Genomic DNA, 57,671 nt, shown 5'->3' with positions numbered 1-57,671 from the left:
ACAACCCGCCCCAGGGCGGACGATGAGGAACCGCCGAACGCATCCGGCCAAACCGTCGACGTCGTGGAGAACGATGCTCGTCGGGACCGCAAGCCGTTCGGTGTGACTCCCGATCACGGGGGATGCGCCGATGACCAGTAGTACGTGACCGAGGCCGAGATCATCGAGGTGGCCGAGCCTCAGTCGGCGGGCGCAGTGGACGACCGGCTGGTCGACGAGCCGCTCTCCCGGGCCCGGGCCAAGGGCCCGCGGCCGACCGGGGAGGGCGGGCCGACTCCAGCAGCCGACGAAGCGGCTGCCGGAGTCGGTCCCGGAGGGCGAGGTCACCGACCGTCTTGGCTGCGACGGGCACGACCCGGCCGGGAAGAACGGCGGCGACTCCCGCAACGGCACGCGTGTGGAGACCGCCCTGGACGATGTCGGTCCGGTGGGGACGCCCCTCCCCCGCGCCCGCGACGGCTCCTTCGAGCCGAGGAGCGCCAAGGAGCGGCCCAAGCGTCCGACCGGGGTGAGCGAGGTGGTCGTCTCGCCGTCCGCAAAGGGCCTGACCGCCGGAGAGGTCCAGGCTCACCTCGCTGAGGTCCACGGCGTCGACGTCTCGCGCCGGACGATCCCCACGATCTCCGACGGGTGTGGAGGCCCACGGTCCGATCCGCGCAGTGGCCGGTGCTCGGTCGACGCCGCCGGGATGGGCCCGGCCCGTGCGGTCGTCGACCTGCGCCACCACGGGGCGGACGAGCAGGGGGGTGAACGCGGGGCGGTCGGGCGGTGAGGGGCCTGGGGGCCGGAGGGCCGAACGGTCACGCCGGGCCGGGTCTTCCCGGGCCGCCCCGACCTGTTGACGCATTGGTCCAGACCTTTTACCTTGTGGACACCTGCCGAAGACGGCATCGGGCCCTACCCCGGCCCGTTCAGCGCACCGGCCTGCCTTCGCCCGGGCACAGCATGCGCACGCGCACGGTTCACCTCACCCCTGTACCACCCCACCACGACAGGGAGAGCCATGTTCCACAGGCGCAGACCACTTCACGGAAGAAGACCGCTCTCCGAGGCGAGGGCACCCCGCCCCTCCGGCGCCGGACGGCTCCGGCGGCGGATCACCGCCCTGGTGGCCGTGATGCTCCTGCCGCTCGCGGCCCTCACGACCCTCGCGGCACCCGCCCAGGCCGCCGGAACCCTGACGGCGACCTTCACCACCCAGGACAACGGCTCCTGGTGGAAGGGAACGTACGTCATCCGCAACAGCGGTACGGCCGCGGTCAACGGCTGGACCCTGGAGTTCGACCTGCCGGCCGGGATGTCCCTGACCGGGAACTACCACGGCGACGTCACCGTCTCCGGCCGCCACGTGACCGTCAAGAACGCCTTCTACAACGGGAACGTCCCGGCCGGCGGCAGCACCGAGCCGTACAGCTACTGGTTCACCGCGACCGGGACGGCCGAAACCCCGACCGGCTGCACGGTCAACGGCGACAAGTGCGACGGCACCCCCGACGTCCCCCCGACCGCCCCCGGCGCGCCGGAGGCGACCGCGGTCACCGCGCACTCGGTCGCACTGCGCTGGGCCGCAGCGCAACCGGGCGACCACGCCGTGGCCGCGTACGAGGTGCTGAGCGGCCCGGACACCGTCGCCACCACGAGCGGCACCTCGGCGACGGTCACCGGCCTGTCCCCGGCCACGCGCTACACCTTCACCGTCCGGGCCAAGGACAGGCGGGGGAACACCGGTCCGGCCGGCGCCCCGCTGACCGTCGAGACGGTGGACCCGTCGACCGACCCCACCCCGCCGACCGCCCCGGGCAACCTCCGCTCCACCGGCAAGACCGCCTCCAGCGTGACCCTGGCCTGGAACGGGTCCACCGACAACGTGGGCGTGGCCGCCTACGACGTCCACCGGGGCGGCACGCTGGTGAAGTCCGTCGGCGCGGACACCACGACGGCCACGGTGGACGGGCTCTCCCCGGCCACCGCCTACACCTTCACCGTCAAGGCCCGGGACACCGCCGACAACCCGTCGGCCGCCTCCAACGCCGTGAACGTCACCACCGACGACGTGGCCGGCCCGGGCAAGCAGCTCAAGGTGGGGTACTTTGTGCAGTGGGGCATCTACGGACGCCAGTACTTCGTGAAGAACCTCGACACCTCCGGCGCCGCGGCCCAGCTCGACGTCGTCAACTACGCCTTCGAGAACCTCGACCCGAAGAACCTCACCTGCCAGGCCGGCGTGACCAAGAGCACCTCCGGCAATCCGCAGGACCCCGACGAGGGCACCGGCGCGGGCGACGCGGACGCCGACTACGCGCGCCCCATGTCCGCCGCCCAGTCGGTCGACGGTGTCGCCGACGACGGCTGGGGCAAACTGCGCGGCAACTTCAACCAGTTGAAGAAGCTCAAGGCCAAGTACCCGAAGCTGAAGGTCCTCGTGTCGCTCGGCGGCTGGACGTACTCGAAGTTCTTCTCGGACGCCGCCGCCACGCAGGCCTCCCGGGAGAAACTCGTCAAGTCCTGCATCGACGTATGGATCAAGGGCAACCTGCCGGTCTACAACGGCGCGGGCGGGCCGGGCACCGCGGCGGGCGTCTTCGACGGCATCGACATCGACTGGGAGTGGCCGGGCTCGGAAGGCCACCCGGGCAACCACTACGGCTCCCAGGACAAGGACAACCTGACCGCCCTGCTCGCCGAGTTCCGCAAGCAGCTCGACGCGCTCGGCGGCGAGCACAGGCTGCTCACCGCGTTCACCCCGGCCGACCCGGCGAAGATCGAGGCCGGCTGGGACCTGAGCCGGATCTTCGACTCCCTCGACTACGCCAACGTGCAGGGGTACGACTTCCACGGCGCGGGCAGCGACAACTCCTGGGAACCGGGACGCACCGGTCACGCGTCCAACCTCCGCGCCGACGCGCAGGACCCCTACCCCTTCCACTTCAGCATCGAGAACGCGATCCAGACGTACCTCGACGCCGGGGTCAACCCGCGCAAGTTGACGGTGGGCTTCCCCTTCTACGGACGCGGCTGGCAGGGCGTCGCCGACGGCGGCGCCAACGGCGAGTGGCAGGACGCGAACGGCGCGGCCCCCGGCCAGTTCAGCACCGAGGCCGGCACCCGCGGCTACAACAACCTGATCACCAGCTTCCCGTCCATGACCGTCCACCACGACGAGGAGTCGGTGTCGACGTTCGGCTACACCGGCCCGGGGGGCCAGTGGTGGTCCTTCGACGACACCTGGTCGATCGGGAAGAAGACGGACTGGATCAAGTCCAAAGGGCTGCTGGGCGGCTTCGTCTGGGAGATGTCCGGCGACACCCCGAACGGCCGGTTGATGACCGCGCTGGACAGCGGACTGAAGTAGCGCGGAACGGCCCGGAGAGCCCCGGGCCACACGGTGCCCCCGGGCGGACGTCCCGCCGTCCGCCCGGGGGCACCGCCCCGACGGGTACCGCCCCGACGGGCGACCCGGCGGGTGCCGCCGCCGGCGGCGTGGTCACAGCCGCACCATCACCTGCTCCAGGGGCTTGCGGTGGATGTCGGGGACCCGTGCGTCCTGGGCCGGGTAGCCGACCGGGATGACGTAGGCGGCCCGTTCCTCCGCCGGACGGTCGCAGACCTCGTTCAGGAAACGCATCGGACTCGGGGTGTGGGTGAGCGTCGCCAGACCCGCCTGGTGGAGCGAGGCCAGCAGCAGGCCGACGGCGATGCCGACCGATTCCTTGGTGTAGTAGGGACGCGGCGTGTCGGGCCCCTTGTGGACCTCGAAGACCACGATCACCGCGGGCGCGACCTCCAGGAACGGCTTGCTCCAGTCGGTGCCCAGCGGCGCCAGGGCCTCCAGCCACTCGGCGGAGGCCCGGCGGTCGTAGAACTCCCGCTCCTCCGCCTCGGCCGCCTCGCGCAGGTGCCGCTTGCGCTCCGGGTCGGTGAGGACGACGAAGCGCCACGGCTGGACGTTCGCCCCGCTGGGCGCGGTGGCGGCGGTACGGATCGCCCACTCCACCACGCCCTCGGGCAGGGGGCGGTCGCAGAATTCACGCACGGTACGCCGACGGGCCATCACCTCGTGGAAGGCGCGGGCCCGTTCCTCGGCCTCCCCGGCCGGTACGGCCATCGGCCGGTGCGGAACGGTGGGGTAAGCGGGGCCGGTGGCCGGCGTTCCGTTCAGCTCATTGGTCTGGTCCATAGGGGCAGCACAGCACGCCGGGCGGGCCGCGGTAAAGATCAGAACCGGCTAGCTGTGGGCGTGCACCGGCAGTGCGTGGGGGTGTACCCGATCCGGCGTTCCGCGTGATGGCAGCCCCCTCGGCCGGTGTTCTCGTCCGATCATGCGGGCGCCGTGTTCTTCGATGACGATGGCACCCTCGTCCCGGGTACGAGTTCGTCGGTCTTCCCGGCCGGCTTCCCCGACCATCAGGACGGGGTGGCCAAGGCCCCGGCGAACGGAACCGCCTGCGGGACGGGCCGTTCCCAGGGCGACGGCGCCTCAGTGCTGGATCAGACCACCGACCGGGACGGCGGCGACGTGGCCGGTCGCCGGAAGCGTCCGGGCCAGGGCGAGGCCGATGTCGACCAGCGACGACCGGCGCAGGCGAGCGACATCGGGAAGCGGGGTCCAGACCGACTCGGCGATGTCGCCGTTCGGCTCCGGCCGCAGTGAGCCGCCGGTGAGACGAACCCGGTAGAAGACACCGACATTCTGGTGCTCCGGTCCGCCGGGGACGGCACGTTCGGCCGCGGGGATCACCCGGGAGTCCACGCCCAACAGGCGTTCGACCACCGCGTCGCAGCCGGTCTCCTCCGCGACCTCCCGGATCACCGCGTCAAACGGATCCTCCGCGTGCTCGACCCCGCCACCCGGGAGGGTCCAGGTGCTCTCGCCCACCGGCGACACGTGACGGGCGAGCAGTACCCGCCCGCCCTCGATGCACACGGCGTACGCCGCCAACCGGAAACTCATTCCCCCGCACCTCCCATCGGACCCTATCCCGACGCCCGGGACGCGTGCAGCGCCATGGCGCAGGATGGAGCCGGATCGACTCCTCGCGCCCGGAGCCACTTCCGTTCCCCGCGGCGGAGCCCGGAGAAGTGCTTACGGACGGACCGGGCACGCCGATCACCGCCCGGCCGGGCGGTCGCCGGAGCACCCAGCGGGAACGGCACGGGCGGGTCGGCGCCCGGGGTGCCCCGAACTGGGCGGACGGCCTCGGCGCCGGTCGACTCCGAGGGCGTCGGCCCACCGCCAAGGGCGCTGACGACACGGCCGGCGGACCGGCGGCCGACCGGGCGTACCGGACGGCGGAGCGGTTCGCGCTGTCCCGGAAGGGGAGCGCCGGGCGCGATCCGTCGGACGGCGGCCGGGACATCGGGCACCGAACCGGCCGGGGAAGCGGGCCGTGTCCATGCGGCATCCGACGACGTGCTCAGCGGGCACGTGCGTGAGTGGCACGGCGAGGAGGGGCGGGGCGTCCTGGTGACCCCGGCCCTGTCGGACGACGTGTGGGCGCACCACGCGGCCGTCGAGGCCGGGGGGCTCCGCGCGCCGGCCGCGGGAGGAGCGGTCGCCTTCGCGGTGGAGCGGGCCGGACAGGACCGTCGGACCTGGAGATCACGTACGACTCCTGACGGGCCCGGGCGGCGAGGTCCGCACGGCCCTCGCCGCCGAACCCCGCCGGCTGCGCCGCTGGAACGGGCGGCCGGAGGAGTGACGCTCCTGCCGGTCGCCCACCGCTTCGGTCTTGTGCCCGCGTCCGCCTCGACGGCCGGCGCGGGCCTCCGGCGGCGGGACGGGAGCGCAGCGGGCGTCCGGGAGGGAACCGCCGCCGAGCACGGGCCGCCCCGGGTCCGCGGACAGGGCGGTGCCCGGTCGTTCGGGGACGACCGGGCCCGGTGGCGTCATGCCCGGGTGGGCAGGAGCGTCAGAAGGTCAGGCTCCAGCCGTCGAGGTAACCGGGGTCGACGGTGAAGATGCCGGGGGTGTTGTCGGTGACGCGCAGCTTCCACGTGCCGTTGGCGGGCACGGCCGACGCGTCGACGGTGAACGTGTGGTGGAGCTCCCTGCCCTCGTCCCAGACGAAGTCCTTCACCAGGATCACCGTGCCGTCCTCGGCCACGAGGTTGATCACCTGTCCGCCGATGAAGTCGTGGACGAGGTCGACGGTCACCTTGAGGTCGCCCGGCGCGTTGCCGGTCCGGCCGGTGACGACGATGGGGGACTCGACGGTGACCCAGTTGGGGATGTCGACCCGGGCCGGGTTGGTGAAGAAGTTCCCGCCCGAGGCCAGCACGGACCAGGCGAAGGTCACGTCGCGGGACTCCGAGGCGGAGTTCGTGACGGTGACGACCGTGGTGAAGTCGCCCGCCGTCGTCGGGGTGCCGCTGATGACTCCGGTGGCGGTGTCGATGCCCAGCCCGGCGGGCAGGCCGGTCGCGGCGTAGCGGAGGGCGCCGGGGCGGGTCGAGACCGCGTCGATCCGCAACTCGGTCGGCTGGCCCACCGCGGACTCCTGGGCGGGCGGGACGACGGCCGCGATGTTGTTGACGTACGAGGGGCCGACGTTGACCGCGGCCCAGGCGTTGCCGACGGCCGTGTACGCGCCGTTGTCCATGCCGAAGAGGTCGTTGGCGGCCCGGAGGGTGGCGACGCGGGCGCCCGCGTAGTCGGTGCGGCTGGTCATGTAGACCGTGAGGGCCCGGTACCAGATGGCGGCGGCGTTCTCGATGCCGATGCCGGCGACCGGGTTGCCGTCGTGGGTGGGGCTGTCGTACGCGATGCCGTTGATGGTCTTCCGGCCGCTGCCTTCGGCCAGCAGGTAGAAGAAGTGGTTGCCCACGCCGGAGCTGAAGTGGGGGTCGAGCTTCCTGGTCTCGGGGGTCCAGTAGTCCTGGGAGGTGCCCTTGGCGGAGGCGTCCTTGGAGGGCTGGTCCATGTACCGGATCGGCCGGCCGGTGCCGCGCAGGTCGATCAGCTCGGCCATGGTGTAGTCGGGCGTGTCCAGCGGGTTGTCGGCGTAGAACTCCACGGCGGCGGCCATGATGTCGCTGGTCGCCTCGTTGAGGCCGCCCGACTCGCCCGAGTAGTGCAGGTTGGCGGTGGCGTAGGTGACGCCGTGGCTCATCTCGTGGGCCGCGATGTCCATGGAGGTCACGGGCCGGGCGTCGCCGAGGCCGTCGCCGTAGGTCATGCAGAAGCAGAGGTCGTCCCAGAAGGCGTTGGCGTATCCGCTGCCGTAGTGCACCCGGGAGCGAGCACCGACCCCGTCGTTGGCGATGCCGTTGCGGCCGAAGCGGTGCTGGTAGAAGTCCCACGTCTTCTGCGCGCCGTACGCGGCGTCCACGGCGGCCGTCTGCTCGTGGGCGGCGGTGCCGTCGCCCCAGTGGTCGTCGGCGTCGGTGAGCAGTGTCTGCGTGTTGTCCGGGGCGAACGAGTAGGTCCGGTGGTTGCCCCGCGCCGGGTCGGTCAGCTCGTACGCGGTGCCGTTGTGGACCGAGCCGATCCGCACGGGGCCGCTGTACTGGCTCTGGCCCTCGCCCGCGTGGATCTGCTCCGAACTGTGCAGCCGCTCACCGGTGGTGGCGTCGGTCACCACCTGGAGGCGGCTCGGGGTGCCGTCCTCCTGGACGCCGGTGACGAAGGTCTCCCACGCCAGTACGGGTTCACCGGATCCCGCCCAGACGACCTGGCGGGGCGCCCGGGAGACGGCCCTCTTGGCGACGCCCTCCTCCTCGCCCGCCGCCAGCGCCTCCTTCCTGGCGGCGCTGGTCGCGACGGCGGGCTCGACCGTGTCCACGGTGATCCGCGCCGGGGTGGCCTTGGTGACGGTCCGGGAGGCACGGCCCTCGTGGACGACCAGGTCGCCGCCGAGCACGGGGAGCCCGGCGTAGGTGCGCTCGTAGCGGGTGTGGACGGTGCCGTCCGCGTCCTTGACGACGTCCTTCGGTACGAGCTTCTCCCGGTCGCCGAGCTTCAGGTGGCGGGCGGTGGCGGTGCTCTGGTCGGAGGCCGCCTCGAGCAGCTTCTTCCGTTGCGGGGCGGAGAGTTCGACGTTCCCGGCCCCGGACCGGGGAGCGACCTCGATCTGCCGAGGCGCCCGGTCCGTGCCCGCGGCGAAGGCGGACGGACCCGCCGTCGTCGTGACGGGCAGGAGGAGCGCGCCCACCGCGAGGACCGCGGTCAGCGCAGCGCGCCTCCGCGGAGCGGAACCGCCCTGGAGGGGACGAGACCCGGTTGTCGATATGTGTCTGGAAAATAACGCTCTGTCAGCCACTTCTGCAGCTCTCCTTGTGTCCGGCCGTACGCGCGACGGCCGGTGACGCGGGTGCCGGAGTGGACCGGCACGACCGTCTCCGGGCGGAGGTGCGGGCCGCTCGGAGCAGGTCGATGCTTTCAAGAAGTGAAGGAGATGGGCAGGGGCGGCCGGGTCGTTGTCCGAAACTCATTGAGGGTTCAACCCGTCCCTCAACTCATGCAAACAGAAAGGCACTTGAGGTGACACTTTCCCACAACACCCTTTTGGCCAGCCCTTTTTGTACGTGCCACATGGACATTTCGAGCCACTGGAGGCCGTCGGGCGGCACACCCAGCCCCTGAACGACGAGGATCACCTTCACGCCAACGGTGAATCCCCCGGCGCCCGCTGTACGTCTGCTCGTAACAGAGTGAAGAACAAGGGCTCTTGTCCACCCCTGGAATCCAACTGCTTGAACACCAAGTCCAGTAAGAGCAGGAAAAGTAGGGTTATTTCGCGTGAGTCGTGAGCGGAGGTGTGCGTCGGGCGCCTCAAGGGTGCTCTTCGCACGAGCGGAGGCGGGCCGGCCGAGGCCGGGACGAGCTCGCGCTGAAGAAGGCCGCCGAGACCTCCCGACGCGGCGAGGACACCCCCGTACCGGCACCCCCTGCCACCGCCCCACCGCACCGCCGCCCCGTGCTACGACCCGGTCCTGCCGGGCCGCCCGCTCGACGCGGGCGCGGCGCACGACGGCGGCCTCAGTGACCGCGGCCTGGCGGCGGTGCCGTGCGCGGGCCTGCCCGCCCGGCCATCGGCTCCTGGAGCACCGTGGCGAACGGGTTCGGGTCGTGGGCGTCACGCCGGGCCGGGGCCGGCACCGGACGGGTGCGCCCGGGAAACGCCGCGCTTCTGGCGGCACGGGCGGCGTGCGGCACGGCCCGCGCCGGGTTGGGGCCGGCTGGACCCACCGTTCCCGCGAGCGGCCGAGGGCGCGGGGGCGGGGGCGGCCCGGTGGTGCTGCCCCAGAGCGCTGGACACCGGTCCTTGCCCGCGCGCTCCTCTACCGGCACGGGCCGGCCCCGGCCTCGACCGCGCTCTCCCCACCTCGCCGCTTCGGGGGTGGGACGGCGGGCAGACCGGGCACGGGCCTGTCGTGGCCGACGCCGGGCACGACAGGCCACAACCGAAGACCAGGCAGCCGCCGCCCAGGAGCGAGCGCGGCTGCGGACCGGGAGCGGCGGGTCAGTGGGGCAATGGGTCAGTGTTATTCGAACTGGGCGCGTCGCTGCCGCTCGGCTGCGTGTGCGCTCCAGTCGGCCGGTGGATACGTCGCCTGTGGAGCCGCGAGGGCCACGTCGACGGCGATCGCGATCTCCTCGTCGAAGAAGCCGAGGTCCCGAACCATTTCCATCGCCCGTACGGTGGCGTCGCCGAGCGGTCGTGCCATGCGGTCCGCACCGGACGGGAAGGCCACCGGTTTCATCTGCGCCATTTCCAGCGCGTGATCGGCTCGGCGATCCAACCCGAGGACGGAGTAGCCGGCGGCCAGAGCGAGCCATTTGAGCGTCTGGGACATGGCGTTGGACAGGCTCGCGATGCCGTGCAGCGTCTGCGTGGGGCTGCCGGCAGTGATGTCCGTGTACGGTGTCGGCCCGTACTGCTCTTCCAGGCGTTTGCGGTCCGCCTCCAGCAGGGAGTGTGCCTCCTCCAGCACACGGCCGATACGCGCCAGCTCGGTCAGGTCGTGGGGCATCTCGTTCGTTTCCTTCCGTCAACTGGCCCGACCCTACGAGTGAACACGGTGCGCGCGGGGACTGTCACGCATAGTCGGCTCGATGTGGTGACGGACAGCCGGATCGTGGATGCGCCGGGCCTTCGCGGGAGGCTCCGTTCCGTCCGATGCCGGTCCCGCCCGCGGCCGGGCTGAGGTGCCGGTGCCGGCCGGACTTTCGGACGTACGCGTCGGAGTTGCCGCCGTCCAGGAGAGCGGGAACCAGGAGCGGCGCGCGCTCTTCGACCACTGCCCCGGCACCGGCCTGTCGGCCCCTTCCTCGGTGCGCATGGCCGTACCGTGTCGCGGTGGTCGTACCGTGTCGTCGCAAGCGGTGTCGAATCCCCGTCGTGCCGTACGACGGCCCGTAGGTTGGTTCCATGAGCGATGTCGGAACCCCGGGCGGTTCTCCCGCCGACCTCGTCGTCACCGGGTGTGCGGTCCTGGTGCACGACGGCGCGGAACGGATCGGATTCCGCGAGGACGCCGCGATCGTCGTCCGCGACCGGGTGATCGACGCGGTCACCACGGCAGCCGCCGCGCGGGACGTGCCGGCCGTGACGCGGATCGAGGCGCACGGGCAGGTCGCGCTGCCCGGCCTGATCAACTGCCATACGCACGCGCCGATGGTGGCCCTGCGGGGGCTCGCCGAGGATCTGCCGACGGCGGAGTGGTTCAACGACGTCGTCTGGCCCGTCGAGACCAACCTCACCGAGCGGGACGTGGCGCTGGGTGCGCGGCTCGCCTGCGCCGAGATGATCCGGGGCGGGGTGACCTGCTTCGCCGACCACTACTTCCACATGGACGCGGTCGCCGACGTCGTCGCCGAGTGCGGGCTGCGCGCCCACCTCGGTCAGGTCTACTTCTCCGATCAGGGGCCCCGGGGCCGGGAGGCGTCCCTGGAGTTCGCGCTCCGCCGGCGCGGCGCCGCCGACGGCCGCATCACCACCGCGCTCGCCCCGCACGCCCCCTACACCGTCACCGACGCCGACCTCGCGGACACCGCCGACCTCGCCCGCGCGCACGGCCTACCCGTCCACATCCACGCCGCCGAGAACCGCGACCAGACCGAGACCAGCCTGGCCCGGCACGGCCGCACCCCCATCGAGGTCCTGGACCGCACCGGCCTGCTCGGCACCGACCTGCTCATCGCCCACGGCACCGGCATCCTGGAGCGGGACCTGCCGCTGCTGGAACGCACGGGTGGCCGTACGGCGGTGGCCACCGCGCCCCGCGGCTACCTGAAGTTCGCCTGGCCGACGACCACACCGGTACGGGCCCTGCGCGCGGTCGGCGTCCCCGTCGGCCTCGCCACCGACGGCGCCGCCTCCAACAACTCCCTCGACGTGTGGGAGGCCATGGCGTTGACGTCCCTGGTCCAGAAGTCCGCCGAGGGCGATCCGCGCTGGCTGACCGCCCGCCAGGCCCTGCACCACGCCACCACGCAGAGCGCCCGCGCGGTCGGCCTCGGGGACCGGGTCGGGGCCCTCGCGCCCGGCCGGCGCGCCGACCTCGTTCTCGTCGACCTCACCGCCCCGCACACCCAGCCGGTCCACGACCTCGCCGCCACCCTGGTGCACAGCGCCCGTGCGGCCGACGTCCGCACGACGATCGTCGACGGCCGCGTCCTGATGCGGGACCGCGTCCTGCTCACCCTCGACGTGCGAGCCGTCGTACGGGAACTGACGGAGCGGCTGCCCGGACTGACCGCGCGCGACCACGGACGGCGCATCCAGGAGTACGACACCTGACCCGGCCGCCCACCGGGGCCCGGACGCCGTCGGGGCCCGCCGGGACCGACGGGAGACGTTCTCTCGGTCAGGGCGCGAAAAGCCCGACTCACGCGGACGGGGCCGGCGCACCGGGCCTTTTCCACCTTCAGTCCGGGCCGGCGTGATGCAGGCACAGGGCGGCCTGGACGAGGCTCGCGATGCGGGTGGGCGAGCATCGGAGCGTGTGAAGGAGCTGCCGGGACCCGAGGGTGGCGACGGCCTGTCCGACGAGGGCCCGGCTCGCGACGTGGGAGCGCTTGACCGCCTGTCGGCCTGTGGGCAGGGCCTCCCGTCGGCCCCGGCAGGGGGCACCGGCGGTGTCGTCGGCTCCGCGTTGTCCCGTGTCAGCGCAGCACCGGACGCCGGCTCCGGCGAGAACACCGATGATGCCGTTCTCGCGGCCACCCGGACGTCGTGGACGGCTCCGGTCGGCCGTACCGGGTTCTCGGGTGCCCCGCTTCGGCCGCTCGAACCGGGGTGGTTCGTCCTCGTGCAGCACGACCTGCACTCCCCCGGCGCGCCGGCCCGGGGAGGACGAGGAAGCCAGCGGGCTTCCCGAGCCCGCGGCGAGCCCGGTGGTTCGGCGGCCACACCGAAAACGAATGCCTCGCCCACACCGGACGACACCACGGGCGTGGGGCGGCGAGGAGTCCCGTTGATGTGCGCCGCGGTCCGCCCGCACGGCCGTTTCGCCTCCCCTGGTCAGCCATCTTTACGGAATCTTTGCCGTTGGGGAACTCGGCGGCTTCCGGGGGCGTTCCCCCAGTGGGCCGCGACGAAGCGCGTCCGAGCATCACGACCGGACAGACAGCAACAGAAGCCGAGGTGGCACCAGTGGCGATGTGGGACCGGATCAAGGACCAGGCCAAGAACCTCCAGCAGTCCCAGAGCGCTCGGGGAGCGGGCGGGCACGGGCTTCCCGGCCAGGGCCAGCACGGTGGCCACGGCTCCGGGCAGGCCCCCGGTGGTTCCAAGGCCCAGCTGGTCGGACTGTTCAAGTCCCAGCTCGCCTCGGTCAAGACCGAACTCAAGAGCGGTGCCTACCGGGACGCCAGCATGGCGATGTGCGCGTTGGTGGCCGCGGCCGACGGACATGTGGAGCCGGCGGAACGGCAGCGTGTGGAAGAGTTGATCCTCTCCAACGAGGTCCTGCAGAACTTCCCGGCGGACCAGCTCCGCCAGCGGTTCAACCAGCATGTGGACAGGCTCGTCGCCGACTTCGGACCGGGCAGGGCAGAGGTGCTGCAGGAGATCGCCAAGGCCGCCAAGAAACCGGCGGAAGCCCGCGCGGTCATCCAGACCGGCATCGTCGTCGCCGGTGCTGACGGGTACTTCGAGCCGTCCGAGCAGCAGGCCGTCCGCGAAGCATGCGCCGCCCTGGGTATCCCGCCCGCGGAGTTCGGCATCTGAGCGCCCCCTTCCGCAGCCGCCCCTCCAGGGTCGGACGACCGCGGCCGTGCCGCCTCCGGCCGGGGCCGACGGTCCCGGCGTGGCCCGTGAGGTCGTCGAGCGGTTCCGTCAAGTGGGGTGCCGGGGTTGGCCCGTACGCAGTTGTGCCCATACCGGCCGCGGATCGCCGCTGGTCATAGTCGCAGCAGGTCAAGTGGTGCCGGGACCTGCACCGACCGCGCGGCGGGCGGACGCTTCCCGGGCCGTCCGGACCGGGGAGCGGTTCGCGACGAAGGGAGGGACCCGCATGCTCGCGCGCGGGGGGAAGGGCGGGCGGGCGCACGGCGCCCGGCGACGACGCCGTGTGCGCGGCGTCGCCCCGCGGCAGGACGGTGGGGCAGCGTGGTGACGTACACGCGCCTGGCGCTCGGGCCGCTGGACGAGGTTCGCGTCTCCGTGCTCCCGCAGCCGGGGGCGACGCTCATGTCCGTGGTCGCCGACGCCTTCGGCGGCCCCGCGCAGGGCGTGCACCCCGCGTGGCGGCGCAAGGTGCGGGAGGCGGTGCCGGGCGACGCGTCAGCGGTGCTGCAGCCGCTGACCGCACGGGACGCCCTGCGGATCCCGCACTGCCTGTCCGCCGCCGCCCCGTTGTGGGAGACCGACCCGGCGGTGCAGTTGGAGCGCCTGGCGGAGCTGTCACCGGACGTGCTGCTGCACGAACTGGAGACGTGGCGGGAGGACGGTCCGGACGGGGACGGGGTGCGGACCGGTGTTCCGCCGCGGTGGCGGGCGGTGGCCGCGCGCCCGCGGCCGTTCCTCACGGCGTACGCGTCCCTCCTCCGCGCGGTGTGGCAGGTGCTCGCGCCGGTGTGGGACAAGGCCCGGCCGGTGATGGATCGCGAGACGCAGCGCGTGGGCGTCGCGGCGGTGAGCGGGGCGCTGGAGACCGTGCTGAGCGGGTTGAGCCCGCGGGTCGGCTACCGCCCGGAAACCCTGCGGGTGCCCGATCCGCATCCGCGGTGGTGCGGGCTCGACGGCCGACGTCTCGTCCTGGTACCCGTCGTGTCCGGCCACGGCGCGTCGCTGTTCAGCCTCGACCTGCCCGACATGGTGTGGCTCGGCTACCCGGTCGCCGAACTGTCCTCCCTGTGGGAGGGGGGCCTCAGGCCCGAGTCGGCGGACGCCTTGACGTTCGTCCTCGGCGACCTGCGCGCGCGGATCCTGCGCGCGCTGACGATCACCCGCACCATGGGAGAGCTGGCGCGGACGGTGGCCTGCCCCCTGGCGACCGCGACGTACCACTGCGGGCAGTTGGAAGCCGCCGCCCTCCTCACCCGCGAGCGGCGCAAACAGCACGTCTGGGTCAGTCGGACGGCTCGCGGTGACGCTCTCGTGGACCTGCTGTCGCACGCGGACCCGTGAAAGGACGGCGCGTGTCGCGCCGAGGCGGTGGCACGCGTACAGGACCGCGCGGAGGGTCCCGGCTCCCGACCGCAGGATCGGCGTACCGTCCCGGCCGACACACCGGGCGCGCCGAGCAGGTGTCCGGCGGTGACGCACGTGCGGGCCGGCGCCCGGTGGCACGCCCGGGCAACGCCGTGGTCCGCGACGGGCACGTGACGGTGCACCGGCGTCCGTACGACGGCGTGGTGGTGCGCCCCGTCACCGAAGCCGCCGGTCGGGAACGCCACGGCGATCACCCCGACCGCGGGAAGAGGCCCTCCCGCCCCGTCGCCGGGCCCCGTCCGCCCCGCAGCGGAGCCGCACGCTCCACCGGCCCGGGGCCGGGCCCGGTTCTCGAAGCGGCGGTGCCGGCCGGTCCGGCGTCTCGGCCACCGGCGAAGCGACGGGATACGGCCGGGCCACGGTGCGGTCGAGGGGGTACGGCCTCACCCCCGGCCGTCGCGCGGCACCCCCACGACTGGACCGCCGCACCGTACCGGCCCGGCCCCGGCGGGCGCGGCGCCGCCCGCGCACCCGGGGCCCGGGCACCGGCACCGGCCGACCGGCAGCAGCCCCAGTTCCTGGGCCCGCAGCACGGCACTGAGCCGGTCGGAGGCGTTCAGCTTCCGGTACACGTTCTGCGCGTGCTTGTGGACCGTGCGCGGGGAGCTGCCGAGACGGCGTGCGAGGGCGGTGGCCGTCAACCCCTGGGCCAGCAGGGCCAGCACGGTCCGCTCACGGGCGGTGAGCTCCGGTACGGGCACCCCTGGTCGCTCCACCACCGCCGACGCCGGGGGCGGGGGCGGGGAGGTGGTGAGCGTATGCGCGTGGACCATCGCCGCGGCCAGGAGGGGCTGGAGCCGGGCGGCCAGTTCGCGCTCCCGGTCGGTGAAGTCCCGTCCGGCCCGGTGGACGAGGAAGCCCAGCACGTGTCCGTCGAGCTGCCGCAGCGGGACGGCGAGGACGTGTTCCGTGTCGAGGGAGCCGCGTAGCACGCTCGCCGTCTCGCTGTCGCGCCAGGCCCTCCCGCCGGCGATCTGCGCGGCCGTCATCGGGGTACGGTCGCGCCCCGCGCCGTAGTGGCCCGCGAAGGGGAACCCGGCCCGCACCTGACGGGACGTCACCGGGTCCAGGGCGGTGGGCCCCCGGTCCCGGCGCCACACGCGCACCTCACCGGCATCCGGCGTCCACCCGCCGCCCTTCATGACGAGCGCCGTCCCGTCCCACAGGTCCAGCATCGTGTCCGCGACGGCCCTCCACACCTCCTGTCCGCTCGGCGCTTCGAGGACCCGCACCGCCAGGTCCACCACCTGTTCGTACCGGCGATCACGTACGAGCGCCGTCGCGTTGTCCATGCACGCTTCGCCCCCTTCCGTCTCCGTGCCCACACCCGCCTCACGGGGGCCGGCAGTCCACTCCTTTCCCATCGCGGGGCGGCAGGCAACGCGGCGGGCGGCTCCGCCTTCGCCGCGCACCGCGACCGGCGCCCGCGTGGGCCGGTTCACGACGGTCCGGCCGGTCGCCGGAGCGACGTGGCGCTGGTCGACGGCGTGGCACGGTGGAGGAGGGGGTCGATCCCGGCCGCCGTACAGACGAAAAAGGGCCGGTACCGCACCATCGGCACCACGCCGCGTGCGCGCGAAGCCTCCAAGCGCCCCCGTCCGCGCGGGGAAGGGCCCCTCGGCCCCGGTGCGCTCCCACCGCGGGAGGGCGCACTCCCCGTCCGCGCGGGACGGTCCCACTCGGCGGCTGGGCTCGCGCAGGGTGCGACTCCGCTCCTCGCCCCCGGCCGACGAAGCCGCCGGCGCTGCCGCCGGGCCGGTCAGGTCCCGTGCGGTGAGGCTGTGCCCGGTGGGCCGGCTTGGGCGGGGTGGTGGGCCGTCCACGCGTATTCCATCTGGATGGCGGTGCGGCGGGCGAGGTGGTCGCTGACGAGTCGGCTCACGATGTGCAGGCTGGCGTCGATGCCCGCGCTGATCCCGGCCGAGGTGACGATGTCGCCGTCGTCGAGCCAGCGGACGTCGGTGCGCAGTCGGACGTCCGGCCAGCGGCGGGCCAGTTCTTCCTGGTCCTCCCAGTGGGTGGTGGCCGGGCGGCCGTCCAGGGCTCCGGTGGAGGCCAGCAGGAAGACCCCCGTGCAGATGGTGAAGGTCAGCACGGAGGTCCGCCGACGCCGGGCCAGCCAGGCGATGACGTCTGCGTCCGCTTCGACCGCCGTGGTGACGCCGCCGGGGATCACCAGGACGTCGAAGGGCGGATCCTCGTCGAGGGTGTGGTCCGCGAGGACCCTCAGTCCTCCCCGGCAGCGGACCGGGCGGTTGGTCGGCGCGATCGTCAGGACTCTCAGCAAGGGCTCGTCGGCGGTGCCGGCCAGCCGACCGGCGGTGCTGAAGACCTCGAAGGGGCCTCCCATGTCGAGGACTTCCACCTCATCGAAGACGAGCATCCCGAAGGTCAGCGGAGCGGTGGTGTCTACGTGCATACGGCAAGAACCCAGCTTCGCGGACGGAGGGAGGGGAGCTCGTCGGAACGGGCGGTCGAGTGCCGCGGGAGATCCACGGCGGCACCACACCGCACAATAACCACATCTACGACAAGCTGCGGCGCGCCCGCCCCCTTCGAGGGGGTCACACCACACCTTCGGCCGATCTGCCGCATCAAGAGGGTGTCCTGTTGCGCGTCCCCGCGCTCTCACCGCCGGCTCCCTGCCGCCGTGCGGCGTGGGGCCGGTCACGCCGTCCGCTCCGAGCGCTGCGGCCCCGCCCGGCAGCCGGCCCCTTCCGCACGGGCGCGACGCAGGGCTGCGGCCTCCGTCGCCGTGGCCTGGCGGTGCGCGCCCGGTGCCGGCGGGTGCCGTTCTCCTCCGCTTGCTCGCGGGCGTCCACGGCGGCCTGCGCCGGGCGTGAGGCGCTCCCCGTCCGCGCGGGGACGGCCCCCCGCCCCTGCCCGGCCCCGTGGAAGGGCGTGGCCGTGCCCCCTGCCCGCGCGGGGACGGCCCCCTTCGCGCCTCTGTGGCGAGTCAGACCGTCGCGCGCCCCGTGCCGCCGTCGGGCGGGGTGGGGTGGGGGAGGCGGTAGGTGAACGGGGGGAGGAAGAACTGGGTGACGGGGCCGACCAGGAGCGCGTACAGGACGGTGCCGATGCCCACGGTGCCGCCGAGGGTCCAACCGATGGCGAGGACCGAGACCTCCAGCACCGTGCGGACGAGTCGCAGGGAGCCGCCCGTCAGCGCGGCAGCGCCCGTCATCAGGCCGTCCCGGGGCCCCGGCCCGAAGCGCGCGCCCACGTAGACGGCGACGGAGAACCCGTTCAGCAGGATGCCGGCCATCAGCAGGCAGGCCCGCGCGGGCAGCCCGAGGTCCTCGGGAATGAGGGCCAGCCCGAGGTCGGAGGAGCAGGCGAGCACGACGATGTTGGCGAAGGTGCCGAGCGTGGGGCGCTGCCTGAGAGGCCACCAGGCGAGGAGCACCAGCGCTCCCACAACGGCGCTGATCGCGCCGAAGCTCAATGACGAATGGTGTTGCAGGCCCTCGTACAGCGTGCTCCAGGGATTGACTCCCAGCGCCGCCCGGACCAGCAGGGACAGGCTGAACCCGTACAGGGCGAGCCCCGTGAGGAGCTGGGCGAGGCGCCGCGCGGGCCGTACGTCGAGGGGCAGGTAGGTCAAGGGCGGTGCGGTGTCCCGGCCCGTGCGCCGACGCGGTCGCCGCGTGGTGGCGATTCCCATGTGTGCTCCTCCTACGTCCAGGCGGTGCTCCGTGCTGTGCACCTGACGACAAGTCTGTAAAGTCGACGCCGGGAATCCGCTGGCCAATCAACCGGAAGTGGTATGGGTATGGCGGCTGTCGTGTTCGAGGTGGCCCGGTGAACCAGACCACACGCGCCCTCACCGGACGTCAGTTGGCCGCTCTGCTGCCCGAGATGCGCGGGGCCCGGCCCGCCTACCGCCACCTGTCCAAGGCCATCAGCGCGCTCATCCTCGAAGGACAGGTCGCCCTCCACGTCAGGCTCCCCTCCGAGCGGGCCCTCGCGGAGGCGCTCCGCCTCAGCAGGCCGACCGTCACCGCCTCCTACGACCTCCTCCGCGCCGGCGGGTACGCCCGCAGCCGTCAGGGCTCCGGCACCTGGACCGCCCTGCCGGATGAGGCGCTGCCCCACCACGTCACGCGGGTGCTCCCCGCCCCGGAATCCACCATCGACCTGGCCAGGGCGGCCCCCTCCCTGCCCCCGCGGGTCCTGGAGGAGGCCCTCGGCCGGATCGCTCCGCAACTGCTCCTGCACGCGCGCAGGACCGGGTATCACCCCTACGGGTTGCCGGGGCTGCGGGCGGCCGTCGCCGACAGGTTCACACGGCGCGGCCTGCCGACCGTGCCCGAGCAGATCCTGATCACGGCCGGTGCCCAGCACGCCCTCACCCTCGTCCTGGGGTTGCTGACCGCGCCGGGGGACCGCGTACTGGTCGAGAACCCGTCGTACCCCAACGCCCTCGAAGCCATCCGCCGGGCGCGTCTGCGCACCGTGTCCGTACCCGTGTCGGAGCACGGCTGGGACGCCGGGATCATGGAGGCCACGCTCCGCCAGGCGTTGCCGCGGCTGGCCTTCCTCATGCCGGACTTCCACAATCCGACGGGGCTGTCGATGCCCGCGGAGGTCCGGGCCCGGGTCCTGCGCGCGGCCCGGGACACCGGCACCTGGCTGGTGATCGACGAGACCACCGCCGAACTGGCCCTCGACGTCCCGGCGCCCGCCCCGTTCGCCGCCCTCGCCGTGCCGAACGCGGCGTGTCGGGTCATCACCCTGGGCTCGATGAGCAAGACCCACTGGGGCGGGCTGCGCATCGGCTGGCTGCGCGCGCCCTCGCAGGTCGTGACGGAACTCGCCGCCCAGCGCGTCGCCTCCGACCTGGGCGGTTCCGTCCTGGACCAGTTGCTGGCCAACGCCCTGCTCGACGGCGTCGAGGACCTGCTTCCGGCGCACCTGGAACAACTGCGGGTGCAGCGCGCCGCCCTGTCCGGGGCGTTGGAGGAGCACCTCCCCCAATGGTCCTGGCGGCTGCCGCCCGGCGGGCTGTCGATCTGGGTCGACATCGGCGAACCCATCGCGGTCGCCCTCGCCGAGCGGAGCCTGGAGTACGGGGTGCGCATCGAGGGCGGCGCCTGCTTCGCGACCGATCCGGGCGTCCTGGAGAACCGTCTGCGGATTCCGTACACGATGCCGCCCGCCGTCCTGCGGGAGGCCGTGGGCCGCATGGCCGCCGCCCTGGCGGAAGGGCTGAAGGCCCCGTCGGCCACCCGGTGGCCACCATGGGTCGTGTGACCGGGTCCGACGCGCGGCCTGCCCGGGCTCCGGCCGGGAGGCTGTCCGGCGTACCTGGGCCCGGGCCGGGGACGGATCGCCGCCGGCAGGGACATGCGCGGGGCGATCCGTCCCGGTCCGGTGGCGGGGATCGGCGGGACGCCGGCCTGCACGGGCGGTACCGGGAAGTGGTCGTGACCGTTGCCGGGTACGGGCGCGGTGGCCGGTGCCGTCGTCTCTTCCCTCCGCCGATCCGGGCGGCCCGTGCGCGGCCGAACGGCGGTCAGTGGGTGTAGGGGCCTTCGTCCTCCATGGCCCGCAGGGCCCGATAGTCCCGTGCGATGTCCTGCGGGTCTTCGGCGGCGAGGTACACGTATCCGGGTGAACTGATCAAGTCGCTGGTGTCGGGGAGGTAGTCGCCCGGGACGACTCCGTGCGCGAGGTGGACCAGGGTGGGCAGCGCCCGTAGGCGTTCGGTCCAGTCCAGCGGCTTGGCGACGCCCGCCACCGGGTTGATGAGGGCGACGTTGCGCAGCGCCCCGGACCACGTGACGGACGAATCGTCGAAGTCCCGGAGTCGTGCGGGGTCGAGCAGCGTGTCGGCCAGGAGGCGGGTCTGCGAGACGCCCGAGTGGTTCTCCACCACGTCGGGCGCGGTGCCGCCGCCGAGGCGGGCGCCGGTCTCGATGAGGACGGGCCCGCGCGCGGTCATCATCACCTCGGTGTGGGCCGCGCCGGATGCGATTCCCAGGGCGTCCAGGGCCGCGGTGACGAAGTCCAGCAGCGGCGCCGCCTCGGCCGAGCCGAGCGTCACCGGCTCCTCGTAGTCGTAGACGGGGTAGCCGTCGGTGCCGGTCCGCTTGGTGTACCGCCACAACTCCGCGAACCGGTGGGTCCCCTCGTGCGAGACGGTGTTGGCGTAGTACTCGACGCCGTGCACGCGTTCCTGGACGAGAGCGGCGGTGTTGGCCTGCCCGAAGAGGTTGTGGGAGGTGAGGACCGCCTTGCACGCCTCACCGACCTCGTGCGCGGTGCGGCAGAACCGCACGTTGTCGGTGCCGGCGCTGTTCAACGGCTTGACGACGGCCTCGGTCAGGCCGACGTCGGTGAACCAGCGCGCGGCCTCGTCCGCGTCGTCGAAGGACCTTCCCCGCGGCACGGCCACGCCCGCGGCCGCGGCCGTCTGGGCCATCAGCCGTTTGTCGCGCCGCGCGGCGAGCGTCTCGTACCGGTTTCCCGGCAGGCCCATGAGGTGGGTGAGGGTGTCGGCGAGGATCACGCCCGACTCGGTGCCCGCCACCACCCGGTGCACGCCCAGTTCCGCGAGCCGGGCGGCGAGCCCGGCGGGGTCGCCGCCGCCGTCCAGGAGGGCCTCGTAGTGCCCGGCGTCGAAGCCCCGGGTGAAGTACTCCGGCATCCACCGGGCGGACTGCACGTGCACACAGACCCCTCCGCGGGCACGGAGGGCGGACACGAGTGCCCGTCCGGTGGAGTAGCCGTCGATCACTGCGATCTTCATCAGTGCCTCCTCACTGGTGTTCCGACCGTCAGGACGGTTCGACGGCTTCGCCGGTCTCGTGGAAGGAGCAGGCGACGCGTGCCCCGCCGGACATGCTCACGACGCCCACCTCGGGGTCGGTGCTGCCCCGCACCAGACACCCGTTGTAGCCGTCCCCTCCCGTGACCTGCGGGTCGGTGAGGAAGACCCCCCAGTTGAGGAAGAGGTCCTGTGTGCCGTCGCCGTCGTCGGCGGGGAAGACCTCCGGGATCGGCCGGATGCGCTCCTGAACCACGTAGGGGCCGTCCATCGCCGCCGTGAGCCGCGCCCGCCACTCCTCGGGGCCGACGGTCCAGCCGGGCACGATGCCGCTGCCGCCGTGCAGCAGGGTCGGCTTCAGGATGAGGTCGGCCCGGTGCTCGACGGCGTACGGCAGGAGGGCGACCTCCTGCGCCGCGCGGTCCGTGGTGGTGGCCCTGACGTGCCGGGTCCACGGCAGGAAACGGTCGATGCAGGCCCGTTCCTCGGCGGTGAAGGCGGAGCGGTGGCGCTCGTCGGAGAGCATGGCCAGTGTGCCCTTGTTGCCGTACAGCTCCGAGTCGAGGCGGCTGAACATGCCGACCCTGCCTTCCTCGAAGGCGCGCAGCAGGGGCTCGACGGCCGCCGCGTCGGCGGGGGTGGCGATCTCCTCGACGAGGAAGAAGCGGTACACGACGTCGATGGCGCGGCCGGCGACTTCCAGGCGGCCTCCGCGTTCGGTGATCTGACCGACGTGGCAGGGCACGGCGTCGATCCCCATGCCGTCGAACAGCGCTGCCATCACTCGCAGGCGGGGTTCGTACGAGACGAAGCTCTCCGGCCAGTCGACCAGGGCGACGACGGGTCGTCGGCCGTCCGTGTCCATGTGCGCGGCGCACTCCGCGTACAGCGTCTTGACGATGCCGCCGAAGGTGTCCGCGTAGCCGAGGTTCCGCTCCGCGACGAAGCCGGCCAGGACGGGGTGCCGGAGCATGGCCCGGTTGATGCCCGCGTTCTCGAAGCCGCCCAGGGCACTGGTGATGTTGAGTTCGAGCAGCTTGAAGCCGTCGGCTCCGCGGTAGAGGTCGGAGCGGGCCAGGGGCATCAGCGGTGCGTCCGCCGTCGCGGCACGCCGGACGATGTCGGCCTGGGTGCCGGTCATCCCCACGCCGCGGGCCAGCCCCTCGATGTCGCCCCCGAAGAGCCTCCGGGGCAGTTCGGACAGCAGCCGGTGGATCTGGAGGAGGTCGGCGGCCACGGCGTGGCGCTCGGCGGCCGAGAGGAAGACCGGCGAGGCGAGGAAGCGGCCTCGGTAGGCCACCGTGACGAGGTCGTCGGCCACCACGTGCTCGATCAACGCGGCGGGAGCGGCCCCCTGCCGCTTCAGCAGGTCGAGGTACTCGGCCCCGAGTCCCGACCGGGGAGCGTGCGGGGCGGTGGGCGGCTGCGTCATGGAAGGTTCCCTCAGAAGGTGGGCGGTCCGGGAGGACCGGGTGTGGCTGACGGCTGGTTGCTGTCGACGGTTCGGGGAGAACGGCCGCCCGGTCCTCCGGGGCGCTCCGACCACCGGTGGGGAGCTGCGGTCGCCGCTGGTCGGGGACCTGTCGGCGGAGTGTTTCCCGGACCGGGGAAGGCTGGTCACGGCGGGGCGGGGCGACGGGCTCGGGCACGTCCCACGCGCGGGTACGGGTCGGCGTCGACGCCGGCACGGGGCACCACCGGGCGGTGACGGCCGACGCGCAGGCGGCGTTCCGGGTGCGCGGGCGCGGTGAAGGTACGGGGGCGGGGGCCTGGGGCGTCCGCCTCGCGCGGGTCAGGCACGGGAGAACCACGTGCGGACGCCGAAGGCGAGGCGGACCGCGACGGCGGCCATGACGCCGACGCCGAGCGCGTACACGGCGGGGGTGCCGTAGCTGTTGGAGATCACGCCGGCCAGACCGGCGCCGATCGGCAGGGCGCCCCAGGCGAACAGCCGGTAGATGCTGTTGACGCGACCCTGCAGTTCCTTGGGGACGAGCGTCTGCCGGAGGACGACGGTGACGGTGTTCCAGGTGACGCTGGCGCAGGCGCCCAGTGCGAGGGCCGGTCCGACGGCCCAAGCCGAGGGGAACAGCCAGATGATCAGGTTGCTGCAGCCGAACGCCGTGACCACGCTCACCAGCGTCCGTCCGTGGCCTATGCGCCGGACCAGCGGTGGCGACAGCTTGGCGGCGCCGATGGCCCCCACGGCCTGGCAGGCGACCAGCACCCCGTACCCGACGTCGGACAGGCCCAGTTCGTGGTGCGCGTAGACGACGAGCACGGCCAGGGCGCCGGTGTAGACGAGGTTGACCGCCCCGGCCGTCAGCGACAGGTTGCGCAGCAGCCGGTGCCGCAAGAGCCAGCGCAGGCCGGTGGCCATGTCGGTGAGGAGCCGGGGGCGTTCTTCCGCGGAGGGGCCGGGGTCGCCCCCCGCGGGGAGGCGCAAACAGGTCAGCAGGGTCGCCGAGGCGAAGAAGGTGGCCGCGTTGATCCCGAAGGGAACGGCGGGCGCGAGCACGAACAGCGAGGAACCGATGAGCGGTCCGACGAACTGGTTGCCCACCGTCTCGGAGCTCATGATGCGTCCGTTCGCCGCGACGAGGTGCTTTTCGGAGACGACGGAGGGAACGAGGATCTGGGCGGCGTTCCGGAAGAAGGTCTCGCACGTTCCGATGAGGAAGAAGCACGCGTACAGCGCCCCCAGGCCGGCCGAGTCCAGCGCCACCAGCAGGACGAGCGCGGAGATGACCAGCCCGCGGAAGAAGTCGATGCGCACCATGGTCCGGCGCCGGTCGACCCGGTCGACCAGAACACCCGCCGGGATGCCGAACAGCGCGTAGGGAAGCGTCAGGGCCACGCTCACCCCCGCGATGAGCCGGGGGTCGTCGGTCAGCGTACTGGCCATGAGGGGTGCGGCGGCCAGCGAGACGCCCGCGCCCACGGCCGAGGCGGAAGTCGCGGCCCACAGCTTCGTGAACTGCCGGCCGAGCCGGGACCGCTGCACCACGGTGTCGGGCGTCGTCTCCGTATCGAGCGCGCCGTCACTTCTCACGTGGTTCTTCTCCTTGTCGGACGCGACGGTCGCCGCGCGGGTGTGTACGGGTCGCGCGCCGACCGGGCCGGTGCGTGGGCACCCGGGCGGGTGGAGCTTCAGCCGAGGGGCAGGGACCGCAGGTGGTCCAGGCACTGCTGGAGCTGGTCCAGCGAGACGAACTCGTCCGCGACGTGTGCCTCGGTGATGAAGCCGGGGCCGCAGACGACGGCGGGGATCCGGCCGTGTCCCCAGATGAGGCCGGCCTCGGTGCCGAAGGGCACGAACTGCGGCTCGTCGGCCGCGCCGAACGCCTTCTGAACGAAGGCGACGAACTCGTGCGCCGGGTCGATCGAGAAGGAGGGGGTGTCGGAGAGCCGTTCGGCGCGGACCTCGGCGAGGCCGGACTTCGCCCGCATGTCCTCCTGCACCTCCCCGGTGGCGAGGCGGGTGAGTTCGGAGGCGATGGAGTCGCAGTCGTGGCCGGGGACGCTCCGGACCTCGTACTCCACGGAACAGTGCTGAGGCACGATGTTGGGCTTCACCCCACCCTCGATTCGTCCGATGTTGATCCACGAGTGGCTGATGTCGAAGCGTTCGTCGTGGGGGCCCGTTGTTCGGAACGTCTCGTTGAGCGCCGTCGCGCGGCCGATGACCGCGGCGGCGGCGGCGATCGGGTTGGGCATCAGCGGAGCCAGGGCGGCGTGCTTGGGCTCCCCGTCGAAGGTGAGCCTGTGGTTCTGCTTGCCCTTGTGGCCGACGACCACCCGCAGCCCGGTCGGCTCACCGACGATGCAGCCCTTGACCTTCCCCTCCCAGGTGCGCATCTCCTCGACGAGGCGGCGCGCTCCGACACACCCGATCTCCTCCTCGTACGTGAGCATCAGGGTGAGGGGCGTGGTGAGGCGCTCGTGCTCCACCTGGGTCAGGATGGCCAGGCAGCAGGCGATGAAGCCCTTCATGTCCGCCGTTCCACGACCGATGGCGACGGTGTCGGTGACGCGGAGCGCGAAGGGGTCCGCCGACCACGCCTGGCCTTCGACGGGTACGACGTCCGTGTGCCCCGACCAGACGATTCCGCGGTCGCCGTCCGCCGCGGGTCCCGCGGTCGCGACCAGATTGGCCTTGGTGTGCTCCTCGTTCCAGTGCAGGTGGCTCGTGATGCCGTTGCCCGAGAGCAGGTCCTGAACGTAGTGGATCAGTTCGAGATTCGACCGGTGGCTGGTGGTGTCGATGCCCACCAGCCTCTCGAGAATCGCGAGCATGTGGGCGTAGAGGTCTTTGCCGGAGAGGCGGACGGGGATACCGGATGACATGGCGGCTCGCTTCGAGGTCGGCTCGGTCGGACTGGGACGCGGCGCTTCCACGGGAGCAGCGGGACGGACACCCCGGCGAAAGGGGAGGATTCGGATGCCCGCTGCTTCGGGGTGCCCGGCCCGGTGACGCGGGGAGCCACGCCGCCGGGCCCGGCCGGTCAGTCTCCGGACTGGGCGGACAACCGGCTGTGGCCGACCTCCGGCAGCGACGGGGTCACCGGCTGCCCGTGCGTGGTGAGGCGCAGCAGCCGCCGCACGTGCCGCTCGTCCAGGTCCTTCGTCGTCGCCGAGTGCAGGAGGCAGCGGTTGTCCCAGACCACCACGTCCAGGGGGCTCCACTTGTGCCGATAGGTGTAGGGCGCGCTCGTGATGTGCGCGATGAGCTCGTCGATCAGGGCTGTGCTCTCGGATTCCTCCATCCCCTCGATCCCCACCACGCTGCCGATGACGTGGGGCTGGATGAAGAGGCACTCGCGGCCGGTGTCCGGGTGCCGGCGCACGAGCGGGTGGGTGATCTCCGGGGTCTTCCTGCGTTCCTCCGCACCGATGTACTTCCAGCGGGCCCACGGGTCCTCGCGGTTCGGCGACCACCGGTACTGGTGGCGCACCCGTAGCGTCCGCAGGTACGCCTTGCGTTCCTCGGGCAGGTCGGCGAACGCCGCCTCGGCGTTGGCGAAGAGGGTGTCCCCGCCGTTCGCCGGGATCTCCAGACCGTGCAACATCGTCGCGCTGGCCGGCACCAGTTTGTAGGAGTAGTCCGAGTGCCAGCCCTGGCCTGAGGTCTTCATTTCCTTGTTCCGGCCCGGCTCGTCCTGGTTCGAGAGGTAGGTGAGGGTCGGCTCCTCGGGGTGGCGCAGTTTGATGACGTGGTGCTCCTCCGGCCGCCCGAAGATCGTGCCGAACTTGGCGAATACGCCGGCCGCGATGTCCTGGGCACGGAACACCAGAACCTTGTGGTCCAGGTAGGTCTCGTAGATCGCCCGCCCGTGCTCGTCGATCACCTCCGGGGTGATCGGCAGATCCTTCACCTCCGCGACGAAGGTCTCGGTAAGCCGGGTCGCGACGACCGTGGAATCAGCAACCACTTTTTCCCTTCCAGCTCGTTTCTGCTTCGCAAGCGTGTTTCGACGTGCGGGGGTCAATCCCGGCGTGAGCTCGATTCCTTGCAGAGGAACACGCGATGCGCGTGCTCGTTGCGTTCAGCGTGTGTGATGACGTAGCCGAGACGCCTGTAAAAGGAGATGTTCTCGACCATCTCGGCCCGGGTCCAGAGCCGGACGCCCTTCAGCCCGGCCGATCGAGCCATTTCCTCCACGAACTCGACCAGTTTCTTCCCGATTCCCTGCCCTTGGCAGACCGGGTGCACCGCGAGGTTGCGCAGGATCAGGTACGGGTCGTCCGGTTCGACCGTCACCATGCCGATGACCCCGTCGTCCGAGACCGCGACATGGGTGCGGCCGGATGCGGCGACCTCGCGGTAGTCGAGGAGCAGGGGGGCCGGTGGTTCGTCGACCAGGCCGAGGTACTTCCCGTACGCCTCCCGCGCGATCTCCTCCAGCTGCCTGCTGTCCTGGACCGAGGCCGGACGAAGTCCCGTGAGAGCACTGTGCTCGGTGATCGCCATTTCTTTCCAGTTCTGAACAAGGGACGGCGGAACCGTTCCGGGACCGGGTCAGACGGCGTCCAGGGTGCGGGCTTCGCGGGTACCGCCGAAGTATGGGCTGGCATAGACCAGTTCGCCCTGCTCCGAGGCCACCTTCTCGTTGAAGTCGCTTCCCACGTCGTAGTTGAAGGCGACCCGCGGGTAGGCGAGAGCCTCGACGCGTTCCTTGTCGTATTGGGCGTCGACCGAGGAGAAGCGCAGGGCATAGGCCAGGCGGGACGGGATCGGGCCCTCGCCGAGTTGGACGCTGCGGTGCAGTACGTACTTGTCGAAGATGAGGGCATCGCCGGGCTCGAACGAGTCCTCCACCGCGAAGTGGTCCAGCAGGCCCTTCATTTGAGGTGAGTTCAGCAGGCTGTTCTTCAGGTCGCTGAAGTCGTCGTAAGTGAAGTCACGGCCGGATTCGGCCTGGCTGCTCATGTACCCGGGCAACAGGTTGATGTGCTGGTACACGAATTCACCGGACAGCAGTTTCTTGGAGACGTACTTCATCCCGCCGCGCTGGCCATCGGCGACGATGTCGCACAGGGGCGTCCAGATGGTGTACCCCGCGTCCTCGCGGCGCTGGAACCCGAAGCTCTGGGTGCCGACGTGCCAGGGGAACCCGGTGCTCTTGTTCTTCTCCAACTCGAAGCCGAGACCCTGGGTAAAAAAGACCCGCTGCCCGATGATCTTGTTCATCGCCCCGCAGAAAGCGGGGTCACTCATGAGCCCGAGAATCTCCGGGTCGTCGTTGCCGATGTCGTACTTCAGCTTGCTGAAGCCCGATCCGTAGTTGCCCGAGGGCGGTGCGACCTCCGAAGTGCCCAGCTTCCGCATGTGTTCAACGAGCTCTGGCGAGAAGATCTGCCTGAGCTTCAGGAAGCCGTGCTCGCGAAAACTCTGCACGTCTTTGCCTGTGACAGAAAACTCCGGATTTATCATTGAGAACTCCCGAAACACGGTCCGCTTGGCCCCAGCGCTGTTTTCTGCCTCACCCGTCACTTGATGAGGCGTACACGACAATAAAAGATCCAGTGCACACCCGCCATCGAATGAAGAACCGTTCGGAAAGGGGTGGATGCCTTCCACCTTGGATCCCCGTCGGGCTTACTCGATCCACCAACCGGGCAGCCACAGGGGAGCGTCAGGGCGTGCGAGCACAGAGGTTCACCGGCACGAAGAGATGTGCGGGAACCTCGGCTCGGGACCACGGGAAGGCGACGGGCCCTGAAGGGTGCCACTAGTTCGCCGGGAGGGAAGGACGACGGGGCCCTCGCCCCGCAGGAGCGGCCGGGCGAGAGAGGGAAGGCCGATCGCCCGGGGGTGTCGCGCACCGGACACGCTCAGCACCGGACGACCCCTTCGCCTTCCTCAAGGACCTTGGCGCACTCCGGCCACCGCGGGACGTACTGCCAGATGGGTTCCCTCACCAACGCCTCGCAGCGCGGGGGAACGACATCCGCCGGTCCCCGCCGTTCCGGGAGGGCGTCGCGCTGAAGCGACCCGAGCAGTTCACGGCCCTCTTCGCGTGGACGGAGAGAGGGGTCACGGCAGAGCATCGTCAGCGCCTCGCCAAACCACCACAGCCGCCGCTGCGGCCCATAATCGACTCTCAGGAAATTTCACCGTTTCCCCAATGAGGTTTGATTGGAAATCGCAACGAAATTTTCTTGGCGTATGGTTTGCCTGGAGAACCCGTAGGCCGCAGGCCACACGACGCACCCCTCGCCGTGGTCGCGAAATGGATCAGAGGAAGTGCCAGGTCTCGCGTGCGCCCCCGCGGAGCATTGCTGATCGATCAATTCCGGCACGGCCGCGGTCGGGACATCAACGGGCCTACGAAGATCAGCGCGGGAGGGTACATGCCCGCCCGCTTTCACCCCGCCACTCAGGATCAATTCGTGCGTTTAATCTCAGCTAACACTCTTGACCATGGCATGTCCGCGCCACGGTGTCAACCGGCGTTATTGCAGATGCCCCACGGCTCCCTGCAATACAAGATCTGCCGGCCTGCTGTCCGCACGAAACACGCCAGTCAATGGATTGATCGAGCCAAGTTGGGAGAGTTTTTCCCAGCGAAATGATCGTCGTGGCTGCCGACGCGCCGGAGCGGAGGTGGGACGGCCGGAGGGGTCACCGGGCGTGACGACGAGAGGGCCGCGGGCGGGAAGGAGAGGATCCGGCCGGAGGCAAAAGGACGACGGCGGTCTTCGGGGCCCGGATCCTCTTCGGGAACGATTCCGACCAGTCGACATCGTCGGCTGCGGCGGCTTCTCCCAGGGCGCCCACCACGCCCTTGCCGGGGCCACCGTCGAGCAGCGCCTCCTCACCGTGTCGTACGACGCGATCGCTCCGGGCAACCGCGGCCGGCGGCTTCGCTCGCTCCCGGCGCCCGCATCCGGTCGATCGGAGCCTCCTCCCCGGGAAGGGGGCCGGTCCTTGCCGGGGAGCCGAAGGGACAGAAGGTTCAGCCCGCCACCGGCGAGCATCGGCGTTTCGGCCACCCCCCTTCCTTCGCACTCCTGTTGCCGGGGGCGGGTCGGTGCATCGTCCACGCTCCACCGCCCGCTTCGCTTCGGGATGTCGAGAGCGACCGAAACACACGCGTTCGATGCCTCGGCCGGGTCGTTGAGCACCACGACCACGCCGAAGGACCGCCAGGGGCCGGAAGGGGGACCACCGTCGTCCCCCGCCGGAGAACCCCCGCGGGGCGCTCTGGACTCGCCCAGGCCCCTTGCGCACTCCTGTGGAGGAATCCGTGAATCCCGTACCCGTTCCCGCGCATCGGACTGCCGAATTCGAACAGCGGCAGCCCGCCCCGGGCCCTGGCACCCACCGCGCGCAGCGCGTCGGCAGCGGTGCCCGCCGCTCGGCACGACCGAGTACGAGGTGGACGGCATGAGCGGACCCACCGATGCCTCAGCCGACAGGGTCCCCGGTCCGCGCACCACCCCCGCGGCGCCCTCCGCCCAACCGCCCGCCCAACCGCACGACCAGCCGGACGACCGCCCCGAAACCACGCCGGACGGCGCCTCCGAGGCGGCCGTCGCAGAGCCGCAGATGCGCTACGTCGATCTGACCGGCAGCCGTGAAGCGGCCGGCCGGTCCATCCGGATGCGCGACATGGCCCGACGCCTGCCCCGTCTGGTGCGCCGCTCGCTGGCCCTGGCCTGGCGGGTCGACCGCCGGGCGACCATCGGCCTGCTGCTGTGCCAGGCGGCCGCCGGCGTGATGCAGGCCCTGGGCCTGGTCGCCATCAACGGCACCCTCACCGCCCTCCTGGCCGACGGGGACGTCTACCACCGGCTCCTGGAAGCCTGGCCGTCCGTGGCCCTTTTGGCCGGCGCCTCCGCGGCGCGCGCCCTTTTGGGAATCACCGTCAGTTGGCTGTCCTCCCGCCTGGGCCCGCAGATGTCGCGCGAGGCCGAACAGATGCTGCTCGCCGGCTGCGCCGAGGTGGAGCTGTGCGCTTACGACGAACCCGACTTCAACCGCGACCGCGAGGCCGCCGACCGCGGGGCGCAGGTCACCGGCGACCTGATCGACGAAGGCCAGGACCTGATCGCTTCGAGCGCCAGCTTCCTCGCCGGGGCGATCGTGCTGGCCGGCGTGCACCCCGTCCTCCTCCCCCTGCTGGTGGCGGCCAGCCTGCCCCAGGCCCTGGCCCAGGTCAGCGCCGCCCGCGTGCGCTACCTGGCGAACCTGCGCAGCAACGGCGACCAGCGGATGCTGTCGGTGCTGCGCTGGCACATCTACACCAGGGAGGCCGCCGACCAGATCCGCGCCGGCACCATGGCCGGCTTCCTGTCCGGCCGGTACCGGCAGACGGTCGCCCGGATCAACCGCGAGGACCGCGCCGCGGCCGACAAGGGCGCCCGCATGTCCCTGGTCGGTGCAGTGTGCGGAGGGCTGGGATCGGCGGTCGTGTGGGCGGCGGTCGTGTGGCTCCTCACCACCGGCCGGATCACCGTCGGGTACGCCGGGACGGCCGTCTTCGCCCTGCAAACGGTGGGCCAGTCGGTCCGTGGCCTGGTGGCCGTCGGGGCGCGCGCCGTGCGCACGGGCCTGTACATGGACGACTGGAGCGGCTTCCTGGACAAGGCCGGGGGGTTCCGCATGCGCCGCGGCCCGCACCGGCCCGCACCGCCGGAGACGATCGAGATCAAGTCGGTCACCCACCGCTATGCGGGCAAGGACCGCGACGCGCTGTCCGATGTCTCGCTGACCTTGCGCCGCGGGGAGGTCACCGCCCTGGTCGGCTTCAACGGCTCGGGGAAGTCGACGCTGTCGAAGCTGGTCAGCGGCCTGTACCTGCCCACGGGCGGGCAGGTGCTGTGGGACGGCGTCCCCACCGGTGACGCCGACCCGCAGGCGCTGTGGCAGCGGGTCGCCCTGGTGCCGCAGGATTACGCGCGCTGGCCGCTGACCGTACGCGAGAACGTCACCCAGGGGCAGCCCGCGGCGCGCGGGGACGCGGCGGTGCACGAGGCGTGCGAGGCGGCCGGCGCCGACGAGGTGGTCGACCAGCTCGGCGCCGGGCTGGACACCCTCCTGGCCCGCGAGTGGCTCAACGGGGAGGAACTCAGCGGCGGTCAGTGGCAGCGCATCGCTCTGGCCAGGGCGTTCTTCCGCCAGGCCGGGCTGCTGGTCCTCGACGAGCCGACGGCGAACCTCGACCCCCGCGCCGAATACCGGATCTTCCAGCGGCTGCGGGACGTGGCCCGGGACCGGGTGGTGCTGCTGGTGACCCACCGCATCACCAACGTCGCCGTCGCCGACCGGATCGTGGTCCTCGACGAAGGCAGGATCGTCCAGGAGGGCACCTACACCCAACTCGCCCAACAGTCGGGCTTGTTCCAGCGGTTGCTGTCCTACCAGGTCACGTCCGAGTCGGGTGGCGAGAAGCACGGGACGCACGCATGAGCGGCCCCGGTGCCGCCTCGGTGCGCCCCGCCGAGACGGCCGTGCCCACGGCCGTGGACCTCTCCGCCCCTCCCCCGCCGTCCCGGGGTGACGACGCGCCGCCCACCCGCTCCCCCGTCCGCGCGACCACCGGGACGTCCCTGACACGGCACCCGCACGAGCGGGAGGCCCTGGCCGGGCTGCTGTCCGTCCCGGACGGCGCCGGGGTGCCGGCCGGCCGTGCCTCACCGCCCGGACACGTCACGTGCAGCGCGGTCGTCACGGGCCGTGGGGCTGCGCGGCGCCCCACCACCCCGTACGGCCCTCCGGTCAGAAGCGTGACGACTGCGCGATTCCACTGATCGGCGGCAGCCCTGGTCCACCTGGGCGTGGAGCGGGTGGCGGTGTCCGGTCGCAGGAGGTCAGGGACGGGGGCGCAGGGTGATGTGGGGGGTGAGGGCGGTGAGGAAGTCGGGGGCGTCGAAGATGCGGCCGGCGGAGGCGACTCCCGTGGTGCGGACGCGTCCGGTCAGGACACGGTCGAGGGCCTCGACGACCAGGGGCGCGGTGACGGCGTAGATGTCGCGGCCTTCGGCGGCGGCGCGGCGCTCGGTGCCGCCGGAACGGACGACGACGTCCACCAGGAAGGTCTGGTCGGAACGGCCGAGGTCGTCGGTCGGGGTGGGCGCGGGGGTGTCGGGTGAGGCGATGTCCTGGACGGCGTCGACGGCCATGTGGGTGTGGACGTCGCGGATGGAGAGGTGGTCGGTGACGGTGACGACATCGGCCATGGTGAACTCGGTGACGACGGGGCGGGGACCCATCGGGGCGGGGAAGGGCCACTGGACGGTGGGCGGCGTGTCGGTGCGGCGTTCCCACCTGCCGCCCGCGTAGCGCAGGCGGTGCTCGCCGCGCCGTTCGCGGGAGACCGCGCCGGACCGGCGGGTTCCGGTGGTGGGGTGCCAGTCGCTGAGGCCGTAGGCGATGTGGGCCTCGTCGGCGTGGGTCCAGTCGCCCATCGCCGCGGTGACCAGGAGGTCGCCCAGGCCGCCGAAGAACGCCATCGCCGGGACGACGGTCGCCTTCTCCTCGCGCGCCCGGTCGGCGTAGTGGGCGAAGGTGTCGAGGTTGGCCTCGAGTTCCGCTGCCACGTCCAGGTACGGGATCCCCGCCCGCAGAGCCGTCTCGATCACCGGGCCGGCCGTGGCGGCGAACGGGCCCGCGCAGTTGATCACCGCTGCCGTACGGGCCACCGCCCGGTCGAGAGCGGCCGCGTCATCGACCGGGGCGGGGCGGGCCTCCAGCCCGGTGGCACCGGCCACGGCGGTCAGCTTCTCGCCGTCGCGGCCCGAGAGGACCGGCACGTACCCGCGGGCGACCAGCTCGGCCACCACGAACCTGCCCGTGTGCCCGTACGCGCCGTAGACCGCCACCGTGTTGTGTGCCGTGCCGCTCACGAAACCGCTCCCTCTGACTCTCATGCCAGCTCCCGTATCCGCGCGACCGGCCGCCTTTTTCTCCTGCTTCCGGCGGGTCGGTGCGCTGTGACGGGATCCATCCTGGCCGGGTCCCCACCACCCCGACGACGGTCCGGAACGACATGGGCCGTACAGTTTCGGACATGCGAAGCGTCGCGTTGGCCGTCGCGGACGGCATGCTCCCTTTCGAGTTGTCCCTGGCCTGCGAGGTCTTCGGCTCGGACCTGACCCATCTGGTCGATCCCTGGTACCGGTTCTCCCTGTGCGGTGCGGGACCGGTGACCGTGGGCCGCTTCCGGCTGGAACCCGACGAGGGATTCGACGGCCTGGCACGAGCGGACACCGTGATCGTGCCGGGTTGGGCCGACGTCGACGTCGACCCGCCGGGCGAACTCGTCGACGCCGTCCGTGCCGCCCACGGGGCCGGGGCACGGGTGGCCTCCCTGTGCACGGGCGCGTTCGTCCTGGCCGCCGCCGGGCTGCTCGACGGCCGGCGCGCCACCACCCACTGGGCCCACACCGATGAACTCGCCCGGCGTCACCCCGAGGTCACCGTCGATCCCGACGTCCTTTACGTCGACAACGGCGGCGTCCTGACCTCCGCGGGAAAGGCCGCCGCGATGGACCTGTGCCTCCACCTGGTCCGCCTCGACCACGGCACCACGGTCGCCAACACCGTCGCCCGCCGCCTGGTCACCCCGCCCCACCGCGACGGCGGCCAGGCCCAGTTCGTCCGCACTCCCCTCCCCGCCCCGGGCAACCACCCCCTGGCCGAACTCCTCCCCTGGGTCCTGGCACACCTGGACGAGCCGCTGACCGTCGAAGACCTCGCCCGGCACGCCGGCATGAGCTCCCGCCACCTGGCCCGGCACTTCAGGACCATCACCGGGACCACCCCCCTGCAATGGCTTCACACCCAACGCATACGTCACGCCCAGGAACTGCTGGAAGGCACCGACGCCACCATCGACACCATCGCCGCCGCCACCGGAATGGGCACCGCCACCACGCTCCGCCGTCACTTCAACCGCACCGTCGGCGTCCCACCCGACACCTACCGCCGCACCTTCCGCACCCACCACGCCGGACGGGCCGGCTGAGGGTCCGCGCGCGGCGACGGGCCGCCGCCCTTGCCGGCCGTACCCGTGCGAGCGGCTCCGGCGGGATTCTCGGAGCCGGAGCCCACCTCGGTGACGCGGTCGGCCGGTCCGCGCAGCGGGCAGCCCCCGGCTGATCCTGCCGAACCGGCAGGTCCGTCCCCCAGCCGGCCGCTGTGTTCGTCGACTCGGCCGATGTGGCGGAGTCTCAGAATCCGGACAGTGGCACACCCGTGCTGGCCTCGGGCTTTACACAGGGGTAACACTGAGGGGCCGGCCGTTTCCCGGGTGGCCAGTGCGACGCGCTGACGAGCGGCCCGGGACGGCCCGTCCTGCGCGCGGCAACGGCGCCGAGCGCCCATCACCGGTCTCGTACCGGTAGCAGCCGTGTCAGAGAGGGACCCCGTGACGACCCGAGACGACAGCAAGACCCGGCTCGACGCCCTGCGCGTCGAGATCGAGCGGCGCAACCCCGCCCAGCCGGAGTTCCACCAGGCCGTGCACGAGGTGCTGGAGACGCTGGCGCCCGTGCTGGCGGCGCGGCCTGAGTACGCCGAGCCGGGCCTCATCGAGCGGCTGTGCGAGCCGGAGCGCCAGGTCATCTTCCGGGTGCCCTGGCAGGACGACCAGGGCCGCGTACACGTCAACCGGGGCTTCCGGGTGGAGTTCAACAGCGCGCTCGGCCCGTACAAGGGGGGCCTGCGCTTCCACCCGTCCGTCAACCTCGGGATCATCAAGTTCCTCGGCTTCGAGCAGGTCTTCAAGAACGCGCTGACCGGTCTCGGCATCGGCGGCGGCAAGGGCGGCAGCGACTTCGACCCGCACGGCCGCAGCGACGCGGAGATCATGCGGTTCTGCCAGTCGTTCATGACGGAGCTGTACCGGCACATCGGTGAGCACACCGACGTGCCGGCCGGTGACATCGGGGTCGGCGGACGCGAGATCGGCTACCTGTTCGGACAGTACCGGCGGATCACCAACCGCTGGGAGGCCGGCGTCCTCACCGGCAAGGGAGTCGGCTGGGGCGGTTCGGCGATCCGGCCCGAGGCCACCGGGTACGGGAGCGTGCTGTTCGCGGCGGCGATGCTGCGCGAGCGCGGCGAGGACCTGGAGGGGCAGACGGCGGTCGTCTCCGGCTCCGGCAACGTCGCCATCTACACCGTCGAGAAGCTGCTCGCCCTCGGCGCCAACCCGCTGACCTGCTCGGACTCCAGCGGGTACGTCGTGGACGACAAGGGCATCGACGTCGATCTGCTCAAGCAGGTCAAGGAGGTGGAGCGCGGGCGGATCAGTGAGTACGCCGAGCGGCGCGGGGCCTCGGCGCGGTTCGTGCCCGGCGGACGGGTCTGGGAGGTGCCGGCGGACATCGCGCTGCCGTCCGCCACCCAGAACGAGCTGGACGAGAACGACGCGGCCACGCTCGTGCGCAACGGCGTGAAGGCGGTCGCCGAGGGCGCGAACATGCCCACCACGCCCGAGGCGGTGCACCTCTTCCAGCGCGCGGGGGTCGCCTTCGGCCCCGGCAAGGCGGCCAACGCGGGCGGGGTCGCGGTGAGCGCCCTGGAGATGGCGCAGAACCACGCGCGTACGGCGTGGTCGCCGGCCCGGGTGGAGGAGGAGCTGACGCACATCATGAACGACATCCACACCACCTGCCACGAGACCGCCGCCCGCTACGGCGCTCCGGGCGACTACGTCACCGGCGCCAACATCGCCGGCTTCGAACGGGTCGCGGACGCGATGCTCGCCCAGGGCGTCATCTGACGCGGACGGCCGCTGCCGCCCGCCCCTGACGCCCCTCTGACGTTCCCGCGGCACGGAGGCGTACGTCCACGCCCGCGTCCCGCCCCGGGTCGGGACGGGGCGGCGGGCGGTGGGGCCGCGACGCCGGACCGGCATGGAACAGGCGCGCCGGGCGGCGACGGCGCAAGGACGCCGGGTGGGGGCCGGGGCCGGGCCGGTACCACGACGGCGGCCGGCCGGAGCGCCGGACGGCAGCGACGGCGCCGTACAGCGACGACACAAGGGCGCCGGGCGGGCGCGGACGACGTCGAGGGGCGGCGCCGGGCCCCGGGTCGTACGCGCGAACGCGCACGACGCGCCATGGCCGACTTCGCGGGACGGTCATGGGGCGTCGTTGCCGCCTCGGCCGGATTCCCGCAGGAACTGCCGCTGGTCGTCCAGGAATCCGTTCGCGAAGAGCGAGCGGGGGGAGAAGATCGCGGTGAGCGCGGTCTTGACGTCCGACTGCTCGATGGACCGCTTGAGCAGGGAGTGGGTCGCGTGCGGGTAGCGCTTGACCGTCAACGCGCCGCCCCCGTCCAGTACTTCGCGGTAGACGCGCTCCGTGTCGGCGGTGTCCACGTTGATGTCATGGCCTGCGAGGGTCAGCAGCACCGGTGTGCCGCGCAGGGCGCGCAGGTCTCGCGTGGCATCCGCCGTGTAGTTCCTGGAGATGAAGCCCCAGCGGTCGGCGGTCATGCCGTCCGTGTCGCCGTGCGTGGCCTTGACGTACTCCTCGAAGGTCGCGCGGCGTTCCAGCAGTCGGCGGGTGGTGTCGCTCCTGGCGATCGCGGCCTCGGTGCGGGCGGCCGACGCGCCGTCGGCGCGCAGCTCGGCGAGGAGGTTGTAGCGGCCCTGCCGGAGCCAGTTGATCGCGGGTGAGACGGCGATGACGAACCTCACCGGGGTCTTGGCCGCGATCTTCGGCAGGACCCAGCCCGCCTGGCTGGCGCCCCAGAGCCCGATCCGGTCGCCGTCGATGTCCGGGCGGGCGCGCGCCCAGGCGATGGCGGCGGCCGCCTCGTCGGCCCGGTCGTCCATGGACTGGTCGAGCCAGTTGCCGGGGGCGCCTGCGACGCCGGGCTTGTCCCAGGACAGGGAGGCGTACCCGGCCTTGGCGTTCGCTTCCCACAGGGGCTTGTACCCGTCGTCGTGGGTGGCGTCGACGGGGCCGTCGCCGTGGACGTACACGACCAGGCCGTGGCGCGCGCGGCCGTCCTTGGGGGTGGCCAGCACGCCGTTGAGGGTGTGGCCGCCGTGGCGGATCGAGACCCGCTGCTCGTCCATGTCGTAGGAGTGCTGCCACAGCACCACACCGGCGAGGCCGGCGGCCACGACCAGGACCGTGGCGAGCGACCACACTGCGATGCGGAGCCCGCGCCGTCGGGGCCGGGTCTTTGGACACATGGGATGACCGCCTCTGTTCGGGTGTGCACGGGAGCTCAAACTATCATTAGGAGAACGATCGTCGGCCATCTGATAGATTTCAGTCTCGGAGAGAAGGAGGCGCGGCATGGGACTGGACGTGACATCCGGGACCGGACCGGTGACGGTCCGGCGAGGCGTCCCGGTCGGAGCCGAGCGGCGGGCGGCCGAGCTGTACTGGGACGCCTTCGGCCGCAAACTCGGCCCCGCGCTGAACCCGCCGGGCAAGGCGGTGCCCTTCATCGCCGCCCACCTGAACGCCGACCGCGCGGTCTGCGCGCTCCTCGGCGGGCAGCTCGTCGGTCTCGCCGGCTACCAGCTCGGCGGACGGGCCCTCACCGGGGGGTCGGCCTCCGCCGTGCTGCGCGCGTACGGACGCCTCGCAGGACTGCACCGCCTCCTGCTCCTCGCCCTGTTCGAACGCCGGCCGGCCCCCGGGCAGCTCGTCATGGACGGCATCGCCGTCGCCCCGGACGTGCGCGGCCGCGGCGTCGGAAGCCTGCTCATCGAGGAAGTGGCCGCCGTCGCGGCGGAGCAGGGCTGCCGGGAGATCAGACTGGACGTGATCGACACCAATCCGCGCGCCAGAGCCCTGTACGAGCGGCGCGGCTTCACGGCCGTACGGACCGAGCGCACGCCCTGTCTCCGCGGGCTGCTGGGGTTCGGCGCCGTGACCAGCATGCACCGTCCCGTCGAGGCGGACGGACCGAGAGGACAGCGCACACCGTGACCGACCACGTCGAGATCCCCACCCGCATGCTCGTCCACGCGCTGATCCGGGAGGACGGCACGGTCAGCGCGGACGAGCTGTACACCGTCGCCGCGGCCCTCGGCATGAGCGACCAGCAGGTACGGCTGTGCGTCAAACGCCTCGTGGCCGAGAGCCGGTTCACCCACGAAGGCCGCGGTCGCAAAGCCGTGTTGCACGCCACGGAGGACACCACACAGGCCCTGGCGCCCAACGCGGACTTCCTGCGGCACGCGTTCCGCCAGGATGCCGGGCTCGCCCCCTGGGACGGCGTCTGGCACCTGGCCGCCTTCGCCGTGCCCGAATCGGCGCGCACGGCCCGGGACGCCCTGCGCGAGACGCTCGTCCACCTCGGTGGCGCCCCGCTCCAGGGCGGACTGTACGTCTGCGCCAACGCCTGGGAGTCGTACGTCGAAGACGCGGCGCACCGCCTCGGCGCCCACGGTGCGCTCACCCTCCTCAGCACGACGGACCTGCGCAGGGGCGGCATCCGAGAGCCTGCCGAACTCGCCCGCCGCCTGTGGCCCCTGGAGGAGATCGCCGACCGCTACCACCGCCTCAGCCGCGTCGCCCGGCCCCGCCTCGACCGGCTCACCGGCTCCGCCGGGCTCTCCCCGTCCGAATTGCTCACCATCGCCGTCGAGCTGGCGGCCGAACTCACCCGTGCCATGGACCCCGACCCGCTGTTGCCGCCTCAGCTCCTGCCCCGGCCCTGGCCCGGCACCCAGGCCCGGGAGCTCATCGCCCGGTGCTGGGCGGCCCTGTCCGAACACGACCACGGCGAAGCCCGCCCGACCCTCTTCCGCCTCTACGCCGACGTCACCCGAGAAGCAGCGGACCGGGCCGTGCGCTGAAGGCGCGGCAGCCGGCACAGTCGTTCCCAGGAGGCGAAGGCGCCGAGAGAGCGCCCGCTCCCGGGGCAGGGGGCCGAACAGCGCATCGTCGGCCGGCCACCCCGAGGGGTGCCGCTGCGGCCCGCGCCACGGGTCGGGCGCCCGTCTCCCCCACCGGCGGCCCCGGCCGCGGTGTGCCGGTCGGTCCCAACGCGTTCACGTCAGTCGTTCACGTCAGTCGTTCCCGGTGCCGCCCCACCGGTCGGAGAACACGGCCGCGCGGCCTGGCCGAGCACCGCCGCCGCCCCTTCCTCTCCCCCACGACGCTCCGGGCCGAACCGCACCTGCCCCCGGGACCGCCCGGAACGGTGACCGCGGGTCCGAGCGGAAGGGCGGAACGGCACAGGCCGGCGGCGGGGACGGAGCGGGGTGGCGAACGCTCGGCAGGCCGGTGGCGGAGGGGTTCCCGGCGCGCTCTCCCAAGTCCCCGTGTTCGCCACGGTCTTCGGGGTACCCGGGTGGCGGGCCGGTCCGCCTCCGGATCAGGTCTCAGGGTGATCGTCCTGAAGGAGTGGCAGATGACCACGCAGTACAGCAACCAGCCCACCGGACAGCAGCGCGCGTCGGCCAACAACACGTTGAGCATCGTCGCGATCGTGCTGGGTGTGGTCGCTTTGATCTTCCTGCCGATCGTGTTCGGCGTGATCGGCCTGGTGCTGGCCATCATCGCCAAGGCCGTCCGGCACGAGCGACTCGCCACGGTCGCGATCGTGGTCAGCGCCGTCGGCCTGGTCGGCGGCATGATCCTCGGCGCACTGGTCGTCGGCGCCTGAACGACCCCCGCGCCGAAGCCGCCCCGGCCGGTGCCCGGGCCCCCTCCGCGGTGGGCCGGACACCGGCCGGGGCGTTTTCGTGCGGGGTCCGAGCCGGGCCAGCCGCCGGACGCGGCGCACGGAGCGTCTCGGGCGGGATGCCCGCGCGGCGACGAGGTCGACCGCGAGGGGGGCGAGCCTCGCGACGGAGCCGGTTCGCCCCACGCCTCACCGGGTGGCGCCGGCCGGGCGCCGGGACGGGTTCCACCGTGTGCGGACGGCTCCGCGGTCCGGGCAGAGGGCCGGTCCGCGGGCAGCGGGGCGACGGCGGCGGACGGCCCGTGGTCCGCGGCCGGTTCGCGGCCCGGACGGCCGGGTGACAGCGTGTTCCGGCCCCGCGGGCACCGTTTCGACCGGTGGGGCGGCGGGGCGCCGGGGGCGACCGTTGCGGACCAGCGCGCCTGCCGCCGCTTTCCGAAGGGCCGTTCCAAAGGGCCGCGCTGAAGAGCCGTTCCAAAGGGCCGCGCCGAAGCCCGCTGAAAGGCCGTCCTGAAGGACCGTTCCGAAGGGCTCGGGCTCGCGGCCGACTCGCCGTCAGGACGGTGGCGCATCGCGCGAGCAAGGCCGGCCGGTCTCCCGCCCCGGCCGGGCGCCGGGCCGGTGACGGCGGGCGTGGCCCCTGCGGCACCCTCCCGGCGAGGAGGCGCCCCTCCGTGGGGTGGGAGCGGCCCGGGGCGAACACGCGTACCGGCCGCCCCTCGGACACCGGTGACCACCGGCGGTCACCAGCCTCGGAGTACGGCCCCTCGACCGCACCCGGCGAGGACGAGTTCCAGACGTCCAGCGCGCCTTACGGGTTTCGACCGCCTCTTTCGAAAACATTTCGGTGGTACGCGCCTTGACGTGCCGAAAGATGGTTGCCTAACGTCGTCGTCGCTCCGCAAGAGACCGCGTGAACACACCTTTCCGAAATGTTTCGCCGTCATACCCGACTGCGCGGTCCACGGGGCTGCGCTGACGGTCGGCGCCATGAAGGGACGGCACCACCGTGCGAAGAACGTCATCCCACAGCAGTCTCGCCGCCGTGGGCCTCCTCGTGATCGCGCTCCTGGCCACCGCCTCCACCGGCGGAGCGTCGGGTGCGTCGGGCACGGGAAGCACCGCCCCGGGAGGGCGGCACTGGGTGAACACCTGGACGGCCATGCCGCAGTTGACGGAGCCCGGCAACATGCCGCCCGCGCCGTTCACCCAGGAGGACGCCGTCCTCGTCGACAGCACCCTGCGCCAGACGGTGCGGGTCACGGTCGGCGGGGAACGGATCCGGTTGCGCTTCTCCAACGCCTTCGGCGGCGCGCCCCTGCCGCTCACCTCGGTGTCGGTGGCGCGCCCGACCGGCGGCCGGGCCGGGGTCGCCGGGATCGAAGCCGGCTCCGCCCGCCCCGTCACCTTCCAGGGAAGTACCTCGACGACCGTGCCGGTGGGCGCGCAGGCCGTGTCCGACCCGCTGCCGTTCGACGTGGCGGCGGGGAGCAACCTCACGGTGACGACGTACCTGGCCGAGGGCCAGGCGTCGCGCGACATCACCTCGCACCCCGGGTCGAGGACCACGTCCCACCTGCTGGCCGGTGACCACACCGACGCCGTGGACCTGCCGGGGGCCACCCCCACCGACCACTGGTACTTCCTGAGCGGGATCGAGACGTGGGCGCCGGCGCGCACGACCGCGGTCGCAATCGTCGGGGACTCGCTGACCGACGGGCGGGGGTCGACCACCAACAGGAACGACCGCTGGCCCGACCAGTTCTTCGACCGCCTGCTGTCGCGGCCCGGCGGCACGGTGGACACCGCCGTCCTCAACCAGGCGGCGGGCGGCAACCGCGTACTGAACGACGGTCTCGGCCCGAACCTCCTCGCCCGCCTCGACCGCGACGTGCTGGCGCAGAGCGGCGTGGAGCGGCTCGTCGTCTTCGAGGGGATCAACGACATCGGTACGGCGCCGGCCACGCCCGCCGCGCAGAAGGACGTCGCGGCGCGGCTGATCGCCGCGTACGAGCAGATCGTCGTCCGCGCGCACGCCCAGGGCATCGAGGTGTACGGGGCGACCCTGCTGCCGTTCGGCGGCAACGGGATGTACGACGACGCGGAGGGCCTGCGGGAGGAGACCCGGCGGACGGTGAACGCGTGGATCCGTGACAGCGGCCGCTTCGACGCGGTGATCGACTTCGACGCGGCGGTGCGGGATCCCGCCGCTCGGGAGCGGCTGCTGCCCGCCGCCGACTCGGGCGATCATCTGCACCTGAACCCGCACGGCTACGGCCTGCTGGCCGACGCGGTGCCCGTCCGGCTGTTCCGGGGCGCCCGCGGCTAGGCGACGCGCCCCGCACACGCCCCCGCCCCTCCCTCCCTTCGCCCACCCTTCCGCCCCGTCCCGATCGTTCTGTTCCGGAGGTCGAGTTCATGAGCAGGTCCCTCGGAGGAAGCACGCCCGCTTCCCCCTCCCCCCGTCGGCGTACGGTGCTGGCGGCGGCCGTGGCCACCGCGGTGACCGCCGTCGCCGCCCCCTCCCCCGCGGCGGGCGCCGCCCCGGCCTCGCCGTTCGGGCCGGGGGCCGCTGCCGGGAGGCCGGGGTCCGGCGCCGGCCCGCACCGCCGGTTCGTGTCCTTCGTCCCCGTCCGGGACGCCTTTCCGCTGGTGGCGGGCGGACGGGCGGCGCCGCTGGTGGTCGACGAAGGCGACCACCCGGGCGTGGTGCGGGTCGTCGGGGACCTGCGGACGGACATCGGCCGGGTGACCGGCACCGAGCCCGCCGTCGCGCACGGCCTGCCGGGGGCGGGGGCGCGCGACGTCGTGCTGGTGGGCACGCTGGGCCGCAGCCCGCTGATCGACGGTCTGGTCGGGGCCGGGAAGCTGGACGTGTCCGGCATCGCCGGGAAGTGGGAGACGTCCCTCCAGCAGATCGTGCGCGATCCGCTGCCGGGCGTGCGGCGCGCCCTCGTCGTCGCGGGCAGCGACCAGCGCGGGACGATCTTCGGGGTGTACGAGGTGTCGCGGCAGATCGGGGTGTCGCCGTGGCACTTCTGGGACGACGTGCCGCCGCACCGCCACGACGAGCTGTACGTGCTGCCGGGCCGCCACACGCAGGGCACCCCGGCGGTGAAGTACCGCGGCTTCTTCGTCAACGACGAGAACCCGGCGCTCGGCACGTGGGCCCCGGCGTACTTCGGCCCCGGCCTCGCGCCCGGGCACCCCAACGGCTTCAACAGCAAGTTCTGGGAGAAGGTCTTCGAGGTCATGCTGCGGTTGAAGGCCAACTACCTGTGGCCCGCCGTGTGGGGCCGGGCCTTCGCGGAGGACGATCCGGAGAACCACGCGACCGCCAAGCGCTACGGCATCGTCATGGGCACCTCCCACGAGGCGCCCATGATGCGGGGCATCGAGGAGTGGAACCGCCACGCCGTCGCCGCGCAGCGCGACGCCGCCGGGAACATCACCGTCCCGGGCCGCGACCCGTACGGCGGCACCGGCGAGTGGAGCTACCGCCGCAACCGCGCCGCCATCGAGGCGTACTGGCGCGACGGCGTCCGCCGCATGGTGGAGCAGGACTTCGAGGGCGTCGTCACCCTCGGCATGCGCGGCAACGGCGACGTCAGCCTGCCCGACGGCGACGGCATCGAGCTGATGGAGTCCATCCTCGCCGCCCAGCGCCGCATCCTCGCCGAGGAGGTCGGGGCCGACCGGCTCACCGACATCCCGCAGGTGCAGACGCTCTACAAGGAGGTCCAGCGGTACTGGGACGAGGGCCTGCGCCCGCCCGAGGACGTCACGGTGATCTTCTGCGACGACAACTGGGGCAACATGCGCAAGCTCCCGGACCCGTCGATGGAGCCGCGCGCGGGTGGCTACGGGATCTACTACCACTTCGACTACGTCGGCGTCGGCCGCAACTACAAGTGGGTCGACACCGTCAACCTCGCCTCCACCTGGGAGCAGCTCCACCTCACGTACGCGTACGGCGTGGACCGGCTGTGGGTGGTCAACGTCGGCGACATGAAGAACCACGAGCTGCCGCTCCAGTTCTTCCTCGACTACGCGTGGGACCCGGCCCGCTGGCCGCTGGAGCGCCTGGAGGAGTGGGAGCGGGCGTACGCGGAGGAGAACTTCGGTCCCCGGTACGCCGCCGCGATCGCCGAGGTGCTGCACGCGTACGGCGTGCTCCAGGCGCGCCGCAAGCCCGAGCTGCTGAACCGCCGGATCACCCTGGACCCGGCGAAGGACCCGGCCACCGACTCCTCGGCGGTGGTCTACGACGACCAGCAGAGCCCGTACCACCTCAACCACTACCGGGAGCTGGAGCGGGTCACCGACGAGTGGCGGCGGCTCGCGGCGCGCGCCGAGCGGATCGGGGCGCGGCTCCCGGCCGAGCGGCAGGACGCGTACTTCCAGCTCGTGCTCTACCAAGTGAAGGCAACGGCGAACCTGTACGCGCTGCGCGAGGCGGAGTTCACCAACCTGCACTACGCGGCGCAGGGCCGGGCGGCGGCGAACGCGCTGGCGGACGTCACCGACGCGCGCTTCGCCGACGACCGGGCGCTGTCGGAGCACTACGACACGCTGGCCGGGGGGAAGTGGAAGGGCTTCCAGAGCCAGCCGAAGATCGGTTACGGGGACGTGGCGCGGTACGGCCCGGACGCGCCCTGGCAGCAGCCGCAGACGCCGAACCACGTGGCGCTGCCCGACGAGGTGTTCCCGGCGGTCAAGCGCGTCGAGGTCCCGGCGGGGGCGGAGATGGGCGTCGGGATCGACGGTTCGGACGCGTGGTGGCCGGCCTCGGACGCGCCCGCGGTGCTTCCCGTGCTGAGCCCGTACCGGACCGCGCCCGATCCGTACGTCGAGGTGTTCAACCGGGGCCGGGAGGCGTTCGCGTACCGGATCGAGTCGCCGGTGCCGTGGTTGGCGGTCGAGCCCGCGCGGGGCCGGGTGACGGACCAGGTGCGGGCCACGGTGCGGGTGGACTGGCGGCGGGCGCCGCGCGGGACCGCCGAGGTGCCGCTGACGGTGCACGGGCCGGGCGGCCGGACGGTGCGGGTGACAGCGCGCGTGGAGAACCCGCGGCTCGGAGTCCGCGAAGGGCGCCGGGGATTCGTGGAGGCGTCGGGGTACGTGGCGATGGAGGCGGCGCACGCCACCCGGGCGGTGGGGGCCGGCGGGGTGACCTGGCGGGAGATCCCGGACATCGGGCGGACGGGGTCGGGCATGACGCCGTGGCCGGTGACGGCGCCGAGCCGCGCGCCGGGTGGGAACGGCCCGCGCCTGGAGTACGAGGTGACGCTGACGACGGACCCGGGGACGGTGCGGGTGCTGGTGTACCTGTCACCGCGCAACAACGTGCTGCCGACGGAGGGCCTGCGGTACGCGGTGTCGTTCGACGACGCGCCGCCCCGGACGGTGAACGTCACCCGCGTCACGGGCGCCGACGACACGTCGATGAACAAGCAGTGGCAGCGGAACACCTCGGACAACACCAACCTCACGGTCACCGAGCACACCGTGGCCGGGCCGGGCACCCACACCCTGAAGCTGTGGATGGTGGACCCGACGGTGGTGGTGCAGAGGCTCGTGGTCGACACGGGCGGGCTGGAGCCGAGCTACCTGGGGCCGCCGGAGAGCCACCGGGCCGACCGCCGCTGACGCCGCGGCGGGCCCGGCCCCGCGGGGTCCGCGCACGGCCCGTAGGGCCCGCGCGCGGTTCGGCCCGGCACGTTCGGCGGCCTCCGCCTCGTCCACCGTGGTTTCGCCGTCGGCGGGGTCCCGGTGCCCGACCGGGGCCATCCGCCCCCGTGCGGCCGTACCGCCGTTCCCCGCTGTCGTCGCGCGAGGCCGCGGAGCCGATGGTCGAGTGCGGCGGGCCGTCCCGTGCGGGGCGGCCCGCCGCCGGTCTCCGGAGTCCGGCGGATCCACGCCGACGCGCCGCGCCGCCAGGTGCTCCCCGCCCGGGCGGGGTGGCCCTTTCGGAATCCGCCGTCCGCAGGGGGCGGTCTGCCGAGCCTGCGGACGGCGGATCCGCCTCATCGCCCGTCGTGGTCACCGCTCCGCTCGGCGGCGTCCACGAACCGATCGTGCGCCCGCAACTCGCGCCCCCTGCCCAAAACGTCCTGAACACCGCCCGGCCGAACCTGCTCCCCCACCCGCTCCCGGTCCCCCGCCACCCGGTGCAGCAGCCCGGAGGCACCGCGGCGAACGACGTCCACCCACCCGTCGTCCGCGCCCCGCCCCAGCCCTGATCCGTCCATCAAGGGGAGCCTTCCGCGTCGCCCTCGTCTCCCCGCCTGCGACGGGTGTGTCCACACACCCCGACGACGGATCCCTGCTCACTGCCGGTGTGCTCGCCCGGCACGCCGCCAGGTGCAGGAGCGAGGTCGCTGCGGCCGGTCGCCCGACGGGCGCCACGTGCCAGGTGCCACGCCCGCTCGACGGACCGTCTTCCGCGCAACCGGCCGCCTCCTCCGACGAACGCGGCACCGGCGGCGTCCGCCACCCCCACCTCCCAAGGAGGCCCCGCGCACCCCCTCACCCGTGGAAACCCAACGCCAGTGACCGGACGGTCGACGGCTCCTCCGCGCGGCAGCGGCCGGTGCCGGCCCGGCGGCGTGTGGTGAGGGTCAGCTCGTGGCCGCTGAGCCAGGTCAGGAACGTTGTCGTGGGCTCGAACCGTCCCGCGGGAAGGGCCCGCCGTCAGCGGTGCCTCGGGCTTCGTGTCTTGCGTAATGGGCAGAAGAAGGACGTCACGGCGCAAGTAGACCTATGCTGCACTGCAGTCACACGACTACCAGTGCAACAAACACAGCACGGGAATGGAAGGCGACATCGTGAGCTCTACGAACGGCATGCCGGGCAGTATCGAGGCGACCATCGCCCTTCTCCAGGCCGAACTTCCCCGCTTGGAAGAACGCCAGCAGGACCTTGAGAAGGAACTCGTCGCCGTCACCGACCGGTTGGAGTCCGTCCGCGGCGCGCTCACCGCCTTGCAGACGCTGTCCGCCACCGGTCCGGTGCGGCAGCCGGCCTCCGCCCTCAGCGAGCCCGACACCAAGCCCGCCCCCTCGGCGAGCACGGAAGCGGAACTCGCCACCGGTCCCAAGGCCACCACGTACGAGGAAAAGCACCCCGCGGACGAGGCGGACACCCCTCCCGCGCCGCAGACCGACACCCCCGCCGCACCGCAGACCGACACCCCCGCCCGGCCCACCCCGCGCAAGGCCACCACGCGCACGGAGGGAAAGCCGCCCGCGAAGAAGACCTCCCAGCAGAAGCAGACGCGCCGTTCCGCCAAGACCGCTCCCGCCAAGCGCGCGAAGACCCCACCGGCGAAGAAGACCACCGCCGCCGCATCCGGTGAGGCGGGCGGAGGACTCACCGAGCAGGTGCTGAGCGCGCTGAAGGACTCGGGCAGCACCCCTGTCCGCGCCCGCGACGTCAACCAGGCGCTGAAGCGCGACGACACACCCGGCAGCATCAACGCCGTGCGCAGCACGCTCGACCGCCTCGTCGCCACCTCCCGGGCCCACCGCGCCGGCCGTGGCCTCTACCAGGCCGCCCCCGCCGACTGACCGCACCGAGACGGTTCACTCCCGCCTCCGCCGGCACGCGCTCCGACGTTGCCGGCGGAGTTCCCGGTCGGTACGGCGAAGCCCGAACAGCCGGGCCGCCGGGGGCTTTCCGTCCCCGTGCGGCACGTGCCGCGTGACGGCGCCGCCGCGCGACGGGCCCCGGGGACCGACCGAGTCCCGGACGCGGGCGGCAGCGCGGCGCGAGCGCGATTGAACACACCGCGGAGGCTACCGAAGGGGTGGTGACACGAGCCCGTCCAAGCGGCTTCGCTTCGCGCGGAGTTCGGCCTGCTCGGCGTCGAGCCGGCGGGCCAGGGCGTCCAGTTCGGCCCGCAGGTCCGGGCACATTTCGAGGAACGTGCCGTGATCGCCGGTGCGCGCGCAGTCGAGGTACCGCTGGATGGTCGAGGTTCCCAGGCCAGCGGAGATCATCGTCCTGATCTGGGCCACCCGCGTGACATCGGACTCGGCGTACTCCCGGTACCCGTTGCTGTTGCGGGCCGGGGCCAGCAGGCCGCGTTCCTCGTAGTGGCGCAGCGCACGCGCGCTCACGCCGGTCAGTTCGGCGAGTTCGCTGATCAGCACCCGCAATCCTCCTCATCGGCTTGACCTTCACGCTGGCGTGAACCCATACCGTCCTGTGGCATGGCAACAGGAACAACCCGGCGGCGCGCCTCGATCATCCACGGCTACGGCGCGTCCCCCGGAGACCACTGGTTCGGCTGGCTTGCCGAACAGCTCGAAGCCGACGGCGTCCCGACCACGATTCCCGCTCTTCCGAACCCCCTGGCCCCGGACCCCGCGCGGTGGGCAAAGGCCGTACGCGCCGACGTGGGCACCGTCGACGAGAACACGATCCTCGTCGCGCACAGCTTGGGCTGTCTCACCGTGCTGCGCCACCTGCGCTCCCTCCCGGGCCCCTGGCGCCTCGGCGCGCTCGTGCTGGTCTCCGGATTCGTCGACCCGCTCCCCGCGCTCCCGGTCCTGGACTCCTACATCGGTGACGGCTGTGAGGTGGAGGGGCTCGGCGACCGCATCGGTCGACTCACGGTCATCCGGTCGGACGCGGACCCGTACGTTCCCCCCGGTCACACCGATCGTCTCGCCGGCCTGCTCGGCGTCACCGCGGACGTGGTCCCCCGCGCCGGTCACTTCCTCGCTTCCGACGGTGTCACCTCGCTGCGCGAAGTGCTCGTCGCCCTCTCGCCGTAGGGGTCGTGGAGGGGGAGGTGGCCCGCGCGTCGACCCGCTTCCCGGGACGCCCCCGTCCCGGGGCGGAGACGTCCCGGGGCGGGAGCCGGCCCTCCACCGGTGCGAGCCGCTCTCCTCCGCGGGGTTCGTCCGTCGGGGTCGGCCCTTCGCGGCCGTGTACGCCGTCCGGCCGGGGGCGGCGCGGGTCAGCGCAGGACGAGCAGGACGGCCAGTGCGACGAGCAGCGAGTCGATCCGGTCCAGCAGGCCACCGGAGCCGGGGAGCCAACGCCCGGCGTCCTTCGCCCGCGCCCCCCGTTTGACCATGGATTCGAGGAGGTCGCCGACCGGACCGCCGACCGCCACGGCAACCGCCATCGGCCAGCTCGGCACGGACAGCACGGCGAGCGTGCCGAGGCCGGCCGCGGCCCCGGCCAGGGTCCCGCTCCACCGCTTGGCCGGTGACAGGGGCGACAGCCGCGGCCCGCCCAGCCGCCGACCGGCGAAGTACGCCACGATGTCGGCGACCGAGACCGCCGTGAAGAGCGCGAGCGCGCTCGCTCCGAGCGGCACCAGCGCGGCCAGCACGCTCAGCCAGGCCAGCCCGAGCAGGCCGGTGCCGAGCCGCCGCAGGCCGTGGTCGGCGTCGCCGGACAGGAGCGGTACCGCGGCCACCGCGAGCGCTCCGATCCCGACCGCCCGGAGCACCTGGCCGGGTGCCCACCAGGCGGTCAGCACCACGCCCGTCACCGCCGCGGCCAGCACCACCCGGTCCGCCCGGCCCAGCCGCATCAGCCCGCCGAACTCCATCACCGCGATCACCCCGGCCGTGATGGCGACGGCCGCGGCGCCCGGGCGGCCCCACCAGAACGCGCCGGTGACCAGCGGCACCCCGACCGCCCAGGCACACCACCGGACCAGCAGCTCACGGCGTCGGGACGCCACCACCGCGACGCCGCCCAGCGCCAGTGCCCCACCGAGGTAGGGCGCCAGGGAGGCCGTGGTGATCATCGGGCGGATCCGGCGGGGACGCCAGGAGGCGTGGGGACGGGCGAGGACCGCCCCGGCCGCAGCGCCTCCAGGGCCGCCCGGCACGCGGCCACGACGCGCGCGTTCTCGGCGGTGTCCCTGACCGCGACGCGCACGGTGCGCCCCTGGTACTCCGGCGACAGCGGCGACAGGTCACGCAGGTACACGTCGTGGCGGTGGCACTCGTTCACCAGGTGCGCGGCGCTCGGCCCGTCGGGCGGCAGGGTCACGTTGAGGAAGTTCGCCACCCCTTCCTCGACCACCACGGCCTCGTCCAGCCCGGCCAGGTCGACGGCCAGTCGCCGGCGCAGCGCGTGGGTGCGGAGCCAACGGTCGCCGTAGTACGCCGGGTCGCGCAGGGCCGCCACCGCGGCCAGTTGCGCCGGGAGACTGACCGGCCAGGGCGGCGTCCACCGGCGCAGCCGCGCCGCGGTGGTCGGCTCGGCCACCAGGTACGCGGCCCGCACACCGGACAGCGCGTACATCTTCGACAGGGAGCTGCAGACCACGACCCGCGGGTCCGTCGCGGCGAGGTCGGCGAGCGACTCGGTCAGGCCGACGTAGCCCAGGTACGCCTCGTCGATCCACCACCGGGTTCGGTCCGGCGCGGCGGCGATCAGCGAGCGCAGCTCCGCGGCCGGCGCGTGGCGTCCGGTCGGGTTGTTCGGGTTGACCACCACCACGAGGTCGTAGCGGCCGGTTCCGACGGCGGCGGACAGCCGGGCCGGGTCGATCCGCCAGCCGTCTTCGCGGCGCAGCCGGAACCGGTCCACCCGGCATCCGATCACCCTCTCCGTGACGTGGGCGTACTCGCCGTAGCCCGGGTCCATGAGGAGCACCCTGCTCTCCGGTGTCAGCCACCGGGCGAACGCCCTGAAGATCAGGTCCGATGAACCGGCGCCGACCGCGAGTGCCTCCGCCGGCAGCGCCCGGGCCGCGGCGATTTCCGCCAGCAGGCCCTCGGCGCCGGACGGCGGCGAGGTCCGAGCGGTCCAGGCCGGGTCCTCCGCGAGTGCCGCCCGCACCCCGGGGGCCGGTGGGAACCAGGCGTCCAGCACGTCGGCCGCCACCACCCGGTGGCGCCGGTGCAGGGTGCGGAAGTCCGTGCCGATGGCGGTGAACGAGGCGCCGCCGTGTTCGCAGCCGTCCGGCCGGGGTGCGAACGGCACGTCCAGCCGCCAGTCCACCTCGGACTCCAGACGCTTCAGCGCGGTGCGGTAGCGGTCCATCGCGACCTTCGTCAGCTCGGTCACGCCGCCGGTCAGCACCTCGAAGGTCACCGCACCGCTGCGGACGGTGCGGCCGACCGGGCGCAGGCCGGTGGCCAGGTACATGTCGAGCAGCGCGGTGCGTCCCATCGCCACCACCCGGCGGCCACCCCGGGCGGCGATCCAGCGCAGCGCCGCGTACATGAGCAGCGGCGCCGCCGCGGTGGTCCGCCAGCGCGGCTCGACGGTGAGGATGCGCACCTCGAACAGGTCGTTCTCGGCCAGCAGCGGCAGTTCGTCGCGGGTCAGGTACTTGTCCAGCGCGTACCGCCCCGACCAGGGCGGAGTCAGGCTGACGAAGCCGATCCGGGTCGCGCCTCGCGCCGCGACCAGGTAGACGTTGTCGCCGTCCAGCCCGTCGCGGAGCCGCCCGGCCGGATCCGGCGCGTGCTGGCCCAGTTCCTGCGCGTACACCCGGTGGCGCAGTTCGTGGATCCACTCGCGGTCCTCCGGAGTGGCAACGCGCAGTTGCAGGTCGTGGCCCATGAACACCTCTCTCGACGGGGGACTCCATCGTGGTGGGCGCGGACCGGCCCCGTCAGGGCCAAGCGGCGCGGGCGGCTGAGTACGCGTACTCAGGCGCAGTCGCCCCCGGCGCGCTTCGTTGACGGCCGGTCACCGCGGTTGGTCACGGGCGGCCGGTGAGGTGGGCCCCACCCTCTCGACGCCGGAGGGTGAAGCGTGAGCCGGTGTGCGCGGACGCGGTTCCTCCGCGCTCGTTTCCCGGCCCCCGGGTTGCCGGGTTGCGGGGCGCCGCGATCCTCCGGGTGCGCTGGGGGGCGGGCCGTCTGCTTCGGGGTGGGATCGGCTCATCAGGGTGCTGACCGTGCGGTGGCGCGGAACCGCACGTACTCGATGGTCGCGCCTCCGGGGTGCCGCACGGTCACGTGACGACCGGTGGGAGGGCCCGGAGGCGGTCCGCCTCGCGGGTGCCGGAGGGGCGGGGAGCCCGGGGCGGCGTCCCGGCGAGCGGGGCCGCGGGCCCGGGCCCCCGGTGTCCCCGTCAGCCGGTGTGCACCTTCAGGGCCGTCCGGACGGCGGATTCGAGGGCGCCCTCGATCCAGGCGGGTTTGACGGAGGTGTGGTCCCCCGCGAAGTGCAACGGCCCTTCGGAGGTGGGGATGTCGGGGAACAGCTCCGCATGCTGGCCGGGGAAGAGGACGGACGCCTCACCGTAGGCGTAGTGGTCGCGCATCCACGACTGCGTCTTGCACTTGGCGGTGAAGAAGACCTCGCAGCGGCGGCCGTAGACGGCCTGCACCCCGGCGAGCGCGCGCAGATACCGCTCGTCGTCGGGGTACGCGTCCCACTTGAGGGCGTCGTCGGACCAACTGTAGGAGGCGAGCATGACGCCTCCGGCGCTCCCTTCCACGGGGTGCGAGGGCTCGAACACGAAGCGGTTGGCGTTGTCGCTCACGGAGCCGCCGCCCCGGACGTGAGCGGCGTCGGGTTCACCGCTCATGGCGGGGCGGAAGGCGGCGAAGCACTCCTTGAGTCCGCCGGGGATCGTCACCCCCAGGTCCTTCACGGAGCCGTGCGCGCCGAGGTACCTGCCGTCCTTGACCCGGCCCGCCCTGTACTTGTCGTAGAGCTTGTCCTCGATGGAGTTCAGCGCCTCCTTCCACTGCTCCTCGGTGAACTCCCACCACCGGCGGGAGAACTCCAGCAGCACCTTGGTCGCGACGTCGTAGTGCAGTTCCGTGATGGCCCGGCGCTTGCCGTAGGTCAGCGGAGGGTCGAAGGAGACGTGGCGTAATCCGGAGAAGGGGACGGTGATGATCGCCTCGTCGCCCTCGAAGACCTCCGTGACCCCCCTCTCCCCGGTCCGGCCGCCCTCGGAGACGGTGTGCACCCTGACCTTGCCGCCGCCGCGTTCGACGCGTACGGCACGCCTGTCGAGCCTCACCTTTCCCTTCACGGGGGCGTACAGCGCGTCGGCGAGGACCCCGGAGCCGCCCTTGATCTCCCAGAACTTGGTCCTGGGGTCGATCAGCGCGCTCGACAGGAAGCTGTGCAGGAAGGAGAGGTGCAGCCGCGAGGTCAGGTTCTGGAGGGTGCCGACGAGGTCGATGGTCCTGGTGTCGAGTCCGGCGGCTTCGGTGAGGTACCGGTACATGGACCAGTTGCCGTACCTCTTGAGGACCTCGACCCACCCGTTGACGAGGGCGGTGCCCTCCTTGCCCCGGATGAGCTGGTGTGCGGGTTCGAGGGCGTGGGCGAGGATGGCGGAGGCGGTCTTCGTGCGGTGGGGGCCCGTGACGCCGAAGGTGTCGTTGACCCTTTCGGGGCTCTTCTCGTAGTCGGCCCGGCGCACGTGGATCCCGTTGACGTGGATCCACGTGCGGTTGGCCCGCTTCTCCGGGTGGTCGACCTCCACGTCCACCAGGTGGAACTCCTGGAGCGCGAGGTCGAACTTCTTGATCAGTGCCATGAGGAGCGGGTGGCTGTCGGGCAGCCGCATGGCGCCGGCTTCGGCGTACTGCCGGGGATCGGCGAAGGGCTGCTTCGCGTTCTCGTGGCCGCCCTTGCGGAACGTCTTGACGCGGCCTCCGACGCGGTTGCCGTTGGCCTCGATCACGACGACGTCGTGGCCCGCCCGGTTGAGCAGGTCGGCGGCGAGCAGGCCGGCCGGTCCGGCCCCGACGACCAGGACCCGCTTCGTCGCCTTCGCCCGGCTGGGGGGCAGGCCGTTCTCGACGGTCTTCACGTAGGACGGGACGAGGGGTCTGTCGTGCTCGTCGTGGACGACGATGGCGCGGGCGACCGTGGTGTACGCCTGGGGCTCGACGCCGGGTGGGACCTCGGCCGGCGCCGTCGCGGGCGCGGTGGCGGGGCTCAGCGCGGTGGCGGGGGCCGCGGAGGCGGCGGTGAGGCCGACGGCGAGCGCCGAGGCACCGGTCGCCGTGACCACGGAGCGCCGTGAGGGCCGCGCGCCGTGCGGCGGAGGCGAAGGGCGCGCGGCGCGCGGGACGTCCGGAGCGAGTCGCTCCTCGCTCGACGCGTCCGTGTTCTTCGTGGGCGGGATACTCACGTCTGGAGTGCTCATGTCTTGTGTGCTCATCGCATGTCACTCTTGGCGTATCCGCGACGCGGAGGAAGCGCGTTCACACGGACGGGACCGGTAAACCACTCGAACCGGCGTCTGGCGCGGCTCCCTTCTCGACGTTCGTACGAGCGTCGAATCCCTGCCCTTCCCCGTCCGTCCCGCCGGGGACCCGGGTTCCCACCCGCGAAGGGCGGGGCCGGGCCGGTGTCCGCCCGCCCGCGCCGGAGGAGCGGGACCGCGTGCGCGGGCCGCCGCCGGAACGGGCGCCCGGCGCGCCGGCCGCAGACCGTACCGGTGCCCCGTCCGGTCGGTGCGCCGCGGTTCACGCCAGGGTGACGCGCACGCCGCCTTCGGTCAGGACTTCGAGGGCCGTGGCGAACAGGTCGTAGGGCTGGCCGTCCGGGGTCAGGGCGTGGGACAGGTGCTCGCGTGCGGTCGCGGCGTCCCGCCAGAGGAGGGTGGCGGGAGGGGTGTGGCCGAAGGTGCCGCCCAGGCAGTCGGCGAGGGCGGCCGGGCAGCCGCCGAAGTAGCCGCCCGGCCCGTTGACCGCCTCGCCGAGCGCCAGGTAGAGGCCCGGTTCGTCGGTGACGTGCCGGCCGTCCAGTTCGTAGGCGTGACCGGTCGGCCGGTCGGGGTCGGTGCGCCAGCGGGCCCGCTCCCGGACGATGTCGAGCCAGGCCCCGCGCCGCCGGGTGTCGAGGTCGGCCCAGGCGCCCGGGGTGTCCGGCGGCCCGGCGAGCCACCGCTCCCAGACGGGCCGGGCGTGTTCGGGGACGGGGGCGAAGAAGTACCCGTCGAGTTCCAGGTCGATCAGGTCCGTGCCGTGGCAGGAGGGGCGCCAGGCGGTGACCCTGGCCCAGAGCAGCCGTTCGACCAGCGGCCCGCCCTGGTCGTCCTGTATCTCCAGGGCGGCCTGCTCCAGGTCCAGCGCCCGCCGGGTGCCCTTCGTCAGGGCCGCCCCCAACCGAGCGCCCGGGGCGAGTCCCCTCAGGACGAGCGGGGGCGGCAGCCGCCCGGGCGGCAGGACACGGGCGAACTCCCGGCAGGAGCCCAGCCAGCGGCGCTCGTCGTGCACGCGGACGCGTCCCCTGTGCCCCTCGGGCGGGCCTTCGTAGTCGTCCAGGCCGGTGAGGACCAGGTGGTCCGTCCCGGGCCGCCCCGGGACCTCCGCGTCCTCCAGCAGCCAGGGGCCGAGCGCCTCGTCGTCCGGCACCAGCCACACCCGGCTGCCGACCCAGCCGTGCGGCCCGGCGCCTTCCGGTACCCAGTCGAACAGTTCGTACGTCCCGCGCCGGGGCTCCCCGAAGAGGCCGTCCGCCGCGGCGCACACCCCCCAGACGTGCCCGTGCTCCGTCTCCGTCAGCCTGTACCGCCCGTGCCCGCCCCGGGCCATGTCCTCACGCACGGTGAGAATCATGCCCGGACCAGGCGTTCACGGCGAAACCTCGATCCCCCGCTCGATCAAGGTGCCGCGACGCCGAGCGCTCCGGCTCGGCGGGGCCGGCCGGCCGGAGTGCGCGGTCGCGCACGGGTTTCCCGGGGCGTACGACGGTCACGCCGGTGCGCGTACGCGGGTGGGCGGTCCGCACCGGCCGGACCGGCGGACGCCCGGGGTTCCCCCGGCGCGCAGGCGGGTCCCGGGGCGGCACCGGGAGCCCGCCCGTGAGCGCGCGGGGTCCGGAAGTCGCGCGTCGAGCGGTCCGCGCCTCAACGGGCCGGCCGGGCCCGCCCTTCGTACCCGCGGCCCGCGGCCCGCGCCCCGCCCGCCCGGCACCCCGCGGGGTCCCCGGCACCGGATGCGCCCACCTCCGGCGACGCGGGTCACGGGCGGCCCGTGGTGCGGCGGGGCCGGGAGGCCCGAATCGTCGGACGGCTGCGGTCGTTGTCACTCGGGCGGCTTTGCAGAACACTCGATGATCGAAGGAGTGACGATGACGTGTCGTGCGGAAGCGGTCGAGTCGGTGGGGCAACTCGCCGCGGCCTGGCGGTCCATGGTGCTCGACCGGGACGCGCGTGCCGACGTGCGGGACCTTCCGGGGATCTCCGTTCGCTGGGCCGACTGCCGGTTCGCCTTCTGGAACTGCGTCGTGCTGACCGAGGTGGGGGCGGACACGGCGCTCGTGGAGCGGCGTCTGGCCGAGGCGGCGGACATCATGCGCTCGAAGAGGCATCCGGGCTTCCTGTGGGTCTTCGAGGACCTCCTCGACCCCGAGGCGCGCCCGGCCCTCGCGGCGGCGGCCGAACGGGCGGGTCTCGCGTACGCCTTTCCCGGCACCGGCATGGCCGGGGACCTGCTCCCCGTTCCCGAGCCGACGCACCCGGAGCTCACTTTCGTCCGGGTGAGGACCGACGAGCAGGTGCGCGCCTACGCGGACCTCAACTCCCGCGCCTACGGCTTCCCGCTGGAGCACGGCCGCGACGGTCTCGCCGGTTCCACGCTGTGGAAGGAGGAGGTGCGCGCCTACCTGGGGGTGCGGGACGGTGTTCCGGTGACGTGCGCCGGGACGCTGGAAGCCGAGGGGCGCCTCTTCGTCGCACTCGTCGCCACGGACCCCCGGTGGGAGCGCAGGGGGTACGGCGAGGCGGTGACGCGGAAGGCGCTGTACGAAGGCGCCCGGGCCACCGGGCTGACCCGCGCCACTTTGCACGCGACCGCCGCGGGGGCGCCCGTCTACCGGCGCATCGGCTTCGAACCGAACTCACCCGTGCGTTTCTACGCCCTGCGGTAGCCGGGCGGCGGCCGGTCGAAGGCGCCCCGCGCGGTGCGGCGTCCCGTTCCCGTCCTCCGGGAGGGGGCTGTCGAAGGACGGGAGCGGGCCGGGACGAGGGGGCGCGGGTCGCCTTCGTGGTCCGGGCCCGCGGCCCGTGCCGACGCGGGGCGGGGGGCGTCCGGCCGCGGCGGGCGCGGGCCGTGCGGCCGGGCGACGGCCCCGGTGGGCGTTTCAGCCGCGGGTGACGGCCCGTTCGATGAGGGCGACGGTGGTGCGGGGGTCGTCGACCTCGACGATGAGGCGGTCGTAGGTCTCGGCGTCGGAG

General features: G+C 72.8%; 40 protein-coding genes (1 of these 40 running past the window's edge). 18 read left to right on the top strand and 22 right to left on the bottom strand.

The genetic code is table 11. The annotated features are described in order from the left end of the window. The 3 genes from AC07D6_RS30525 to AC07D6_RS30515 form a co-directional block, all read left to right on the top strand. Positions 1-26, top strand: the 3' portion of a protein-coding gene (locus AC07D6_RS30525; protein ID WP_479049750.1) for a nitrilase-related carbon-nitrogen hydrolase. 931 nt of this gene lie to the left of the window's left edge; 26 of the gene's 957 nt are visible here — the last part of the coding sequence; the start codon falls outside the window, past its left edge; the stop codon is at positions 24-26. A gap of 269 nt (positions 27-295) precedes the next feature. Continuing rightward, positions 296-772 (top strand): transposase, encoded by a 477-nt coding sequence (locus AC07D6_RS30520; protein WP_479049776.1) that lies wholly within the window; start codon positions 296-298, stop codon positions 770-772. Positions 773-1,117: 345 nt separating this feature from the next. Then, complete coding sequence (locus AC07D6_RS30515) at positions 1,118-3,352, top strand: glycosyl hydrolase family 18 protein (protein ID WP_479049774.1); 2,235 nt, start codon at positions 1,118-1,120, stop codon at positions 3,350-3,352. A gap of 132 nt (positions 3,353-3,484) precedes the next feature. On the opposite strand, the gene AC07D6_RS30510 is transcribed toward AC07D6_RS30515, so the two are convergent. The 5 genes from AC07D6_RS30510 to AC07D6_RS30490 form a co-directional block, all read right to left on the bottom strand. Next, positions 3,485-4,177 carry a nitroreductase family protein gene (locus AC07D6_RS30510; protein WP_479049748.1) on the bottom strand — a complete coding sequence of 231 codons (693 nt, stop codon included), beginning with the start codon at positions 4,175-4,177 and terminating at the stop codon, positions 3,485-3,487. Between the two features lie 300 nt (positions 4,178-4,477). After that, the gene (locus AC07D6_RS30505) at positions 4,478-4,951 is read right to left on the bottom strand and encodes an NUDIX hydrolase (protein ID WP_479049746.1); all 474 of its coding nucleotides are present in this window, start codon (positions 4,949-4,951) and stop codon (positions 4,478-4,480) included. A gap of 958 nt (positions 4,952-5,909) precedes the next feature. Further along, positions 5,910-8,150 carry a M4 family metallopeptidase gene (locus AC07D6_RS30500; protein ID WP_479049744.1) on the bottom strand — a complete coding sequence of 747 codons (2,241 nt, stop codon included), beginning with the start codon at positions 8,148-8,150 and terminating at the stop codon, positions 5,910-5,912. A gap of 304 nt (positions 8,151-8,454) precedes the next feature. Next, on the bottom strand, positions 8,455-8,601 hold the full coding sequence (locus AC07D6_RS30495; RefSeq protein ID WP_479049742.1) for a hypothetical protein: 147 nt from the start codon (positions 8,599-8,601) through the stop codon (positions 8,455-8,457). An 882-nt stretch (positions 8,602-9,483) separates the two neighbouring features. After that, a complete protein-coding gene (locus tag AC07D6_RS30490; protein WP_315876070.1) occupies positions 9,484-9,972 on the bottom strand; it encodes a hypothetical protein in 489 nt (162 codons plus the stop codon). A 398-nt stretch (positions 9,973-10,370) separates the two neighbouring features. Between AC07D6_RS30490 and AC07D6_RS30485 the strand changes: the two genes are divergently transcribed. From AC07D6_RS30485 to AC07D6_RS30475, 3 genes are all read left to right on the top strand, one after another. Further along, a complete protein-coding gene (locus AC07D6_RS30485) occupies positions 10,371-11,741 on the top strand; it encodes an amidohydrolase (protein ID WP_479049739.1) in 1,371 nt (456 codons plus the stop codon). Positions 11,742-12,596: 855 nt separating this feature from the next. Beyond that, entirely contained in the window at positions 12,597-13,172 is a 576-nt protein-coding gene (locus AC07D6_RS30480) for a tellurite resistance TerB family protein (RefSeq protein WP_479049737.1), read from the top strand. Positions 13,173-13,553: 381 nt separating this feature from the next. Beyond that, complete coding sequence (locus AC07D6_RS30475) at positions 13,554-14,573, top strand: winged helix-turn-helix domain-containing protein (protein ID WP_479049735.1); 1,020 nt, start codon at positions 13,554-13,556, stop codon at positions 14,571-14,573. Positions 14,574-15,040: 467 nt separating this feature from the next. On the opposite strand, the gene AC07D6_RS30470 is transcribed toward AC07D6_RS30475, so the two are convergent. From AC07D6_RS30470 to yczE, 3 genes are all read right to left on the bottom strand, one after another. After that, the gene (locus AC07D6_RS30470) at positions 15,041-15,949 is read right to left on the bottom strand and encodes a helix-turn-helix transcriptional regulator (protein ID WP_479049733.1); all 909 of its coding nucleotides are present in this window, start codon (positions 15,947-15,949) and stop codon (positions 15,041-15,043) included. Positions 15,950-16,416: 467 nt separating this feature from the next. Further along, a complete protein-coding gene (locus AC07D6_RS30465) occupies positions 16,417-17,076 on the bottom strand; it encodes a DJ-1/PfpI family protein (RefSeq protein WP_315876075.1) in 660 nt (219 codons plus the stop codon). A 537-nt stretch (positions 17,077-17,613) separates the two neighbouring features. Next, entirely contained in the window at positions 17,614-18,321 is a 708-nt protein-coding gene (yczE, locus tag AC07D6_RS30460) for a membrane protein YczE (protein ID WP_479049730.1), read from the bottom strand. Between the two features lie 137 nt (positions 18,322-18,458). Between yczE and yczR the strand changes: the two genes are divergently transcribed. Beyond that, positions 18,459-19,910: a MocR-like transcription factor YczR gene (gene yczR, locus AC07D6_RS30455; protein WP_479049728.1), complete on the top strand. Its 1,452-nt coding sequence runs from the start codon at positions 18,459-18,461 to the stop codon at positions 19,908-19,910. A 262-nt stretch (positions 19,911-20,172) separates the two neighbouring features. On the opposite strand, the gene AC07D6_RS30450 is transcribed toward yczR, so the two are convergent. The 7 genes from AC07D6_RS30450 to AC07D6_RS30420 form a co-directional block, all read right to left on the bottom strand. Next, entirely contained in the window at positions 20,173-21,408 is a 1,236-nt protein-coding gene (locus AC07D6_RS30450; RefSeq protein ID WP_479049726.1) for an ATP-grasp domain-containing protein, read from the bottom strand. 28 nt (positions 21,409-21,436) lie between these two features. Continuing rightward, positions 21,437-22,858, bottom strand: a complete 1,422-nt coding sequence (locus tag AC07D6_RS30445) for a hypothetical protein (RefSeq protein WP_479049724.1) — start codon at positions 22,856-22,858, stop codon at positions 21,437-21,439. Positions 22,859-23,218: 360 nt separating this feature from the next. Beyond that, positions 23,219-24,478: an MFS transporter gene (locus AC07D6_RS30440; RefSeq protein ID WP_479049722.1), complete on the bottom strand. Its 1,260-nt coding sequence runs from the start codon at positions 24,476-24,478 to the stop codon at positions 23,219-23,221. 98 nt (positions 24,479-24,576) lie between these two features. Then, positions 24,577-25,773, bottom strand: a complete 1,197-nt coding sequence (gene argE / locus AC07D6_RS30435) for an acetylornithine deacetylase (RefSeq protein ID WP_315876082.1) — start codon at positions 25,771-25,773, stop codon at positions 24,577-24,579. Positions 25,774-25,931: 158 nt separating this feature from the next. Continuing rightward, positions 25,932-26,858 carry a TauD/TfdA dioxygenase family protein gene (locus AC07D6_RS30430; RefSeq protein WP_315876083.1) on the bottom strand — a complete coding sequence of 309 codons (927 nt, stop codon included), beginning with the start codon at positions 26,856-26,858 and terminating at the stop codon, positions 25,932-25,934. A gap of 53 nt (positions 26,859-26,911) precedes the next feature. Continuing rightward, positions 26,912-27,397: a GNAT family N-acetyltransferase gene (locus AC07D6_RS30425; protein ID WP_315876084.1), complete on the bottom strand. Its 486-nt coding sequence runs from the start codon at positions 27,395-27,397 to the stop codon at positions 26,912-26,914. 48 nt (positions 27,398-27,445) lie between these two features. Continuing rightward, on the bottom strand, positions 27,446-28,507 hold the full coding sequence (locus AC07D6_RS30420) for a phytanoyl-CoA dioxygenase family protein (protein WP_479049718.1): 1,062 nt from the start codon (positions 28,505-28,507) through the stop codon (positions 27,446-27,448). 1,971 nt (positions 28,508-30,478) lie between these two features. On the opposite strand from AC07D6_RS30420, the gene AC07D6_RS30415 reads away from it, so the two are divergent. Then, positions 30,479-32,341: an ABC transporter ATP-binding protein gene (locus AC07D6_RS30415; RefSeq protein WP_479049772.1), complete on the top strand. Its 1,863-nt coding sequence runs from the start codon at positions 30,479-30,481 to the stop codon at positions 32,339-32,341. Positions 32,342-32,742: 401 nt separating this feature from the next. Here AC07D6_RS30415 and AC07D6_RS30410 read toward each other — a convergent pair whose 3' ends face one another. Continuing rightward, entirely contained in the window at positions 32,743-33,777 is a 1,035-nt protein-coding gene (locus AC07D6_RS30410) for a saccharopine dehydrogenase family protein (protein WP_479049716.1), read from the bottom strand. A 164-nt stretch (positions 33,778-33,941) separates the two neighbouring features. Here AC07D6_RS30410 and AC07D6_RS30405 point away from each other — a divergent pair, with 164 nt between their 5' ends. Both AC07D6_RS30405 and gdhA read left to right on the top strand, forming a co-directional pair. Beyond that, the gene (locus tag AC07D6_RS30405; RefSeq protein WP_479049714.1) at positions 33,942-34,898 is read left to right on the top strand and encodes a helix-turn-helix domain-containing protein; all 957 of its coding nucleotides are present in this window, start codon (positions 33,942-33,944) and stop codon (positions 34,896-34,898) included. Between the two features lie 402 nt (positions 34,899-35,300). Beyond that, entirely contained in the window at positions 35,301-36,659 is a 1,359-nt protein-coding gene (gdhA, locus tag AC07D6_RS30400; RefSeq protein WP_479049712.1) for an NADP-specific glutamate dehydrogenase, read from the top strand. A 360-nt stretch (positions 36,660-37,019) separates the two neighbouring features. On the opposite strand, the gene AC07D6_RS30395 is transcribed toward gdhA, so the two are convergent. Further along, positions 37,020-38,084 carry an alpha/beta hydrolase family protein gene (locus AC07D6_RS30395; RefSeq protein WP_479049710.1) on the bottom strand — a complete coding sequence of 355 codons (1,065 nt, stop codon included), beginning with the start codon at positions 38,082-38,084 and terminating at the stop codon, positions 37,020-37,022. Between the two features lie 106 nt (positions 38,085-38,190). Here AC07D6_RS30395 and AC07D6_RS30390 point away from each other — a divergent pair, with 106 nt between their 5' ends. From AC07D6_RS30390 to AC07D6_RS30365, 6 genes are all read left to right on the top strand, one after another. Beyond that, on the top strand, positions 38,191-38,832 hold the full coding sequence (locus AC07D6_RS30390) for a GNAT family N-acetyltransferase (protein WP_479049708.1): 642 nt from the start codon (positions 38,191-38,193) through the stop codon (positions 38,830-38,832). Continuing rightward, positions 38,829-39,704, top strand: a complete 876-nt coding sequence (locus AC07D6_RS30385; protein WP_479049706.1) for a PaaX family transcriptional regulator C-terminal domain-containing protein — start codon at positions 38,829-38,831, stop codon at positions 39,702-39,704. The genes AC07D6_RS30390 and AC07D6_RS30385 overlap by 4 nt, the downstream gene beginning before the upstream one ends. A gap of 557 nt (positions 39,705-40,261) precedes the next feature. Then, positions 40,262-40,516, top strand: a complete 255-nt coding sequence (locus AC07D6_RS30380) for a hypothetical protein (RefSeq protein WP_479049704.1) — start codon at positions 40,262-40,264, stop codon at positions 40,514-40,516. Positions 40,517-41,543: 1,027 nt separating this feature from the next. Then, complete coding sequence (locus tag AC07D6_RS30375; protein WP_479049702.1) at positions 41,544-42,863, top strand: SGNH/GDSL hydrolase family protein; 1,320 nt, start codon at positions 41,544-41,546, stop codon at positions 42,861-42,863. A gap of 89 nt (positions 42,864-42,952) precedes the next feature. Continuing rightward, entirely contained in the window at positions 42,953-46,183 is a 3,231-nt protein-coding gene (locus tag AC07D6_RS30370) for a glycosyl hydrolase 115 family protein (RefSeq protein ID WP_479049700.1), read from the top strand. A gap of 1,178 nt (positions 46,184-47,361) precedes the next feature. Beyond that, entirely contained in the window at positions 47,362-48,102 is a 741-nt protein-coding gene (locus tag AC07D6_RS30365; RefSeq protein ID WP_315876095.1) for a hypothetical protein, read from the top strand. A gap of 228 nt (positions 48,103-48,330) precedes the next feature. Here AC07D6_RS30365 and AC07D6_RS30360 read toward each other — a convergent pair whose 3' ends face one another. Then, positions 48,331-48,687, bottom strand: a complete 357-nt coding sequence (locus AC07D6_RS30360; RefSeq protein WP_315876096.1) for a MerR family transcriptional regulator — start codon at positions 48,685-48,687, stop codon at positions 48,331-48,333. 60 nt (positions 48,688-48,747) lie between these two features. Between AC07D6_RS30360 and AC07D6_RS30355 the strand changes: the two genes are divergently transcribed. Next, entirely contained in the window at positions 48,748-49,314 is a 567-nt protein-coding gene (locus tag AC07D6_RS30355; protein WP_479049697.1) for an RBBP9/YdeN family alpha/beta hydrolase, read from the top strand. Positions 49,315-49,499: 185 nt separating this feature from the next. Here the strand turns inward: AC07D6_RS30355 and AC07D6_RS30350 are convergent, their stop codons facing one another. From AC07D6_RS30350 to AC07D6_RS30335, 4 genes are all read right to left on the bottom strand, one after another. Then, complete coding sequence (locus AC07D6_RS30350) at positions 49,500-50,303, bottom strand: phosphatidate cytidylyltransferase (protein WP_479049695.1); 804 nt, start codon at positions 50,301-50,303, stop codon at positions 49,500-49,502. Further along, positions 50,300-52,075 (bottom strand): aminotransferase class I/II-fold pyridoxal phosphate-dependent enzyme, encoded by a 1,776-nt coding sequence (locus AC07D6_RS30345; protein ID WP_479049693.1) that lies wholly within the window; start codon positions 52,073-52,075, stop codon positions 50,300-50,302. The genes AC07D6_RS30350 and AC07D6_RS30345 overlap by 4 nt, the downstream gene beginning before the upstream one ends. 517 nt (positions 52,076-52,592) lie before the next feature. After that, positions 52,593-54,635 (bottom strand): flavin monoamine oxidase family protein, encoded by a 2,043-nt coding sequence (locus AC07D6_RS30340; RefSeq protein WP_479049691.1) that lies wholly within the window; start codon positions 54,633-54,635, stop codon positions 52,593-52,595. Between the two features lie 322 nt (positions 54,636-54,957). Then, the gene (locus tag AC07D6_RS30335) at positions 54,958-56,052 is read right to left on the bottom strand and encodes a barstar family protein (protein WP_479049689.1); all 1,095 of its coding nucleotides are present in this window, start codon (positions 56,050-56,052) and stop codon (positions 54,958-54,960) included. A 514-nt stretch (positions 56,053-56,566) separates the two neighbouring features. Here AC07D6_RS30335 and AC07D6_RS30330 point away from each other — a divergent pair. Further along, on the top strand, positions 56,567-57,364 hold the full coding sequence (locus tag AC07D6_RS30330; RefSeq protein WP_315876101.1) for a GNAT family N-acetyltransferase: 798 nt from the start codon (positions 56,567-56,569) through the stop codon (positions 57,362-57,364). Positions 57,365-57,671 lie beyond the last annotated feature (307 nt).

The organism is Streptomyces sp. NPDC045287, assembly GCF_056432325.1.
Note: the sequence above shows the minus strand (reverse complement) of the source record. Positions and strands in the feature narration are given on the sequence as shown.

Bases quoted from the DNA above. Each gene is read 5' to 3' on its own strand.
- AC07D6_RS30515 (WP_479049774.1), top strand. From the start codon at position 1,118: ATGCTCCTGCCGCTCGCGGCCCTCACGACCCTCGCGGCACCCGCCCAG.
- AC07D6_RS30510 (WP_479049748.1), bottom strand. From the start codon at position 4,177: ATGGACCAGACCAATGAGCTGAACGGAACGCCGGCCACCGGCCCCGCT.
- AC07D6_RS30505 (WP_479049746.1), bottom strand. From the start codon at position 4,951: ATGAGTTTCCGGTTGGCGGCGTACGCCGTGTGCATCGAGGGCGGGCGG.
- AC07D6_RS30490 (WP_315876070.1), bottom strand. From the start codon at position 9,972: ATGCCCCACGACCTGACCGAGCTGGCGCGTATCGGCCGTGTGCTGGAG.
- AC07D6_RS30485 (WP_479049739.1), top strand. From the start codon at position 10,371: ATGAGCGATGTCGGAACCCCGGGCGGTTCTCCCGCCGACCTCGTCGTC.
- AC07D6_RS30470 (WP_479049733.1), bottom strand. From the start codon at position 15,949: ATGGACAACGCGACGGCGCTCGTACGTGATCGCCGGTACGAACAGGTG.
- AC07D6_RS30465 (WP_315876075.1), bottom strand. From the start codon at position 17,076: ATGCACGTAGACACCACCGCTCCGCTGACCTTCGGGATGCTCGTCTTC.
- yczE (WP_479049730.1), bottom strand. From the start codon at position 18,321: ATGGGAATCGCCACCACGCGGCGACCGCGTCGGCGCACGGGCCGGGAC.
- AC07D6_RS30450 (WP_479049726.1), bottom strand. From the start codon at position 21,408: ATGAAGATCGCAGTGATCGACGGCTACTCCACCGGACGGGCACTCGTG.
- AC07D6_RS30445 (WP_479049724.1), bottom strand. From the start codon at position 22,858: ATGACGCAGCCGCCCACCGCCCCGCACGCTCCCCGGTCGGGACTCGGG.
- argE (WP_315876082.1), bottom strand. From the start codon at position 25,773: ATGTCATCCGGTATCCCCGTCCGCCTCTCCGGCAAAGACCTCTACGCC.
- AC07D6_RS30425 (WP_315876084.1), bottom strand. From the start codon at position 27,397: ATGGCGATCACCGAGCACAGTGCTCTCACGGGACTTCGTCCGGCCTCG.
- AC07D6_RS30415 (WP_479049772.1), top strand. From the start codon at position 30,479: ATGCGCTACGTCGATCTGACCGGCAGCCGTGAAGCGGCCGGCCGGTCC.
- AC07D6_RS30405 (WP_479049714.1), top strand. From the start codon at position 33,942: ATGCGAAGCGTCGCGTTGGCCGTCGCGGACGGCATGCTCCCTTTCGAG.
- AC07D6_RS30395 (WP_479049710.1), bottom strand. From the start codon at position 38,084: ATGTGTCCAAAGACCCGGCCCCGACGGCGCGGGCTCCGCATCGCAGTG.
- AC07D6_RS30390 (WP_479049708.1), top strand. From the start codon at position 38,191: ATGGGACTGGACGTGACATCCGGGACCGGACCGGTGACGGTCCGGCGA.
- AC07D6_RS30380 (WP_479049704.1), top strand. From the start codon at position 40,262: ATGACCACGCAGTACAGCAACCAGCCCACCGGACAGCAGCGCGCGTCG.
- AC07D6_RS30370 (WP_479049700.1), top strand. From the start codon at position 42,953: ATGAGCAGGTCCCTCGGAGGAAGCACGCCCGCTTCCCCCTCCCCCCGT.
- AC07D6_RS30355 (WP_479049697.1), top strand. From the start codon at position 48,748: ATGGCAACAGGAACAACCCGGCGGCGCGCCTCGATCATCCACGGCTAC.
- AC07D6_RS30350 (WP_479049695.1), bottom strand. From the start codon at position 50,303: ATGATCACCACGGCCTCCCTGGCGCCCTACCTCGGTGGGGCACTGGCG.
- AC07D6_RS30345 (WP_479049693.1), bottom strand. From the start codon at position 52,075: ATGGGCCACGACCTGCAACTGCGCGTTGCCACTCCGGAGGACCGCGAG.
- AC07D6_RS30340 (WP_479049691.1), bottom strand. From the start codon at position 54,635: ATGAGCACTCCAGACGTGAGTATCCCGCCCACGAAGAACACGGACGCG.
- AC07D6_RS30335 (WP_479049689.1), bottom strand. From the start codon at position 56,052: ATGATTCTCACCGTGCGTGAGGACATGGCCCGGGGCGGGCACGGGCGG.
- AC07D6_RS30330 (WP_315876101.1), top strand. From the start codon at position 56,567: ATGACGTGTCGTGCGGAAGCGGTCGAGTCGGTGGGGCAACTCGCCGCG.